A 57,671-nucleotide genomic window follows, 5' to 3' on the forward strand; every position below is an offset into this window, starting at 1 on the left:
AAGCCAAGCACTTGGCAGGCTTATTTGTAGAAAACTTCAAGAAATTCGAAGAAGGAAGTTCGGTGGCGATTATTGCTGCGGGGCCGAAAGTTTGAGATTCATATCGCACAGAAATCACTGAATTTCACGGAAAACTTTTACGGAGTAATAATTCTGTGTGATTCTGTGATTTCCGAGCGAGAAATGACGAATGAGGGATTTCTTTCACTATAAAAAATACTACGTTAAATGTCCGCACAGAAATCATTGAATTTCACGGAAAACTTTTACGGAGTAATAATTCTGTGTGATTCTGTGATTTCCGAGCGAGAAATGACGAATGAGGGATTTTTTTCAATATAAAAAATACTACGTTAAATATCCGCACAGAAATCAGTGAATTTCACGGAAAGCTTTTACGGAGTAATAATTCTGTGTGATTCTGTGCGATAAATCTTTTACTCATTTCTTTCCCAACCACCTCAAAGCATTAATAATCATCTGTTTCTAGGTTTCATTTTGAAACTGAAATGTTTTACACAAACTATATTCTTGTTTAGAATTCCACCACCTCTGGAAACCAGCGATTGGCCTCTTGCACAAAACTGATATTTGCCGGATCGTTTTTGGCAGTATAAAAAGCTATTGCTTTGAAGGGTTTTGTTTTTTGGGCGGAGGAGATGTAAAGTTGTATAAATATGAAAATTGCTAAAATTATTGTTTTCATTTTGCTTTATTGTGTGAATTTATTTTTCTCTTCAAAATATTCCTTAACTTTTTCAAAATTTAATTCTTTAATCGATTGTAGCTTGTTTTTCGGAGATAGGAAGTAATCATGTTTAGGTTTTTCTTCATAAAGAATATTACCGTTTTCATCGAATAATATTGTTTCTAATTTTATAAAAAAGTGTGGGTATTTATGCGAATCTAAATCATATTTTCCCCAATTGAAAATTTGATAATATTTCCCATTACTGGCTTCAATTAATAATCCTGTTATCAAGAAATTACTATAAGAAAATGCATCGAAGATTTGTTTGCCAACATATTCCTTGTTTAGATTACTGAAACTACCATCTCTTAATTTAGTTGAACTACTAAAGGCTTTTTTCTTTTCTCTTTCCATACTGGCTTTAGCATCCTTCTCAAAAGCCATTCCTAGATGGCTATTATAACCGTAAACTTGCGGGTGTTTTTCATAAAACTCCATAACATCTGAAATATTCAAAGAACTAAATTTTAGGTTGTTAAGCCTTGTAGTCCCTATTATTTTTAAATAATAATTGCAGTCTTTGGTTTTCTCGTTGAAATCAATTTCTAATTGAGGATAGCTTTTACCACCTGTAATATTATCATTAATAAGTTTTGCGTCTTGTTGAATCTTAACCAATTTATCAAGACTTTCAATAGCTTTCTCTAAACTTTCTTTTGAGGTATTAAGAGATTTATTGGCAGCTTCAAGTATTTTAGTGCTTTTTTCAGAGCTGGCTTTATTATGTTGTAATGTTCCATAGATTGTTATAAAAGTTCCAATTAGTGCAATTAATCCTCCTAAGAAGATTATTATTCGGGGCTCTAAATTCATTTTTTTATACTTCATTAAATGTCAAATTTAAACAAAAATAACCAATACCAAATACCCACTCAATTCCTCCTAGCCGCATTCACCCTCGGCAACACGGGCAAACTTTCGTGGCCTTTGGCACCTACGGCTTGTACCGCAAAAATGTAATTGTCTTTGGAGTAGGGGAGTTTGAGTTCGAGGTTTTCGGTGTAAAATTTCTTTTGCCAAAACGACTGGTGCGTTTCTCTCATCAATACGTAGTATCCAGCAGCTTTGCCTTGTTTTGGTGCCGACCAATGTAGGTTGGTGGCGTTGCCAAGGCCTTGCACGTCTATCATTACGTCTTCGGGCACGGCAGGAGCAGAGGCCAAATTGGCCAAAGTGGCAAGATTTACGGCTACATTTTTTCTCAAATATTCAAAGTCCATAAATTTATGCAGGTCGCCATATTCTACACCGTTTTCTATTCTTAGGTCTTGGTGTTGGTGGAGGAAATTCTCGTTCATTTCTGACATTCTTACGGCTGCAAAACCTTCGGTCACAAAAGGCGTATGGTCGCCTCCACGGAGAAATCTATCATTTCTGTAAATCATCACTACTTCAAGGTTGTCCACATATCGCTCGCCAATTTCCTTCACATATCTGGCCACTTGGCGAGAATGTCCGTCGTTTTCATAGCCAAATTGTCTAATGGCTCCTACTTTTTTGTCGGTTTCAAAGGCCGGAAGTCCTTCGCTAAACACCCGCACTCGGGTATTGTCTATGATGTTGGTTTCGTTGGAATTGTTGCTGCCCATGATGTCGTTGTTCAGCAATGCCACCAAATTCCAGTTTTCGGCTTTGGCTTTTTTTGCCAAATAATTTGCCCCTAAAAGTCCTTGCTCTTCGCCACTGAAAACCGTGAAAATCACCGTTGCAGGAAATTTTGAAACGGCCAAAACTCGAGCCAATTCTATAACGGCTACTGTTCCGCTACCGTCGTCGTTGGCTCCCGGAGCGTCTGAGGTTCGGTTCATTACATCGGTTACTCGGCTGTCTATGTGGCCACTTACCATAAATATTCGGTTGTCAGTGGGGTCGGTGCCTTTCATAACCGCCATCACGTTTTCCATTTCCACTTTGGCATCTATGCGTCGGCCGTCGGCTTCGAGGGTCCATTTGTCGAGATAAGCCGTCATTCGCCCATCAGATTTTTTCGAGAACTCGAGGAATTTCTCCAAAACCCATTTTCTTGAGGCACCAATGCCTGTTTTCGGGTCTGTGGTATTACTTAGTGTGCTTCTGGTGCCAAAACTCACGAGTTTGTTGACATATTTGCTGAGCGTATCGCTCGATATCTGGCTGATAAATGCCGAAATTACAGGGTCTCTTTTCACAATTTCTTGTGCAGAAATGGATGAGTAATACATCAAAGTAATCAGAACAGAGCCTAGGAGAGTTTTTATATTTTTCACTGGTTTTTTGTTAATGTAAAAGCTAAAATAGCTTAAAAAATCAAAAAACTGATGAAGAAGTAGACCTTTGTGATTTTCTGGTAGATGCGGCGGTGCTTAGGCGAACGTCAAGAGTTATTTCTTCGTCTTCTTGAAACGGGCACCACGGTGCCGTTCGAAAGCGTAACTTCGGCCGGAGTTACAGCCACAACGTGCTCCATGTTAACCATATAGGTGCGATGTACCCGCCTGAAGTTGTGATTTTGGAGCAAATGCTCGTATTTTTTGAGCGTGTAAGAGCAGATTTTGCTTTTACTATTGAGCATTTTAAACTCAGTGTAGTTTACATGCGACTTTAGAAACAGGATAAGGCTTGTGTCTATCTGCGATTTTGTGTCTAGATTTATGAGCATTACAGAGGTAGTTTTCAGACCAGCAATTAATGGTTTTCATTTATAAGTCGAAAGTGTTTTTTTGTGAAATGCCCTTTATTTTTTGTGAAAGTAAGTATTTAGAAAAAATATTGATTTTGAATGATTTGAATAAGATTTGTCTTTATTTTAGCAGGTTATATTTGCTGTATGAAAGTCCCATTTTTTGTCTTTTTGTGTTTGTTTTTCAGATTTGGTTATGGCCAAACGAAACTCACCATGGAGGATGAAAAGAAGAAAATAGCATATAGTTTACTAACCGAAGCCATAGCCAAAAACGACTCGGTAAAAATGGCGGACGGGTATTATGAAATGGGCAAATATGAGTCGGGAATTGGGAATTTTATATCGGGTAATGTCTGGTATCGAAAATCATTACCACTCTATAAAAGACAGAAAAGATATTTTGAATATGGAAGGATTTACCAAAGAATAGCCGAAAATGAAGCTGCCAGAAAGGATTACTTGCAAGTTAAAATCTACTCGGATAGTGCAGTTGCTATTTTCAAGAAATATGATTTGGCCAAAGGATTTATTTCAAATTATATGTTTACTTGTGATTTCAACTATAATATTCTTAGAAAATCACCTTCAGAAGTTCTCCGAAATTTTGACGAAATGTTGGTTTATGCAAAAAAACATGATTTAGAGGTAGAACATACATTTTTACATCAAATGAGAGGCCAAATTCTAAGTGATTCCAACCCTGTCGCTGCCCTTAAGTCGTTTGAACTTTCGAAAATTTGTATGAAAAAATACGGTTTTGAGCGATTGTATACGGCTTTAAACGCTTATATGGCTTTGTGTTATGCTCGGTTGGAGCAACCTGCCAAAGCAAGGGAATTGCTGGAAAGCAACGTTCAGCTTGAGCTCAATTCAAAAAAAGATCGATTTCTGTCCTATAGAGTAAAGAGGAATTTGGCTGAAATAGAAATATATAAAGCAGAAAAAAATTGGGAAAAGGCTTTTGAGAAACAAGTTGAATACACGGAATTGCAGAATGAGATTCATGTTTCAGAGGAAAGTAAACTTACATCAATTGAAAATTCACTTGATATTTCGGCACTAAGCAAAAGCCAAGAAAGAGAGCTTCTATTGCAATCACAAATCTTGCAGGACAACAAAAAGTTGCTTATTGTTTTGATATTTGCAGGGGCCATGTTTCTGATTTTGGGAGTTTTACTATTTTTTCAGAATACCAAAAACCAGAGTTTGGCAAGAAAATATCTCCATTTAAGTCAGAAAAACGAACTTCTGATAAAAGAACAAAGTCACCGGGTAAAGAACAATCTACAGCTGATTTCGAGTTTGATTGGCCTACAAAGAAATAGGTTGAAGGATACCAAAGTAAAGGATTCATTGGAAGAAATGCAGGGCAGGATAGATGTTATGAGCGTGTTGCAGCAATTATTTTATGAATCTACCGATTCTAAAGATATTCGAATCAGCGACTATTTCGGGCAAATTTTGAACAAGTCAGAGATAATTTTCAATAAACCCATAAACAAGATTCTTTCGCTTGAAAACATACTCATCGAACCCGACCTGGCTATTCATTTGGGAATAATATTTAATGAATTATTGACCAACAGTTTCAAATACGCCTTCGGTTTTGATAATCCTGAGCCATCTGTGGAGGTGATGTTTCAAATCAAGAACTCGGAATTACATTTTGTTTACAAAGACAATGGCAAGAACCCCGATTTGCTGATTTTTGAAAAGGATTTTTATACATCCTCTCGTTCTTTTGGATTGAGCCTCATCAGGCTGAAATCAACCGAATTGAGTGGGGAGTACGGTTTTATCTACGAGAATGGACTACAGTTTACCCTAAAATGCCCCTACCATGAAGCCAAAGGTTTTGATAGTTGAAGACGAGTTGATAACCGCCATGGAATTCAAGGAGGCACTGGTGGATGCTGAATTTGAAGTACCCGTCATAGCAGACCGTGTCTCAAAAGCAAAAGAAGCCTTTGAATCCATATCTTTCGACCTTATTTTGCTGGATATCACCCTCAAACACGACCAATCAAATGGTCTCGATTTTGCTGAATACGTAAGAAAATCCTCCTCGACTCCTATTATGTTTATTACCGGTGACACCAACGAAACCATGCTTGAAAGAATGAACAGCTTGGGCAATTGCAACTATATGATGAAAGCCGTCAGGACGCCAGAGTTGGTATTTAAGTCAAAACTAATGATTGGCAATAAGGATAGTTTGACCTCGGAAGGTGTTAAATATCAAGAGGTTGTGTTGTTGCCTATAAACAGGTCACATCAAAAAGTAAAGAAATCGGACATTGTAGCTATCAAAGGAAATGGTTCTTATTCTGATATATACATTGCTAACGAAGCTCATTACCACACCTTGTCTATGAACATGAAAAAACTCCTTGAAGGTTTAGATTACCCCGATTTCTTCCGTCTCAATCGTTCCAATATTGTCAATTTGAACTTTGTAGAAAAAATAGAAAAAGATCAGCTTTACCTGAGCAGTCACGATCTTAAATACACCTTGGCTAAAGGCGTGAAAAAAGAAATTCTGGAACTTTTGCCAAATGTGAGGACCTGAACTTCAGTATTCTTATTTTTTAAGTTTAAAATCAAATCTACGTCTGTATCACTCCCACATTGTATCGTTCGGTTATAGGTGCGTGGTTGGCTGCTTCTATGCCCATGCTAATGATATTTCGGGTTTCAGCAGGGTCAATTACTCCATCCACCCAAAGCCGGGCCGCGGCATAATAGGGACTAAGTTGCTGATTGTATTGGGCTAAAATTTTGTCCAGTAATTCTTTTTTGGTTTCTGGATTAATCTCTACTCCTTGTGCTTTTAAGGCCGCCTCCTGAATTTGCAGCAAAGTATTACCAGCAGAATTTCCACTCATTACGGCCATTTGAGCGGTTGGCCAAGCGTATATCAGGCGTGGATCGTATGCTTTTCCACACATAGCATAATTACCAGCTCCATATGAGTTGCCAACAATAAAGGTAAACTTTGGTACTACGGAATTGGCCATGGCATTTACCATTTTAGCTCCATCCTTTATGATTCCTCCTTGTTCTGACCGACTACCAACCATGAAGCCCGTCACATCTTGAAAAAACACAAGTGGGATTTTTTGTTGATTACAATTCATAATAAATCGAGCGGCCTTATCAGCAGAATCACTGTAAATCACCCCGCCCATTTGCAATTCTGGCTTTCCTCCTGGTTTTTTTGCTTTTACCATTTCTCTTTGATTAGCCACAATGCCCACAGCCCAGCCATCAATTCTTGCCAGACCACAAATTATTGTTTTACCGTAATCTTTTTTGTAAGGTTCAAAAGTGCCCTCATCTACAATAGATTCTATAATTAGTTGAAAATCATACGGTTTGGTGCGGTCCATTCGTAGGATTTCATGAATCTTTTCGGAAGGAAATTGAGGTAAAACGGCTACTTTTCTATCAAATCCAGCTTTGGTTTCATGGCCCATTTTGTCCATTACATTTTTTATGGCATCTAAACAAGCCTCATCATTCGGGTATTTGTTGTCTGTTACTCCCGAAATTTCACTGTGTGTAGATGCTCCTCCAAGGGTTTCGGCGTCCACATCTTCACCTATTGACGATTTTACAAGATATGGCCCAGCCAAATATACTGAGCCTGTGCCCTCTACAATAAAAGCATAGTCAGACATAATCGGCAAATAGGCACCACCCGCCACACAGCTTCCCATTATGGCAGCAATCTGCGGAATTCCCATTGAAGACATCCTCGCATTGTTCCTAAATATTCTTCCAAAATGCTCTTTGTCGGGGAAAATATCTTCTTGCATAGGCAAATAAACACCAGCCGAATCTACCAAGTAAATAATGGGAAGTCGGTTTTCCATTGCCACCTCTTGAGCTCTCAGGTTTTTTTTGCCAGAAATAGGAAACCATGCACCGGCTTTTACGGTAGCGTCGTTTGAAACCACCACACAAAGTCTACCTTTTACGTAGCCCATCACACAAGCTGCCCCACCATTTGGGCATCCGCCATCTTCTATATACATTCCATCACCAGCAAACATGCCAATTTCTAGGTAAGGTGCATCAGCATCTAGCAAGTAAAAAATCCTTTCCCAAGCCGTAAGTTTTCCTTTTTCTTTGTGCTTTTTGATTTTACCAATACCGCCACCAAGTTTTAGAGCCTCTCTTTTCTTTTTTAATTCTTCCAGCAAAACTTTCATAAGTGTATTTTATTTAACAATGATGTGTCAATTAAATTTTCAGAATTCAGCTTTATTTATAAGTGTCATATCTCTCTCTATCTGAGGATTTTGGCCTATTAAGATAAAAATATACTAAAGGTATTTGAAATAGAAACCAATAATTCGCAAATATGAGTATAATTGTGATATTTAGAGAAAAAATTGTGATATTTGTTTTAATAATTATTAGTAAAGCAACCTTTTATCAACAATAGTATGAATAATTTCCACGACCTGGACATCATCAGACAAAGTGCCAGAGATTTTGCCGAAACTTACATTAGACCCATGGTTATGAAATGGGACGAGGACCAAATTTTTCCGGTTGAGTTATTTAAAAAGCTCGGAGAACAAGGTTTCATGGGTATTCTGGTTCCCGAAAAATACAACGGTTCGGGATTAACTTACCAAGAATACATCACGATTCTAGATGAAATATCAAAAGTATGTGGCTCGATTGGTTTATCATTGGCTGCACACAACTCGCTGTGCACCAATCATATATTGAGCTTTGCAAATGAAGTACAGAAAGAAAAATACCTTCCAAAACTCGCTACAGGTGAATGGATTGGAGCTTGGGGACTGACAGAAACAGGCTCAGGTTCGGATGCCGGCGGATTGACGACAGTGGCCAAAAAAGATGGTGATTATTATGTATTAAATGGTTCGAAAAACTTCATAACGCACGCCATAAGCTCGAATGTAGCTGTGGTTATAGCCCGGACTGGCGAAAAAGGTGACAGCCATGGCATGACGGCCTTTATCATTGAAAAAGAAACGGAAGGTTTCTCGGCGGGTAAAAAGGAAAATAAGTTGGGCATGCGAGCTTCTGAAACTGCCTGCTTGTTTTTTGATAATTGTCGTATTCATAAAAATCAGGTTATTGGTAACGAATGCGAAGGCTTTATTCAAGCTCTAAAACTTTTGGATGGAGGGAGGATTTCGATAGCTGCACTTTCGCTAGGGATAGCCCGTGGAGCATATGAATGTGCCTTAAAATATGCCAATGAAAGAGAACAATTTAACCAAAAAATATTTGATTTTCAGTCTGTTGGCTTTAAATTAGCAGAAATGGCCACAAAGATTGAGGCTGCTGAATTACTCACTCGTCAAGCCGGAGTTATGAAAGACCGAGGTGAAAAGGTGACGAAAATGAGTGCAATGGCAAAACTTTTTGCTTCAGAAACTGCTGTAGAAGTTTCAAACGAAAGTGTTCAAATATTTGGAGGATATGGATTTACAAAAGATTTTCCGGCCGAAAAATTCTTTCGGGACGCCAAATTGTGTACAATTGGTGAGGGAACGTCGAGTATTCAAAAAATGGTAATTTCAAGAGAAATAAAAAAGGATGCCTTATAAAAGCGAAGAAATAATATTGGTGGATTGCCCAAGAGATGCTATTCAAGGCATTTTGCATCCTATTTCTACCCAAAAAAAGGCGGATCATATTAATAAACTTCTTGAAAGTGAAGTGTTTGATTGGATAGATTTTGGAAGTTTTGTCTCGCCCAAGGCCGTTCCACAATTGTCAGATACGGCAGAAGTTTTGAGACTTTTGAATATTAATAACAAAAGCACCAAGCTGCTGACCATAGTGGTAAACGAAAAAGGAGCAGATGCAGCATCATTATTTCCTGAAATCACTTATCTGGGGTATCCGTTTTCAATTTCAGAGAGTTTTCAAAAAAGGAATACAAATGTGGGCATTGATGAGGCGTTTAGTCGATTGAAGAACATTAATGAAATAGCAAGAAATACCAGTAAAGAAGTAGTAGTATATATATCTATGGCTTTCGGAAATCCTTACGGAGATATTTGGAGCCAAGAGTTGGTTGTTAATTGGATTGGAAAAATCAAAGCTTTGGGCATAAAAGAGTTTTCGTTGGCAGATACTACTGCCGAGGCCGAAATATCAGATATCACTACACTATTTAAGAAATGTATTCATGAGTTTCCAGAACTTAGAATTGGCTCACATTTTCATTCAAAAAAAGAGGATAGTTTAGTAAAAATAAAAGCAGCCTACGCAGCAGGCTGTAGAAAATTCGATGGAGCGTTAATGGGCTATGGAGGTTGCCCATTCGCAAAAGATGATTTGGTAGGGAATATCCCTTCGGAAGATTTGTTGGATTTTTTTGAAAGAAAAACAGATATTTTAGCTCTAAAAAACAGCTTTATTCATCTCATATCATGACCTACAATTTCATAAAAACCAAATCCGATAACCATGTCTTTACCCTAACTTTGGCTAGGTCAGAGAAAAGGAACGCATTTACGCCAACAATGATCAATGAGGTAAATCATGCTTTGGCTGTTGCCAATTCTGAAAAGGAAGTTTGGCTGGTGGTCATAAATGCTGAAGGTCCTGTTTTCTGTGCTGGCATGGATCTCAAAATTTTCGAAAACCCAGAATTGGACCATAGAAACCCTGAAATTGACAACCAAGATATCTCTTTGGCAACGGCCATTTCGCAGTTGAACAAACCGAGCATAGCCATACTGGAAGGGGACGTGATGGCTGGAGGGTTTTTGATAATACTAGAGTGCACCTATGTTTTTGCTAAAGAAAGTGTTCATTTTTCACTTCCAGAAGTAAAAAGAGGTATTTTTCCCTTCCAAGTACTAGGCTCTTTGTTAAAAATAATGCCTCAAAACAAAGCGATGGATTTGTGCATTTCGGCTAAGACTTTTGATACGGAGGAGGCAAAAAAGCTGGGAATAGTTTATGATTTTTATTCTACAGAGAACTTTAACAAACTAAAGGCAAACATACTTTCTAACGCTCCAAGGGCTATAAGTAAGGGATTTGAGGCTCTTAAAAAGCTACAGGAGCTTCAGGAAAACGAAAAACTAAGCTATCTTTTAGAAACACTTTCCGAACTAAAATCATCAAAAGATGCCCAGGAAGGAATAGCTTCTTTCTTCGAAAAACGAGCCCCCAATTGGCTAAATGAGTGATAAAATCAACGACTTTCGGGCTATAATTACCAATTTATCACCTCTGAAATACCAGATAGAAGAATAGTGTAAATAATTGCTATTCGGGATTTTAAATTAGAAAGTCCTCACAATTATGATGTAAATAAGCCTTTCCAAGCGAATATTATGTCAACCTTGGCTAAGGGAACGAATGCAAGTGCACAAAAATAAGCCGCATACAAAAAATACAAAAGGCTACAGGGCTTACGGCATTTTGAAATGGTATTTCGTTTTTAAAATAGTTTTTCGGATATATGTCTGTCTCACTGGTTTGTTTCCATCTATTTCGCATAACTGAGGTGAAGTTAAATAGATTTCCGATAAATACTCGCATGCATAATTATAAGTTAAGACAGAGTATGCATCATAAGTATTTTACCTCAAAACTTTTCGTATACCTTCGCTAAAAAGGGATGGAAAACTTGTGTGCTTGAGTTAGAACATTTGATTAGAGATAAATAACAAATTCTTTTTATAAGTGTTTTTATTCTTCTTTTTAATCACATCTAATTCAAGTGTGGAATAAAAAAGCATCTGATACTCATGAAGATTTGAAAAATTCTTTAATTTCTAAGATAGACAACTCTATCACAAAATTGAGCTGTGAATTGCGGGCAATTAGCAATCGATATTTTTGATCAAGCTACAGTATTTCTGCAGGATCGTAAGGATTAGCTAATTGGCCAACTTTTATTTACGCTTAAGATTTTTTATATTCCTGAATCATGGGTGGAGCCGATTTTTAATGTCAAGAACGCACAATTATTAATTTTAAAAAGGAATGGTAAAAATCCCGATTTGATGATTTTTGGTAGATTTTTTTGGTTTGGCCTAAAAGATAAAACTTAGTCGAGATAACTTTCAGATATAAACCACATGGATTTTAAAAGTTTGATTCTAATTTCTTGTTCTCAGGTACTTTCTAATAAGCACATAATTAATACCTATCAAAATCGGCATATAAAAAATCTTGGCAACCATAATTTGGGCATCAAAACAATTGATGCATAATTTCATTAATGCAAAATCCGCCAAAAAACTTATTAAGTATATCAAACAAATTTTAAACAAAGTATACATTTTAAATTTTGTTTTTGCCTTTGTGTAAACTTTAAAAAACTTAAGAATAAGTAAACCAACAGGTGAAGTGAATAAAATTGCGGGAATTATACTTAAAGTGTAAGAGTGTATTTTTATGCCAAAAAACACATATTCTGTTCGGTCAAATATCATATTGATAAATACACCAAAAGTTATAATATTTAGTATTGCAAATAGTAATTCGTGTGATAATTCTGAAAAAAAATCAATTGGCCTAAATGATTTTTTGCAAAAAACAGCTCGTCTTAAAAATGAAAAAGAAGGTTTCAACGTTAACATTTTTTTGGGTTATTTTGATTTGAAGGCAATTAATGAGTGGCCTCCTTAGCTTAATTTGAACAATTAATTTTGATTGAAGTAAAATCAAGGTTGTATATCTTATTCTAGCCAACTTGTTTAACTTTTGTAATCCACAATTAATTATTAGATTTTTACATACTTAAGTTTCAAACTTAAAGCCAAAAATGTAATTATCTGAATATTAGCACTTTGTAAATTTACGAATTGGTATTTTTACATATTTTGGAAAAAAATTCCAAAATCTGGAATCTTAATGAGTTTTTTTCGTAAATTGTTGTTGTTATAGGGGCTATTATCCTTATCATTTCAGGCACCATATATGGTAATGAAAAAGCCCATACGAAGCATTTATACTGAGAATATAAAAATCAAAAAATTGTGGTAGAAAAAGCATTCAGAATTTTTATTGTGGAAGACGATCCATGGTACGGACAAATACTTGAATATCATTTGACTTTAAATCCCGACTTTGAGGTCAAAATTTTTAAAAATGCCAAAGAGATTTTAGAAAATTTATACTTACAACCAGACCTAATAACTCTAGATTTCTCATTACCTGATATGCAAGGCGATAAATTATTTGAAAAAATAAGGATTGCCAATGTCGAAGTTCCAGTGATAGTCATTAGTTCTCAAGAAGATATTAAGATGGCTGTTAAATTAATGAAATTAGGAGCGGTAGACTATTTAGTTAAAGATGAAGCAACTAAAGAGTTACTTTGGAATAGTATTATTAGAATTCGTGAAAATAAATCGTTAAAAAAGGAAGTTGAGAATTTAAGAGAAGAGTTAGGACAAAAATATAGTTTTGAAGCAACGATTTTAGGTCAAGATATTTCTTTAAATAAACTATTTTCTTTAATGGGTAAGGCTACTAAAACAAATATTAATGTTTTGGTAAGTGGCGAAACAGGTACCGGCAAAGAGTTAGTGGCAAAGGCTATTCATTATGGTAGCGGCCGACAGAAGAATAAATTTGTGGATGTTAATATGGGAGCCATTCCGTCAGAACTTATTGAAAGTGAGCTTTTTGGTCATGAAAAAGGTGCATTTACTGGTGCTGTCTCTCGAAAAATTGGCAAGTTTGAAGAGGCCAACGGCGGTACTATTTTTCTCGATGAGATTGCTGAATTGCCTTTAAATATGCAAACTAAATTATTAAGAGTTTTACAGGAAAGAGAGGTAATAAGAGTAGGAGGCAATCAAAGAGTACCATTGGATGTGCGAATAATTTCTGCAACTCATAAAGATCTCCAAGAAGAAGTGAAATCAGGCCGCTTTAGAGAAGACTTGTATTTTCGAATCATCGGTATTCCAATATCGCTACCACCATTAAGAGAACGTGGGAATGATATTCTGGTACTTGCCAAACATTTTGTTGATCAATTTTCGAAAGAAAATGGACTTGGCGTTATAAAGATTGGAGAGGATGCTCGTAAAAAATTATTAAGCTATTCTTTTCCAGGAAATATTAGGGAACTTAAAGCAACTATTGAAATTGCAGCTTTAATGTGCACCGAAAACATTATAAATGCCGATGACATTTCTTTTCTTTCTTCTAAGAAAAAAACGGATTTCTTACTCGAACAAAAAACATTGAAGGAACATACTTGTGACATAATAAAATATTATCTCAAGAAAAATAATGATGATGTAGTAGAAACTGCCAGATTACTCGATATAGGGAAAAGTACTATTTATAAAATGATTCAAAACGGTGAGTTGGCATAGGCTTAATTCAAAAAACTAAGGCTTTTCTGAGATGAATTCTAATAAATTATATAATTTAAGTTCGCTAAATTTAATAAGTAACGGAGATGAGTCCTTCGTAAAAAAAATGTTGATGTTATTTCTTGAAATTGCTCCTACAACATTAGCAGAAATGGAAAAAGCTTTTTTGGATGAAGATTATATAAATTTAGGCAAAATTGCTCATCGTTTTAAGCCAACAATAGAGACCTTAAATATAGAACCAATCATTGGTCCTATCAAAGAAATTGAATTAAAAGCTGTTGATTATGGTGATTCAAATAAACTTCGGATTTTACTTGATATGGTAATAACCGAAACCAATAGGGTTATATCACAAATAAAGCAGGACGTAATAATTTTATGATAGAAAACAATAACTGATATAGATTTACAACAAAAAAGCCTTAGATTTCTCTAAGGCTTTGCTCCCGAAGCTGGGCTCGAACCAGCGACCCTCTGATTAACAGTCAGATTTCAATGTTTTATATGTGTTTATCTACATTTATACAAATGTATGATATAAAGATAGTTATATATTTATTTTTCACTTTTATTATGTCTCATTTATCTAGATTTATTACATTTGTTATGCAAAATGTTATGCAATAAATGATCTTTAAACTACAATGCCAACAAAAAGACCAAGCTTTTCAATTATACTTGATAAAAGAACTACCAATGCAGATGGATTATTCCCTTTGAAGCTAAGAGTAACTTTTGACAGAAATTCTCGATTATACTCTGTAGGTCATTTTATTTCAGAAGATACCTTTGATAAAATGAATTCGTCCAAGCTTAGGGATGAGAGGTTAAAAGATATCAGAGTAGAAAGTCAAAATTTAAAAAATAGAGCTGAGGAAATTTCACGTAAAATAGAGCAATTTAATTGGGAAGAATTTAAGAGTTTGTTGTTTCCGGACCAAAAGGTTGAGAGAGATAAAAGTTTGGTCTCAACCTTGTTTAATGACTATGTTTCTACTTTGAAATCTGAAGGTCGAGTGTCAACCTATCAATCCTATCAGACAACCCTTAATTCACTCGAAAATTTTAAGAGTGACCTAAAATGGTCTGAAATAACCAAGGAATTCTTGAACCAATATGAAAAAAAAATGCTTCAAGAAGGAAGGTCCTTAACTACTGTGGGTATCTACCTGAGGAGCTTAAGAGCTATTTATAATATAGCCGTTGAAAATTCTGTAGTAACAAAGGAGGCATATCCTTTTGGTAAGAAGAAGTACAAAATTCCAGCAGGTAGAAATATTAAAAAAGCACTTACTATTGAAGAAATCAAAAGAATATTCGATTTTGATGCTTCTTTTGATGCTTCATATCAAAAAGCCAAGGATTTTTTTATACTTTCTTATCTTTGTAATGGTTTGAATTTGAAAGATGTGTGCCTGTTGAAAAACAAGGATCTTCAAGGCAATAAGCTGACAATTGTTAGGGCTAAGACTGCCTTAACAACAAAATCTAATTCGAAACCAATTTTGATCGTATTGCATGAAACAGCCTTGGGAATAATTAATAAATATAGAAATTTTGATGTATCTCCAGATTCTTATATTTTCCCTTTTCTTTCGAAGAATACTACACCTGAAGATGCCAGAAAGAGGATTCAAAATCTCACTAAAACAACTAACAAGTTCATGAAAAGAATAGGTGAGCAGTTGGGCATAGAGAAACATATAACAACCTACACTGCGAGACATAGTTACAGTACAGTGCTCAAAAGAAGTGGGGTGTCTACAGAATATATTTCAGAAAGTTTGGGTCATAGTGACTTGAGGACCACCGAGAGCTATTTGGATAGCTTTGAAGATTCTATGAAAAAGGAGTATTCATCACTTTTAACAAAATTCGATTAATGAAATCTGCAAATTTTCTAGAGTTACTCAACTCATTGTGTGGGGAGTATGCCTATTCTTCCAGTAGTTTCTTAGATTACCTTGAGGCTTTTCCACTATATAAACCTAGTATCAGTAATTATGTTTTGGGAATTATAGATAAAGTTGAAGCTGGAAATTTTACAAGAGAAGAGTACGAGGAATACAGTTCTTGGGTATTCCACGATTCAGATAGAGTTGATTTCAACAGTCAAGGTGAGGAAATAATAGTAACTTCTGACGATTTGAGGAGTAGGTTTTACACAGATTTAAACTTAAGAATAATCGAGGAGCTTCAAACTTCATATCAAAAACTCTACAATTCTTTAAGGACTTTAGGTTCATTGAAAGAGATTCAAGATGAAGTTAACTTTTGGCAAATAGAGGTTGAAAAATATATTGCAACGTATAAAAATGTGCAAGATAAGTTGGATTATAGCCAAATTTATAAAGATGTCACCAGCAAATTGGAGGTATTTAGTACAGAATTGAATTTTTTTACAACACACCAATCCTCTACAACCTATATTTTCGATAGTTATCCTAAATGGGGTGATATGCCATCTTGGGTTTTCTATAAAATTCTTGAAAAGCTAGTTTTCACTGACGATGCTGGATTTATTTCTAGAAGTGATTATGACAGATTTGTTATTATGGCACTATCGGGTTATAAAAACACCAAAATCAAATTGGGGAAGTTCAATAAAGGAGAATTTGTTAAACCCTTTTGTCTCCTGAAGGTTGCAAATGAAGATCTGTTCTCAGCCAAGCATAGCTATCTTCCTTATTTAGATTTGATTACTCAATGCTTTGATGTGGATTGGTCAGCCCCAAAAGTTAAGGAGGTAATGAAAAAGAGAATGTCCAAAGTAAGGACCAGTAACCCAACTCCAGAATTAAAGGCTTCATACCTTCGGGCCTAAAAATTGGAACAAATAAACTCAACTCTGTACATTCATTTTCCCTTTTTTTTGATTTTTTTCCCTGATTCTGGCTTCATTTTCCCGCCTACTATTTTGTGAATTTATAGTACTGTTGTTTTGTGTCATAATATTTTAAACAATGGCAGAGAATATAGTAATAACAACAAAAGAAATGCTTGAAGGCATTATAGAGGAAACTGTAAATAAGGCCATTTCGGCATGTTTGCATCTCCAAGGTTCTACAAAATTAGTGCATGATCCTACGAAAGATGAATTTCTGAATATTGAAAGTGCTTCATCTTTTACTAAGCTCGCAAAACAGACTCTTTATCAAATGGTCTGTGAAAGACGAATACCACATTTAAAGATTGGGGCTAGGGTATTTTTTTATAGAAATGAGCTAGTAGAATGGATGAAACAAGGGAAAAAAACTGTAAAAACAAATTAAAAGTATGAAAGTTGAATTGTTCGATGCAGATTATGCATCAAAAGTTATTGGGATATCTAGGCCTAAACTATTTAGATTCCTGAGAAGATACAATTTTATCAATGGCACAAGAGATGGTCTCAATGTAGCCCCTGAATTATTATTCAATGGTATCCTTGATACCATAAATCTAAATCTGTATGTCGGTTCTGGAGAGAACAAACTGTCTGTTAAAAAGGTCATGTTTACGACAAAGGGCTTAGTTTGGCTAAAAAGAATCTACAAATTACTTAAACCTGAATTATGAGGGAGAGAGTTTTGATTACGGCATTTAATAGAAAAAATAGAATAGGTGTTCATAGGAGTTCTTTGAATTTAAAAATTTACGATAATAGTTATAATGATTTCAGAAATAGAAAATAACAATCACATTAATAAGAATATATCTTTCGACAGTATGGAAGACAATAAGGAGGTAGACTCATCACATCCTTATGAAGATAATCCAACCACTGAGGAAAATTTTGATACATTATCGAAAACTGAGAATAAAATCAGAGAATTTATAGCTAATGGGCTACCCCTTTCTGAGCCATTATTGTACATAGATAACCTTCCTTTATTTAGAAGAGGAAATCTGTATTCGATACAAGGTCAGAAAGGTTCTCATAAATCTAGAATTGCTAGTAAAATCGCAACAGCCATAATTAAAGGCTCTACTACGCCTGATTCTATAGGACTCTGGGCAAATCCTAATAATGATGTGACTGTTGCATATATCAACACAGAGATGAATGACCTAGAAGAGTTTGCTCCAATAGTTGATAAAATTCAAAGAGACACAGGGTTAGATGTTCATAGTAAAAAGTTTCGTTTTACTTCTATTGTAGAAACTAGTAGGCTCAGTAGGTTTAATGCTATACTTGGATTTATTCAGAGAATTTACGAAGAGTCTGGAAATCATACTGTAGTTTTTATTGATGTTATCACAGATTTGGTTTCAGACTTTAATAATGTTTCTGAAACTAACAGTGCTTTAGATTTTTTGGCTTTACTAAGGGTTTATCTAAACTGCACTATTGTACAAGTTATACATGAAAATCCAGGTTCCATGAAGGCCAGAGGTAATCTAGGAACAGAAATAGGTAATAAATCAACTGGTCAGCTAAGGGTTGGGTTTGAATGGAAGAACTATCAAAAAACTGGTAGAATTTTCTTGGAAATCCACAAAATAAGAGGTTCAAGAGACCTTTCGCCAATTTTTATGGAATTCTCAGAGGAGCTTGGTGATTTGGTTTGCACTGAGGATCAGAGAAAAACCGTTAATTATCAGGAGTTATCGAAACAAAAAATTGATGAATTTATAAAGATATTACCAGAAATAATGTCAGAGAGTAGAAAATATTCCCAGAGTGAATTAATCTCTGAAATTCAAAAAAAAGTTTCAATTTCAGTAGGGACGGTTAAATCTAGATTGAACCAAATTATTGGGAATAGGATAAAATTGATATGTGGTAACGGGGTAAGTTGCATTTTAGTCTCATACCAGGTTAAGGGAAGTAAAACAGAGTATTCGTTAGAGATTCCAGATGTAGTCAACAATATAGCATAAAAGAGTTAGACAAATTCAAACCCAACCAGAGCATAAAACCTTTGGTTGGGTTTTTCTCATTTTCTTAGCAAAGTTCACATTGCTCAATTTTATAGCCATACTCTGCTCATTATATTAGCCATATTTGTGCTATGAAATTAAAAGACCTAAAAGATGTTTGGCATGTTGGGAGTAACTATGCCATTCTAAGTTTGCCATTTGTAAGCTATTCAGTACAGCCACATTGGATGAATAGATTTGAAACAGATCCTACAAGACACAGATTTATGGCTAGTTTTAAGAGTTATATTGCAGTAAATCAAACCTTTGAAACTGAATTTGCTACTACTGAGCTAGCTATCAAAGGCTGTGAGGAACATCTTCAAAAGTTACTTGCTTATGTATTTATAAAATTAGAAGATATAGTTGATTTTGGTGTTAAAGAGCCTCTTCATACCCAGAATAGCCCAGTTTTACTGTTAGAAGTGTGTTAACCACTAAATAATTATTTAACTGTTGACTTCTACAAAGATTTAGCTTTCAGTAAATTGTAGTAAAATTTTGATAGTAATATGATTAATGTTGTATTAAGATGGTTGATTTTTAGTTTTCTAGGATTGTACACACTCCATGCTCAAAATACTTACTACGTCTCTCCAACTGGTAGTAACAGTAGTAATGGCAGTTTTGCTTCACCTTGGCAAACTCTACAACATGCTCTATTGAATGTTAACCAAGGAGATATTGTATATTTTAGAGATGGAATATATCCTACACAGTTTGCCATAGCTCAAAATTCTGGTGGTGCATCTACTCCAATAACTCTGAAAAACTATCCGAATGAGGTTCCAATAATTGATGGTAGTGGCTATCCTTTACAAACACTTTTACTGCTTAACAGTAAATCTAATATTGTGATTGATGGCCTTACTTTTAGAAATATTACTGGCAATGGAGTTAGAGGTCTATTTATAACAGGAAGCTCCAGTAACATTGTGGTGAAAAACTGTACATTCACAGCTATAAATGAAGCTGTTGGGCAAAACTATACACCTTCTGGAAATGCACTGCCACTCAAGGTATGTGGAACCGATAATAATTTGCCAATTACCAATATCAGTTTAATTAATAACCATGTTTATAATTGCAGAACAGGCTTTAGTGAAGGTATTTCTATTAGTGGAAATGTAGATGGTTTTCTGGTTGAAGGTAATTTGGTTCATGATATTACTAATATTGGAATAGTAGCAGCTGGTTTCTACGGTGACTGTGGCACTAACAAACAGGCTAGAAATGGCAAAATTCAAAAGAATACAGTTTTTAGATGTAGATTTCCAAACCTATCTGTAAATGCCACAGCATCAGGTATTTATATTGATGGTGCTAGAAATGTTGTTGCAGAGAGAAATTTGGTTTATGAATGTCAGGTAGGGCTTCAAATTGGTAGTGAGGTAATAGGTGGAACTGCTAACAATGACACACTTAGAAGCAACTTGGCTTATAATAATGACAGATGGGGCATTGGCATTGGTGCTAATAACTACCCTACTAGCTCTGGAAAAGTACAATCTAGTGCCTTGCTCAACAATACTGTTTTAAAGAATGCCAGCAAAAATACAGATTATGCTGAGTCTGATAAGTATGGTGAGCTCAATTTCACCTTCGCTGAAAATTCTACAGTGCAGAACAATATTTTTTCCTCTAACATAGACAATAGATTATACACCATAAGTTACTTTTCAATGACTGGGAACAGCATAAACTATAACTTAGTGTTTGCTAATCAAGATATCACTCCGAGTGTTAAGAGAGATTTTGTACACATGAACTGGGCTACCTTTAAAACTGTTTCAGGCCATGATGCCAATTCAGCTTTCACCGATCCACAATTTAATGGAACAAATATAGCTTCTCCAGAACTTCATCTAAAACCCAATTCACCAGCTATAAACTCAGGGAATTCGTTTTTTATGAACAAAGTAGGTATTTCTGATTTTGATGGAAATAATAGATATTTTAACAATTTAGACATTGGTGCCTTTGAATATCAGTGTCCTCCAAATTATATTCTGCTTGGAGATATAACAAATACAGGTGTAAAGTTAGAGGCAAGCAACAGAATCAAAGCTACCAATAAAATTACCTCAAATGCTAATGCCACATATCAATCTGCAAAGTCAGTAGAATTACTTCCTACATTTAAAACTGAACCAGGAGCGGTATTCAAAGCAGTTATAGATGGATGTGGTAACAATAATTGAGGGTTTTCTAATAAACTTCCTTCTATGAGTCCTATTATTTTGTGGCCAATGCCACCAAATTAGGAATTCAGTGGTATTTTTGATTTTTCAAAACCCTACTTTAAAATGACCAACCACCAAGAAATATCTTCTTTCATCTGGAATGTGTGTGATGATGTACTCAGAGGATTGTTTAAACCGCATGAATATGGAGATGTGATTTTGCCTTTTGTAGTATTACGCAGGCTAGATTGTGTTCTTGAACCTCAAAAAGATATGGCCTACCAGCTTTATAATGAGTACAAGGACAAAATTGAAGACCCAAGTCCAATTATTCAGAACGCCATAAAGCACAGTTTTTACAACCATTCACAATATGACCTTTCTAGACTTACAGCCAATAGCCTAAAGCTTAACTTTGAGAACTACCTCAATGGTTTCTCTCAGAATGTGGCAGATATAATTGAGAAATTCCAGTTAGACAAACCGGTGAAAAAACTGTTGGACAACAATAGGCTTTATCTACTGATTTCCAAGTTTAAAGAGATTGACCTGCATCCTGATGTGGTGAACAACCACACTATGGGTCAAATCTTTGAAGAGCTACTGAGAAAATTCTCAGAGATGTCTAATGAAACCAGTGGTGAGCATTATACTCCAAGAGATGTAGTAAAGTTACTGGTAGGACTTACTTTATCTGAAAATAAAGAAGATTTAGAAGGAGAAGGAAAGATTAGAAGCATTTTTGACCCATGTTGTGGTACTGGTGGCATGTTATCTATAGGCAAAGAATGGATATTGGAGAACATAAATCCTACTATTGATATTAGGCTATCTGGCCAAGAGCTAAATCCTCAGACTTATGCTATTTGTAAGTCAGATATGCTCATAACAGGTGAAAATCCTGAAAATATCCACCTTGGCTCTAGTCTTTCAGAAGATAAACTTCAAGGTAAAACTTTTGACTATATGATTACCAATCCACCTTTTGGTGTTTCTTGGAAGTCAGAGCAGGAATATGTTTTGGCTGAAGCTGAGAATCCACAAGGTAGATTTTCTGTTGGAACTCCCAGAAGTTCTGATGGCTCATTGTTGTTTTTACAGCACATGATTTCTAAAATGGAAACCAAAGGCAGTAGGATAGGAGTGGTATTTAATGGCTCTCCTTTGTTTACTGGTGATGCAGGTTCAGGAGAATCAGAGATTAGAAGATGGATTATAGAAAATGATTGGCTTGAAGCTATTGTTGCACTACCAGACCAATTGTTCTTTAACACTGGTATAAGCACTTATATTTGGGTGGTTACCAACAAAAAGAAGCCAAATAGAAGGGGTAAAGTACAGCTCATAAATGCCACAGACTTACACCAGACCATGAAGAAATCTTTAGGAAGCAAGCGGAAGTATATCGCAGATAGCCAAAGAGATGAAATATTACAGATGTTTTTAGATTTTAAAGAAACTGAACATTGTAAAATCTACCCTAATACCTTTTTTGGATATACCAAGGTGACCATAGAACAAGCCCTACTGGATGAAAGTGGCCGACCTGTTCTAGACAAGAAATCTAAAACTCCAAAAGCTGATGGCAGTCTCAGAGATTTTGAGAGAATACCACTTTCCACTGATATTGATAGCTATTTTGAGAATGAAGTAAAACCACATCTACCATTTGCTTGGATGGACAGAAGCAAGGATAAGCGAGGTTATGAGATAAACTTCACTAAGTATTTTTACCAATATAAACCACTCAGAAGCCTGCAAGACATAACAAATGACCTACTAAAGCTAGAGGAGGAAAGCGATGGTTTGTTTCAAAAAATATTGGAGAAATGAGAAGGTGGGAATACATTCAAAGAGATAAAAAGGCCTTGAGATCTTGGTTTAATGGGAAAAAAGGCAAAATATCGTGGGATATGAACAGTTTTTTAAAATGGTATCAATATCAGGAAAAAGTATGTAGGTATTGTGGTGTTTCTGAAAAAACATGTCAGGAAGTAATTCACAAAGGGTTGCTGAACTCAAAAAGGTTTGCAACTGAAGGTGTTTTTGCGAGAGGAGTAAATAGAGGTTATTGGCTTGAAATTGATAGAAAAGAGCCAAATGAGCCTTATTCAGAGAATAACTGTGTTTTGGCATGCTATTTCTGTAATAATGACAAAAGTGATGTCTTCAATGAAAAACAATACCTCGAATTCAAGGAAAATAGGTCGGATTTTTTGAGGAAATTAATTCTAAAAGAAAATGAAACTCTATCAAAATAAGAATAATAAGCTAAATCTGGTTTCTGGATTACAATTCAAGCTTGAAAAGGAAATTCAAAATTTAGTTGAGAATAATGTAAATGAACTTTTTGGTCTAAAGTTTATTAAGTCGGAGCTAACAGTTAAAAATTTTAGAATTGATACACTTTGTTATGACCACGAAAATAAGTCATTTGTTATTATAGAATACAAAAGAGATAGGAATTTTTCTGTCATTGACCAGGGATACACCTACATGTCTTTGCTCCTAAACAACAAATCTGATTTTATTCTTGAGTTTAATGAGTCTGGCAAAGAAACTCTGAAAAGAGACGAAGTTGATTGGTCTCAGTCTAGGGTAATATTTATAGCTCCTGGGTTTACAGAATTTCAGAAACACTCTATAAATTTCAAAGATGTACCTTTTGAGTTATGGGAAGTTAACCAGTTTGAGAACAATCTGGTTGGATTCTCGCAGCATAAGACTGAATCAAAAGAAAGTATTTCAACTATTTCTAGTCAGAATTCAAGTATTATTACAGAAATAACCAAAGAAGTAACTGTTTATTCTGAGCAAGATCATTTATATGCTAGAAAGAAAGATGAAAGAGTTATTGAAATGTACACAGCATTAAAAAAGAGGGTTGTTGAGCTTGGTGACGAAGTTGAGATGGTTCCCAAAAAGCATTATATAAGCTTTAAAAGTAGTAAAACATTCTGTGACTTTATTATTTTTAGAGATCATATCAAACTACTTCTAAACCTAAAGAAGGGAGAGCTGGATGATCCGAAGGGATTGACCAAAGATTTGAGTAATCAAGGTCACTGGGGCAATGGTGACTATGAAATTTGGATTAACATTGGTGATGATTTGGATTACACTATGTTTCTTGTCGGTCAATCCTATAAAAAGCATCGTATTTAAAAATCCCAAACATTATTCTTAATGAATCTGAAAACCATAAATATTAAACCAATACACTCTCTAATAGATTTTTGTAAAATATGGGCACCACTCTACCCGGATGGTAAAAGAGACAAGGAGTTCTATTTTCCTGCTTTAGAGGCTAAAACAATAAATGAGGAGTTACTTTTAGGTTTTTTTGAGTGGAAAAATGGCACAAAGCTCTCTACACTAAAGAAGGCCTCCCTTAAAAATAAAATTCTGAAACTAGAGGTTATCAATGATTTAAGAGACAGAGAAACTGTTGATTTGAAGAAAATTAGAGCATCATTTCCTGATGTTAGTGATATTTGGCTAATCACTCTGGCTCATCTTATTAATCCTGATGCCTTTCCAATCTTTGATCAACACGTTTACAGAGCCTATAAGTTTTTAGAGTTGAACACCGTAGATATTTATGATTATGATAAGGAATACAACAGGTTGAAGCTCTACAGAAGTAATTATTTGCCATTTTTTTTAGAGATAGTACATGATGATATAATTGGAAGAAAGACTTTGGATGAAGCTTTTTGGACATTTGGGAAGTTTTTGGCTACCTATCACCGAATTTTGGAATGATGGGCATACAACAACAATTTTCATTTCTAAGCAATCCTTTGATTTCTAGCTTTCAGAAGGAAAAGGAACCTAATTTGTTAGAAATAGCCAGAGTTAGTCATAAAGAACTAACTGTTAGTAATTTGTATGCTTACTTTCTGAATAAAAGTGAAAGCCATGGGCTTGGTAGTTTGTTTTTGGATAGTTTGATAGAGCTCTTACCTACTAATTCTTTTGTGATTGGAGATGAGCCAATAAGAATTGAAAGAGAGGTTTATACTTTTGGTACAGGAAAGTTCATTGATGTAGTAATTACTGATGGAAACCAAGTTATAGTGATAGAAAACAAGGTATATGCTACTCTATACAATGATTTGGAGGCATACAAAAGCCATTTTAAAGTCAAAAACTTGGTAGGAATTGTACTTTCTTCTAGAAAAGAACAAAATACAGGAGGTTTTGAAGCAATTACACACAAAGAATGGCTCACAAAAATCTTATATAACTATAAAATTTCTACTGATATTAGCCTTAGTCCTAGACAAGAATACAATTTTTACACCTTTGTAGAGATTTTGAGAAATATGAACAATACTATTGACGATTTAGACAATACCTTAGCCTTTTTTAAAACAAATGCTGAGCAAATACTTGCTTTACAAAAAATGAAAAGCTCATTTGCTAAGGTTATACTTGAACAAATAAGCCTTTTGGTTCAAAATATAGGTTTTGTAGCCATAGAAAACAAAAAGGATTTGTCTTTAGAATATACTTTTTCTGATGCTCCAAGTCTGATTTTATACATTTACCTAGAAGATAGTGACCTTTCTCTACTGAAAGTAGCACTTTGGATTAGAAACAACCCTGACTTAGTATATTCTTGGAGAAATACCGATAGATTTAAAAATGAGAAAATTGAAATATGCAATTTGGGTTTGTTGGTTGTAAATGAGGCCAATCCTTTAGGTGGCAATTCCTGGACTCCTATTGTCAGAAAGCATTATAGCTTGAAATCTATAGAAAATCTACTTGATTTAACAGAACTTCAAAATGACCTCAAATCTGCTTGGGAAAAAGCAATAAATACCTTAAAAACGATTACAAACCCATGAAGCCTTACCCAAAATACAAACCCACAAACATAGACTGGATTGGTGATATACCTGAGCATTGGTCAAGTAGGAAGGTTGCATGGAGTTTTAATCTTATCGGTAGTGGCACTACCCCTAAGAGTGATTCAGATCTCTACTATGAGAATGGAAAACATAATTGGCTCTTGACTGGTGATTTAACTGATGGAGAAATCTTCGAAACTTCAAAAAAAGTTACAGATTTGGCTCTCAAGGAAACATCCTCGTTAAAGAAATATCCCAAAAATAGTATTGTTATGGCAATGTATGGGGCTACAATTGGCAAATTGGGTATATTAAAAATTGAAACCACAACAAATCAGGCTTGTTGCGTTCTTGCAGACAGTCCATATTTTGATTATAAATATGTGTTTTATTGGATGCTTTCGAGTAGAGAATCTATTATTAATTTAAGCTATGGTGGTGGACAGCCAAATATTAATCAGGATATTGTTAAAGGATTAAAACTGACTTACCCACCCCTCCCAGAACAACAAGCCATAGTAACCTACCTAGACCAAAAAACTGCTCTGATTGATGAATTGATAGCCAAAAAGGAAAGAAAAATTGAGCTACTAAAAGAAAACAGAACTGCTCTTATCAATCATGTAGTTACAAAAGGTTTAGATCCTACTGTAAAATACAAAGACTCAGGTATTGAGTGGATTGGCGAGATTCCTGAGCATTGGAATGTTTTACCACTTAAATATTTCTCAAATATTACTTTAGGGAAAATGTTAACTCCAGAGGACAAGGGTGATTATATGCTGAAAAATTATTTGAGAAGCCAAAATATTCAAAATGAGAAAGTTAATATAGAAGATGTAAAACAAATGTGGTTCTCAGAAAAGGAAATTGAAAATTACAGGTTAAAAAAATTTGATTTATTAATTAATGAAGGTGGAGATGTGGGAAGAACCTGCATTTGGCTAGAAGAATTAGAAGAATGTTACATCCAGAATTCAGTAAATAGGGTTAAACTTAAAGATGGAGATCCTTATTTCTTTCTCTATCATTCTATTTCTCATCATCAAAATAAATATTATGAAAATTCTGTAAATAAAGTAAGTATTCCTCATTTGACTAAGGAAAAGCTTGAGAATATTAGATTTGTCTACCCACCGAAAGTTGAACAACAGCAAATTGTTAAATATTTGGATGCTCAAACAAATTTAATTGACCAAAATATCAGCCTAGAACTACAAAAAATTGAAAAACTTAAAGAGTACAGACAAAGCCTGATTTCAAATGTAGTTACAGGTAAAATTTGTGTTTTGGAGGATTGAGAGTGCAATTTCTACAAGAATTCTACTTGTTAAAAGACAGCCAACCAAAACAAAAAGCCTATATATATCTACTGTTTTGCCTTACTTTTTAGGTGGATTTCTTTCTTAAAATACAATAATTTACTAATTTTCAGTCAGAAGCCAAAAAATCCCTATAAATGACTGAAAAAAGGTTTGAAGAATATATAGAAAACTATTTAACATCTACACATCAAAATGGATTGAAATACCACTCAACCAACACAAATCTATATATAAGAGAACTTGGTTTGGTTGGGTCTGAGGTATTGGCATTTGTTAAGGCTACTCAACCAAAAGCTTATGAAAACTGGCAGGCTCATTTTGGTGAGCAAGCGGATGAAAAACTACTCAAAAGACTTTCTACAGAAATACAGGCCAATGGTGTCATAAGAGTACTAAGAGAGGGCATCAGAGACAAAGGAGTGTATTTTGACATGGTTTATTTTGAACCTAAATCTGGTCTAAATCCAGAACATCAACAAAAATATCTACTCAATAGACTTTCTGTAGTTAGACAGCTCAAATACTCTCTCAAAAATGAGAATTCTATAGATATGGTGCTTTGCATCAATGGCATTCCTATCATTGGTCTGGAACTAAAAAACCAATTTACTGGTCAGGACATCAACAATGCCATTCATCAATATAAGTTTGATAGAGACCCAAAAAATGAGCCTCTTTTACAGTTTAAAAGGATGCTGGTGCATTTTGTGGTAGATAATGATTCAGTAGGCATGACCTCCAAATTGAGTGGCTCAGAAACAAAGTTCTTGCCTTATAACAGAGGTATTGTCAATCCAATAGTAGAAAATGATTACAAGGTCTCCTACCTCTGGAAAGAGGTTTTGAGTCCAGAATCAGTGTTAGATATTATAGAAAACTTTGCCTTAGAAACCACAGAATTAGAAAAAGAGTGGGATGATAAATCAGGTAGGGTTATAGAGAAGAAAAAAGAGCTGTTGATTTTTCCAAGGTACCATCAGCTAGATGTTATCAGAAACCTACGAAATCAAATCAAAGTAGATGGTACAGGGCATTATTACTTGATTCAGCATACCACTGGTTCAGGCAAAAGTTACTCTATTGGTTGGCTAGCTCATACTTTGACCTCATTATATAAAAACCCTACAGAGAAAACCAGAATATTTGATACTGTCATAGTAGTAACAGATAGAAAGGTTTTAGACAAGCAGCTTCAGAAAACACTAAAGGATTTGGAGCAAACTGCTGGAGTGGTTAAAGCCATCGACAAAAACTCTCAACAGCTTAAAGATGCCTTGGCTAAAGGGAATGACATCATAGTCACTACAATCCAAAAGTTCGGTGTAATTGCTGATGAAATGTCGAAACTCAGAGGTAGAACCTTTGGAGTTATCATAGATGAGGTACATTCTTCACAAACAGGAGAAACTTCCAAAAAACTAAAGAAATCACTTTCTGTGAATCTACCTCAAATGAATTTGGCAGCTGAGCCAGAGCCAATTTATGGAGAGGAAAAAGAGGAAGAGGATTTTGAGGATTTAATAACAAAAGACCTACTAACAAGAGGTAAGCAAGAACACATATCATTTTTTGGCTTTACTGGCACACCCAAAAACAAAACATTGGAGCTTTTTGGTAGAAAGAATGAGCAAGGGCAGTTTGTGCCTTTCCATAGCTACACCATGAAGCAGTCAATAGCTGAAGGCTACACTTTGGATGTTTTGGAGCATTTTATGCCTTACAAAAGATGGTTTAAGCTCAAAAAGGAGGATGATAATGATGATTTGGAACTTCCAGAGGGCAAGGTAAAAAGAGAATTGGTCAATTATGTAGATTCTCATCCAGAGACCATCAGGCAGAAAGTGGCTATAATGCTCAATCAATTCGTGAATCATACCCAAAAACAAATCAGAGGAAGAGCCAGGGCAATGGTAGTTGTTAGGTCAAGAAAACATTGTGTGCTGTTTCAGCAGGAAATGATAAAGCAGATGAAAGACCTCAGATTACCCTACTCATGTTTAGTAGCTTTTAGTGGTTCTGTCCACCATGAAGGCTCTGAGCATACAGAAAGTTCTTTAAACTCAGACAATGGATTACAACACAGTGTTTCTATTCCAGATGGTCTAAAAGACCCTAGATTCAGAATCCTGATTGTATCTAGCAAGTTTCAGACTGGCTTTGATGAACCGCTTATACATACCATGTTTGTAGATAAAAGACTTGGAGGAGTTCAGGCTGTACAGACATTATCTAGGCTTAATAGAAAAGCCTCTGGCAAAACAGACACTTTTGTGCTTGATTTTGTAAATGAGCCAGAAGAAATAGTGATGGCTTTCCAGCCATTCTATACATCTACCTTCCTAAGTGGAGAGACAGATTCTTACAAGCTCTACGAATTAGAAACAGAAGTAAGGAAGTTTCAACTTTATACCAAATTTGAGGTAGATGAGTTTTGTAAGCTGTTTTATGAGGATCGGAAGTTTGACCAATTGCTACAAACACCAATTGGAAGAGTAGTAGAAAGGTGGCAAGCCATAGAAGATGAATCCAAAAGAGAGGAATTCAGGTCAATCATAAATTCCTACTGTAGATTATACAGCTACATATCACAGATTATGGATTTTCAAGACAAAGAGCTTGAAAAACAGTTCATTTTCTTGAAATATCTAAAGAAAAAGCTACCAAAAAGAAAAGGCTCTACCTTGGATATCACTGATTCAGTAGATTTGGATTCTCTACGAATTCAGAAAATAGGAGAGATGAAGCTTAGCCTAGAAGACAAAGAAGGCTCATTGGATCCAATGTCAGAAAGTGGCACCAAAGGCACAAAGCCAGAAGAAATAGACCTACTATCTGAAATCATTAGAAAAGTCAATGAGGTACATGGTCTGAATCTAAAGGAGGAAGATAAGGTACACCTCAACAATGTGTACAAAAGAATGAGCCAAAGTGAGGAAGTCCAGAAAGTAATGCAAGGCGACAACTCAGAAGCCAACAAAAAACAGTACTGGAATGATATGCTTAGTAGGTTTTTCTTAGAGTATGTGAATGATAACTTTGACTTCTACAAAACAGTGGAATCTCCTGATAAGAAGCCAATTATAGCCGATTTGATGCTGAGGCAGTTTTTGAGGGGTAATAATCTATAAAGTATTTGATATGAGATTTGATATTGGTAGCTATTCTTATAATTTTTTCGACCTTGAGGAATCGAGTATAGATGAGCTAACCATAAAACAAAATGGCACTTTAGATAACTGTCTGATTGTTCATTCTAGTGGTGAATATTTTGATGGTTTTTTAATTCTAAAAAAAACCAATGTAAATACAGTTTGTAAGATATCGTTTCATAAATCAAATCAAACTTCAAAATATACTCCAAGGTTAGAATTTCGGAAAATTGACAGTAAGCAAAATATCAAAAAATCAAAGGGTAATGATGTAATTATTGGTTTTAATACTGGAGATGATGCTAGAAGTTTTTGGAAAATGATAGGATTCTTAAATAGTTTTAAGGAACTCGTTGATTCAGAGCAATTTGAGCCAAACGTGGCTTTTGGTCCCTATCTAAGCACCTTCAAGCTCAAGGAGAATTTCATAAAAATACAAGAGCTTGGTGAGCTAATTGATAAGTCAGCTTTCAGTAGCGAAGAAATTAAAGAAATTCTCAAAAACAGTAGAAAGAAAGCTATTTATGGCTTTTATTGTTTTCTTAAGAATGTTCACATTTCTGGAAAAGATCCTTTTCAATTTTATAGAGATGTGAGGATTATAAATGATCATGGAGAGGAAGCTGTTTGGCACCAATTTTTTAAAAATAATGATTGGATTCTTGGCTTAAATACTAAAATTACTTTTATAAGGGACTTGTTATCAGAGCAAAAAGTCGGCATTGAAGATTCTAAAGGGGGTGGTAGTCCAAAGGTAGACTTTATTGGTATTTCATATTTTAACACTCTAATTGAACTAAAAACAAGCAATACTGAGATTTTCAAAAAGGGAAAAACTTCCAAATCAAGGACTAATACATGGGATTTCTCTAATGATTTTATAGAGGCATTTAGTCAAACCTTGGCCCAAAGATCAGATTTCTACAACAAAAAGGAAATAATTGACAATGATTCTAAAATAATTGACTTGGAAATTCACAGAATTTTGGATCCTAAGGCGATTTTGATTTTTGGGAACAGAAATAAAGAATTTCCTCATATCAGGGACTTAGGTTCAAATTATAAAAGTGAATGTTTTGAAAGATTTAGAAATAGCAATAGCAATGTCTCAATAATTACGTATGATGAGCTATTTGAAAGGGCTTTTTCCATAGTATATAGTGAAAAACTGCCTATTAACTGGTATACGATTCCAGAGAATGAATTCATCAGAAATGTAATTAGATATTCCCTTTGAGATGTATTACCACGTCAATTTTTTTTGCAAAAAAGATGATTTAGGCAAAAATAAAGACTTTTTGATTTTTTATAAATTTTTGACTTCCGCTGGCGAAATAGGCTGAAGCTTCTCAAAATGGGTGTTGTTAGTTCAATTTTGGATGTTTATGTTTGAGCATTGGTTTATGAAATTATATACAAATTAATATGAAACATGATTCGAAAAACATCAAAGTAGCAATTCTATACTCGCATGACTCTGAAGAACACATAAATAATGTTAACAGGTTTTGTGCCACTTTGAGAGATGTTTGGGGCTTTGAGGCAGTAATAGACACCATAAAGCGTCAAGAGACGTCAGCAATAAATTTCAGAAAGATGCAACATCAGTTTTTTACAGCCTTTAATAAAATTATAGTTGTATTGAGTAGAGGTTACAAACTGAAAGCTGAAGGATTTTCTGGAGGTGTCGGTGAAGAATATCAAATTTTAATCAACGATTTACCTTCAAACCCTCAAAAGTATGTTTTTGTAATGTTGAATTCTTCTAACCTTAATGATATAGTACCAGTAGGGTTACGGGGTTATGATGTGTTAGATTTGGAACTTACTTCAAATTGGACTCTTTTGAATGCTAAACTTCAGGAAACTACGGTATCAATTTTTCCTCCTGTCAATGATTCTATGAGGCCAGTCCAAACTAAAACAATTCAAACAGATGTCATAAAACAAAAATTAACTTGTAAGGTTTTTAAACTTATTGGCCGAAAGAGTACAATTGCTAACAAAATATATCGTATTAATCTGGATTTGAAGGTTGTAATCTCAAACGAGAGTGACACTAATTTAGAAAAGGTTTTGTTGCAATTCAATTCACTTGAGGACTTTTTTGATTTTGATGATTTTACCAAGAAGCCCAGCAGCAAAATTGATTTAGAACTTTTTAAAGGACAAGAAGAGGTTATATCCCTTCCTTCACTACAGATACACAGTGGTAATTGTTATAAATTTCTTAGTCAAGATTTTAAAATCTCTTTGTTTTCAAAATTAGAAAAAGTAGACCTATTTCTGAATTTTTCAGAAATACCCTGGGAAGATAATTTTGAAGCTAACTATCTTAATGTTAGTGACTTTTAATTTTATAAAAGGTTTTTGAGAATAATAACTCTTAATTATGAAATACTACGAAGTCTTAGAAAATCCAATTCTACTAAAAAAAATAGCCTTTTGGTGTATTGTTGGAGGTATTCTCATTGTCTTTGTGTTTTTGGTTGCTCTCTTGTTAAAAGGAATTGGTATTTATGATGGAGTACTGGATATGGCAATTACTGGCCAAGTAGGAGACTTTATAGGCGGCTTTGTTGGATCTATTTGGAGCTTGGCTAGTATTGTTCTTTTCGTAGCAGCTTTAAAAATGCAAGGTGAAGAGCTCAAAAACCAACAAATTGAGATAAAATATCAAACTGAGGAATTTAGGAGTAACAGGATAATGACTCTTATTTTCAAACAAGCTGAGTTGAGTAATACCTACTTAAGTAAATTACAGTTCTATTATCTCGGAAATTTTCATGATGGATACAATGCTTTAATAATGGTAGGTAGAGCTGTTAAAAGAATGGTGGAGAAATTTGATTACGTACCCACAGATGACAGGGTTATGATTGTATCCAACCTGCAAAGCCTGATTCAAGGTGTGAACTATAAGATCTATATTGAGCATATTCATCAGAGTAACGTATTATTAATGAATTTGTTAGCTACTAATGATTTTACTCACTCTGAAAAGTCTTATTTCTTGAGGCTGTATAAATCTCTACTGCATCTAACAGATCTTCGTAATTTCTGTAATTTGATTTTACCAACATTGGAAATCAAATGTTTAAAGGACAACAGAAACCAGGAGACAAATTGGGCCGAGTTAAACCCTGAGGATTATAAAAGTACTAAAGAATTTTACGAAAGGCTCAACACTAGATTGCACGAAATAGTATTATTTCTTTAATGGATTCAGGCCTTAAAGATAAAAGTTGTGTGGATGTAGTGATTAGAAAAGGCTAATGGGATACCGCTGGTTTTTTTGAAGTAGGTTGAGTATAATGATAATTGGAGAATAAGTCAGGTAATGGTAGAGTAGTTAGGACTATTAATTTAAACTTAAATGATATTGTAGTACTATAATTGAGGAACTTTAACAGGTAGCCATAAACTAATTATGTTAATAGATATATTAATTTGATGGTGTTAACGAAATTATAATCAGTGAATTACAGGTTAACTTGGTGTGGTTCTTGTAGTTATGAAGGAATAAAGAATATAAAAATATTTTTACTTTTGTTTGCAGAATTGTAAAGTAACTTGTTAATTTTACAGAAATAAGTAAAAGATGTAGTGCTGTATAGAGGTTTATTTGCTACAAGTAATAACTCAATTATATAGACATTAGAGATGTTACTAATAAAAAAGCCCTACTGTCAATAGGGCTCTTTTAATCTAAGCTTACAGAAAAAGATTCGTAATGTTCCTGAGAATTTCACTAATCGTTTTCAAAGCTTCCAAAGACGGCTTGTTCTTACCAAGCCATTTAAAAAAACTGTTCATAATAAAAATCTCCCTAAGGAATATAAACTTGAGGAGATTTTTACTTTTATATACCTGGTACTTCAAAATTAGTACTTTTGTTAGAAATGAAAAACTCAAATTGGTGACAAATTGAATTTTAATTTTCTTGGGTTATGAACTGAAGAAAATCGTACTTTATTTTTATTGTTGTAAGTATTTGAAAATCTGTTAATTATATTCGGAGTGGCAAGTTTGTTGAAAAAATAAAAGTTTTCCACAGGTAAAGAAAATTGCAATTCTTATCATAACAATCCGATATTGTCTAAGTTCTCAACTGATATTAAAATCTTAATAAATTCTATTTTTTTGAAAAAATAGTTTTTACCACTTGTCTTTTTTCTCTTCAAGTGTTAGGAATAATTAGAAAACATATCTTCAAGATGGTCAAATAATGAATTTTGGGATTTTGAAGTTAATAGAATGACAAAGGGAAAACACTTTATCTAATGAAGTAGGCTCATTAATAAGAGGCTTAGAAAATAGATCTAGCCCTTTAGAACAATCTACTAATAAAAGGCCATTTTCGTTTAGGTTTTAATACACAAAAGTACAATATTGGAAATACAACAAATTCCTATAGAATTTAGACTTGGTATTACAGCTATTTTATCCTGTTTTGTTAATATTGTATAATCGCATGAAAGTTTCCATTGAATCTCAAGAAAATGTAATATAAATTGTAGTTTGACATTCTTCCATAGTATCGCTAAAATTTGTAATCCTTCAACAAATATTTAAGGTTTAAATTCCGAGATTTAGCTTCAAAGCATATTAAAATTGCTTTGAATAGTGGTCTTCTCCCAGTAGAATGTCAGTATCTGTATATTTCTCGAACTTTATTTGTAAAAGAAAATTATCCAGAATTTGAATAGCCAATGGCTCAAGTCCAAGGCTATTGAGATTGGTAGAGTCTATAATATGCCAATTGCCAGTATTAATATGAGTCTTCACATCTTTGCTTGAAATCCTTATTGTTTCTGTGAAAGAATCACCATTCATCATAATTCTTGTAGTTGACAGAGTGTACTGTTTTTCATTGACAGATATTCTCCTACCAATAATTTGTACAATTCTAGCTGGTTTCATAATTTTTGTTCAAAATTATGCTGTAGAACATGATTCAATGGCTGAATTTCGTAGCAATCAGGGAAATTGAAGCTAAATATCAAATTTTAGGAGGTCTGAGGCTGGTAATTCCAAGGCTAAACCAATGGCAGCAAGAGTAGAAATTGTTGTGTTAACTTCACCTCTCTCAATATTACCAATCTGATTTTTAGACAGGCCAGACTTAAAACACAGCTCTTCTTGGCTCAAACCTTTAGACTCTCTCAGTCTTTTAAGGTTAGCTCCAAACTTCTTTAGTAGGTCTGTATTTCTAGAATTATTCACGGCCCAAAAGTGGGCTTAATAAATATTTTCTACCACCCAATATATTGGGTATTAAGTTATTTTTTAATTTGCATCACATTTAAAATCCTAAAATATCATCATGATCTACTTTTTTATCATTATCGGAGTCCTTGTTGTTTATAAGTTTATTGCAGATAGTAACAAACAGACAGAACAACTTAAAGGAGAGCCACTTCCTCAAAAGTTTAATGCTTTCATTGAGACTTTGAACAAATATGCTTTTTCTGGGTCTGGTCTAACTACAAAACTTTCTGAAACCAGCTATAACTTATATAAGGAAGGTGAAAACCAAATTATCAATTTGGAATATGCTTTTGGAACATTAAAAGTTATCTGGAGGTACAAATATTTTCAGCAAGAATTGGTCCATAAAAAAGAGTTTGAAAATTCGCAGAATATAAGGCAGGATTGGCAAATTAGAATGGCGGATTCCTTGATTTCTGAGATGAAGAAAGCCATTGAGCTTCACAAAATACAAGTAAACCACAATCTCAACTCAAATTAAACAACATCACTTATGGGCTTTTTTGATAATTTATTTAGTAGCTCTCCTAAAAGGTTGAGGACAGATGGAATTTATGTCTGGAATTTCTCTGGCCAAACTCCAAAGGGTTATTGTCCTGGATTGAGTGGTCTGCTCAGATTTGTTGACAACCAAGTTTATATGGAGCAATTTGATGAACTTTTTTATCCTTCCAAGGCAGATATAGCTCAGATTTTGTCACAAGAATATTATGAAAACTTGGATCTTGGTGAAATATCAAGAGAAAAAGGCTTTATTGAAATCAGGTTTATACAGAATGCTTACAAAGGGCAAGTTTTTGATAATAAACTTGTACTGGATATTTTTATGGTTGGATATGACGTCGGAACAGCCTCAATTGTTGACACTAGAATATTTGAAAAGGCCGAATTTCTATTCTTGGAATCTAAAACATAAGATTTTAAAAAATCAGTTTGGTCTATTTTACCTTAAGTAACTGTCAATATTTATTTGAGCTTCGCTTATTGATGGCTTAAATCTACAGTTTTTACTTTAACATACTCTAGTTAAGACTGTCTTCTCCGAAAACTAATCACAACTTTTTATTTTTCTATACCTCCACTCATAAGTAGTTAGAGCTAATACCCCATCTTTTTTGGCCCCTGCCATAGCCCCCCTGCATGTTTGAATGCACTGGTTCATTTGGATGTATTCTAAGATCATTCTGGTTTGGTAAAACTTTCAATCCCATTGATTATTAATAGCATTAGACTGGTTTGGCAGTGGTTTGTTTTTTTGTTTCACCTAAAAAAAAATTAAAAAATGGTAAAAGTTACTGGTTTTCAAAAAAGAACCTCTACTGAAGGACATGTTTATTTTGCCTTGGAGCTTCAATCAGATGATTTAGAATTTATTGTCTCACAGAAGACAGGCAGGCACTATGCAACTGTCAGAAAATGTTGGATGTCTTGTACATTTAATGAACATGTTTGTGCAATGATGGTTGGCAAATCTATGCCAGGAACCATTCATAAAGAAGCTTGTGAACCCTACGCATTTGTGGTTGAAGATGAGGAAATCACCATGTCTTACAGAATGGTCTATTCTCCTATAGAATCTCAAAATACAGAATCTGTGGTCTTTGGAACAACTCAAATGCAAGAAGCTTAGAAGCCAACCAAACCAATTATTATTTATAAGGCATTGACTTGGTTGACTTTGCCTTTTTTTATTTTAAAGTAATTATGAAATTAGAAATTGTAAAAAGAGAGCAGGCCAAAATTAAAATTGGCCTCCAAGGTGCTAGTGGCTCTGGGAAGAGTTATAGTGCCCTACTACTTGCCTATGGAATGTTGCAAGACTGGTCAAAAATAGCAGTGATAGATACAGAGAATAAGTCTGCTAGTCTATATTCTCATTTAGGTAGATTTTATTTGATTGACTTCAAACCACCATATTCACCTGAAAGATATTTACAGGCTGTAAATCTTTGCATTCAGGCTGGCATTGAGGTAGTTATTATTGACAATATATCAATGGAATGGGAATTTATTTTAGAAGCACATTCCCAATTGTCTGGAAACAGCTACACGAACTGGGCAAAATTTACACCTCGGCATCAAATGTTTATAAATGCAATTTTACAAGCAGATATTCACATAATATGTACTCTAAGGGCAAAACAGGATTATGTTCTCACTCCAAACAAGGATGGTAAATTAGTGCCAGAAAAGGTAGGAATGAAGGCAATTCAGAGAGATGGAGTTGACTATGAATTAACTCTTGTATTTGAACTGGATCAAAAGCATAATGCTGTAGCTACCAAAGACCGAACAGGACTGTTTGAGGGAATGCCAGATTTTAAGATTTCTCAAGAAACAGGTAGAACTATTGTGGAATGGTGTAAACAAGGAGAAATAACAGTCAGAGATTATGCCAACTTAATTAAAGCCTGTGACACTTTAGAGGAGCTGAGGAATTTTTATGAAAGTGTAGCTATGGAAGTTCAAACTCAATTCAAAGATGAGTTCAATTTAAGACAAAGTCAGTTAAAATCCTTCACCCAAAATTATAGCCAAAATGGAACTACAGTTAATTAACCCAGAAATAAAGCTCTCAGAGAGTGTTTCTTCCTCAGAGCTGGCTTTTATTCAAGCCAATACCATTCCAATGGCCTTGTATGAATTAGAACAGAAGCATATTATCCCAGTTTTTGTAAAAGACAATGAACCTGTAATATCACACCATGACTTTATAGGTTGTGTACAAGAGGTTGCTTCTCATGTTTTTAAAAATGAGACTATTCTACCTCCAAGTCTTAGAGTTTCACACCCTATCAAAGGAAGGATTCCAGAGGCAAAAGAGAAGTCGGCCAAGGACTTGTTAGAGCATGAAAAGACCATTTATTATGAAAGAATGGCATTTGTGATAGAAATTCCATCAGTCTACTCTGAAATCAATGGCAATAGGCTGTCATTAACTGTAGGCGGCATCAAAGCCTACAATATGGACAACTTGTACAATAGAAAAGGTGCTGATGAGCATTTCAAGATATTCATTGGGTTTCAAAACAAAGTCTGTTGCAATCTCTGTATTTGGACTGATGGATTTTCAGGAGTTCTAAAGGTGAAAAGCTCCAGTGACTTGATGAAGCAAATTTTTGAAGTTTTTACAACTTATAGTTTTGAACAACATTTTAGTTTTCTTAATAGGTTTAAGGAGTATTATTTGACTGAAAATCAGTTTGCTAACTTGTTGGGTAGGGCTAAAATGTATCAATATCTACCTTTACAAGAGAAAAAGATGCTTCCAAATCTTATGTTTGGAGATAATCAGATTGGGATTGTTGCCAGAGATTATTACCAAGATGAGTCTTTTTGTAGAAATCCTGATGGTTCTGTAAATCTATGGAATCTTTATAATTTGTTCACAGGAGCAAACAAGCAGTCCTACATTGATACTTTCTTAGATAGAGGCCTGAATGCTTTTTCTTTTGTTAAGCATCTAGAGAATAGTTTGGAAAGAGGCTCAAATACTTGGTTTTTAAGTTAAAGCTATAAGAATGGCAGGTTTTTTTGAGCCTAAAATTGTTTTAGATCCATTTTCTCTACTCTTTGTGAGTAGAATTGGTGTTTTAAAAAGAGTTTACTGTCCTTTTTACGTTAAATGTAGAAATCCTGTGGATTCTTACATTTTAGAGCAACAGGTTGTTGTTGATATGGTTAAGACAGAGGTTTTAATAGGAATTACATATATAATAAAAGGTAAATCCTACCATCATAGCCATTTTGAGATACTGAGTTAGACTTCGTTGAGGATTATGCTGTATTTTGTTGGATGTACTTTTGAGAAGGTTTACCTCAGTAAATAAGAAAACCACTGAAAATGAACATCAGAGCTCTAGAAATAATATTATTTGTTAGAAAATCTGGTTTATTGGATTAGAAACTCCTACTTTTTAATAGTAGCTAATTAAAGGGTAGGAGTCTTTTAGAATTGAGTTGTTAGGCAAAATGTTATGCAACCAAAAACAAAAAAGGAGCTACATTTCTGTAACTCCTTTATAATTAAGCTCCCGAAGCTGGGCTCGAACCAGCGACCCTCTGATTAACAGTCAGATGCTCTAACCGACTGAGCTATTCAGGAATCATGGTGCAAAAGTAGAACGTTTTTTCTTATTGTTCAAACATTTCGTAACAAAAAATTTATCTTTTTTTGAGTTTTTATCTTGACTGAGGTTTAAACTTTTACAAATCAGGCTTTTAAATAGTCGTTTTTTTATTCTTATTTTTTTGATAAATTTGAGTTCAATTTGAAAATCACCTAATGAAAGCAGTTTTCAAAAATATTAAAAGCCGCGACGCATTTCTTTTCTCCTAAAGAACAATTTCCCTTTTTTATTTTTTTAACCCCTCTTCCAAAATCAATGGAAGAGCATTTTCTATTTTTCAAAGATGAAAACAATAATTGAACCTTTCAGAATAAAGGCCGTAGAGCCTATATTTTTTACTACAGAAGACCAAAGAGCTCAAAAACTTAAAGAAGTTGGATACAACTTATTCGGTTTAAAAGCCGAAGATGTCATCATCGATTTACTCACCGACAGCGGCACCTCCGCCATGAGTGCCATGCAGTGGGCCGGCATTATGAACGGCGATGAGAGTTACGCCGGTTCACGAAGCTTTTATCGTTTTGAGGAAACCATCAAAAAGATTACAGGTCTTACGCACATTATTCCTACCCATCAAGGACGTGCCGCTGAAAAAATTCTTTTTTCTATTGTGGGTGGAGAAGGTCAAATTATTCCAAACAATACCCATTTTGATACTACCAGGGCCAATATCGAATTTAGTGGAGCCGAAGCAATAGATTTCTTGAATGAAAATGGCAAAAAACCTGATTTTATAGCAGACTTTAAAGGTAATATGGATGTGGAAAAGTTGCGTTCATTTCTTGCCGAAAATGCCGAGAAAGTACCATTGGTTATGCTCACCATTACCAACAATTCTGGGGGTGGGCAGCCGGTTTCTATGGAGAATATACGTCAAGTAAGCGAAGTTTGTAGAGAATTTCAGAAGCCGTTTTTTTTAGATGCATGTAGATTTGCCGAAAATGCCTATTTTATTAAAATTAGGGAACACGGATATGATAAAAAAAGCATATTAGAAATTTGCCAAGAAATGTTTAGTTATGCCGACGGCATGACTATGAGTGCAAAAAAAGATGCTTTGGTGAATATTGGAGGATTTTTGGCTTTAAATGACGAAGATTTAGCCCAAAAATGCAGAAATGTATTGGTGGTTACCGAGGGTTTTCCTACCTACGGGGGCTTGGCTGGTCGAGATTTGGAGGCGATAGCCCAAGGTTTGGAGGAAATATTGGATGAGAGTTATTTGCATTATAGAATCAGAACCATTGCCTATTTAGGAGAAAAACTAGTAGAGGCTGGTGTTCCATTGATACTGCCAACGGGAGGGCATGCTGTGTATTTAGATGCTGGAAAATTCTGTGAACACATACCCAACTACGAGTTTCCGGGACAAGCCATTGCATGTGCCCTATACCTTAAAGGAGGTATTAGAGCATGCGAAATAGGCTCTGTGATGTTTGGGAAGTACAATGAAAATGGCAAAACAGTTTCTCCAGATTTGGAATTGGTTAGATTGGCTATTCCAAGAAGAGTTTATACCCAAAGTCATATTGATTACGTGGTTGAAGTAATCATAGAGGTTTTTCAGGAGCGAGAAAAATTAAAGGGTTATAAAATTGTAAAAGAGCCTCCAATGCTAAGGCATTTTACAGCGGAGTTTGCTGAATTGTAATAGAAAAAATGCCTCTTTATTAAAGTAAAGGGGCATTTTTAAAAATAAACCGTTGTAAAGTCTTTGTGAATTATTGGCTTTAAAAACTTCCAGGTGGTTTAGTTTTAATGTAAAGATATATAGACACTTCTGCTCTCAATTATAAAAGACCCTACCAAAGTGACCCCATGTGGGTACTACCTTAGGCATTAATTACCTCTTTTTTACTTCTAAAAATGGAAGACATAGCTTTAAATTCTTAGGATCTATTCGCCAAACTATCCACTACTTCGTTTAGCACCGTTATTATTTCATTTACCATGATTTGCATTTGACTGGGATCTCTCTCCACATAATCAAACTTTTCAAGGGTTTTTATTGTGTCCATGATAGAATTAACTCCCATCTGTTCAACACTCGGTTTTATTTTATGAGCAATTTTTCGAACCTGTTCAAAATTTCCTTCCGAATAAGCTTTGCTCATTTCGGTGCTACTATTTTTTACTAAATCTATAAAAATAACAATCATTTGATTTATGTAATCCTTATCCCCATTCAGTAGATTTTCTAGGCTCGTTAAATCATATAATGGTATTTCCTTTTTGATTTCAACCTTGGAATTTAATTCCAATGGTAGAATATCATATGACAAACTTAAAACATGTTCTATTTTCCTGAAGAAATCTTGCTCGTCAAAGGGCTTAGTAACAAAATCATTCATGCCTTTTCTCAGATACAAATCAATGTCGTGTTTAAAGGCATTAGCAGTAAGTGCAATTATCGGTGTGTTATTTAATAATTTTTCTCGAATGAATTCTGTAGCTTCTACGCCATCCATGACTGGCATTTGAATATCCATCAATATCAAGTCGAAGTTCTGTTTTTGTATTAATTCGGTAGCAACTAATCCGTTCTCAGCTTCTGTTGTATCAAAGCCTAGGAATTTTAAACTTTGAATGGCAATGAATCTGTTCATTTCGTTATCTTCAACTAACAACACTCTTTTTCCACTGAAAACTCCTGCTTTTATTTGCTTTTTAATTGATGCAAAAGATTGTGGATCCGCAATTTTAAATTCAATATCAAATGAACAAGTAGTACCAATGTTTTTTTGGCTTGTTACTTTCAAAGTGCCGCCCATTAGCTTAATTAAGTCGTTAGAAATAGCCATACCCAAACCAGTGCCTTCATATTTCCGATTTGAAGTATTTTGCTCTTGGGAAAATTTGTCGAAAATTCTTAATACAAATTCCTCTGACATACCTATACCCGAATCCTTGACTTCAAATCTCAGTTTTTGGGAATCCTTGTAGTTTTCTAATAGTTCAACTGAAAGATTGATACTTCCTTTATCTGTAAATTTGATTGCATTCCCCAATAAATTTATTAAGACTTGTCTTAATCGGGTTTCGTCTCCTTTTAATGCAGGTTTGATATCGCTATTTACGTTGAGTTTAAAGTCGATATTTTTGTCTTTTGCTTGCGAATACATAATAGAATGCACATTGTAAGCCAGAGCACTTGGACTAAATGATTCTTCGATGAGTTCCATGTCGCCAGACTCTATTTTGGCTATATCTAAAATATTATTTAGAATAGTTAGCAAATGCTTGGCAGAGCTTTCAGATTGTTTTACATAAAAATGCTGATCAGTCGTTAGATTCTCTTTGTTGAGCTGCCTTATCATGCCAATAATTACATTTAGTGGTGTACGTATTTCATGACTCATATTGGCCAAAAACAACTCCTTTGCTTTAGCTGCCGACTCGGCGAAAGTTTTGGCCTTTGCTAGCTCTTGTTCAAGTCTCTTTTTAACTGAAATATCTAAATGAATTATGATATAACCGATAAGGTGACCCTTATCATTAAAATTTGGTGCGTTACTAATAAACCACCAATGAGACTCACCTTGTTTATCTATAAATTCAATTTCATACCCTTCAGAATGTCTTTCGGATTGTTTTTGAGCATGGTTGTTTATCGCTATTTTGTATTCATCTGAAAACGACAAATCTAGTATAGACTTACCTTTTAACTCCTCGAGCTTATGCCCTGACATATCACAAAAACTTTGGTTAGCAAAAATTACTGCATTGTTTAAGTCAATTTCTAATAAGCCTAAATTCATATTTGCAAGAATATTCCTGTATTTTTCTTCCTGCAAACGCAATTGATTTTCCCATTTTTGTCTATTGCGTATATTTATGAGCATTTGCCCAAACAACAACAACAAACGCTTTTCTTTTTCAGTGTAGTTATAATGTTTTTTTACAGAATCAAAACCTACAAAACCTACAAGTTCCTGACCATCTAACATAGGCAAGGCTATCAGGCTTTTAATGCCTTGTGGTTCTAATATTGATTTCAGCCCACCTTCTTCCTTTTCATTTAAAGCTGCTACATCAGAAATATAAAATACTTCTCCATTTTGATGTTTTGTGATCCATTGCGGAAAAAAATCATTCGGAACATCTTGAAGATTATCTATTTCAGGTGCAATCCCCTCATTGCACCATTCATATATATTGGAAGTAGTGCCTTTTTCAAAATTATACTCAAAAATATAGGCCCGATCAGATGATACAAACAATCCCATCATTTCCAAGGACCGGTTAATCGTGTTCTCAACATCTTTGGGGTCTAAATTGATATAGGTTGATGCTATATCTATTAATGCTTCTTGAAGCCTTAACTCCTGATCTAGCGTGTTTTGTGCAATATATTCTTTTGTTCTATCTATTGCTACACCATCTAATCTTATGGGTTCATTAAGATTATTGTACACATACTTACCTTTATTTCTTATCCATTTTATATGGCCATTTTCTGTTTTAATTCGGTATTTTACATTGAAACTTCCGATTTTAGATAAACTCAAATATATTTCCTCTATAATATATTTATCTTCATCTACAATCAATTCCTGCCACACATCAAAGTCATTGAGAAATTTATCAGCTTTAATCTCAAATACGCTTTCGATAGAGGGTGTCACAAAAATTACCTCTTTTTCTGGTATTTTTATCGACCACACTACATCTGTCATTTCATTTAAAATGCTCTCCAGTTTTTGATTGTAATCTTTTATCTTAGTTTCTTGACAACGTCTTTCGGTAATATCCCTTGATATGGCAATGACAAAATTGGAATTCTTAATCGTGATTAAGTTTACAGTAACTTCTACAGGTATTAATTCCTTTGTCTTTTGATTAATATTAATTCCCTCTAAAATTATTTGGCCATTTGTTCGTAGTTGCTCAATATGCAATGCCCAAGCATTTTCGTTTTCTCTAAAGATATTTTCAAAATCGCTTACATGGTATTTTTTAATTTCGTCTTGGCTAATTCCAAGTCTTTGAGAGGCTACCTCATTTATATAATACAAGCTTCCATTTTCATTAGCTACTTGAATAGCATCGGAAGATTTATCAAATAAGCTTTGCAAAAGCTTTAGCCGCTGCTCCTCTTCAGCCCTATTTAAATCTCTGCCTAATTGAAAAACCACTTTTTTCAGTTCAAAAATCATCTCATCTGAAAGTACGTTTTTCCTTACCAATACTAACCTGCCGAATGTATCTAATGAAAAACCATAAAACTTATCCTCGTCTAGCTCTCTAAATACTGTCGGAGTAACCAAGTCTGCCCATTCTTCCTTAATAAGGTTTAATTTATTTTGCCACTCCAAGTTTGTATTTAAGGCTTTGGGCAAAATATTGGTCCATTCATTTTGATGTATTATAGCTACAGAAAAACAATTTAGTTTTCTCAAATACAAGTGTAGAACTTTTGGCAAATCTACCGAAACCTCATCTACTATTCTTTGATTTAAAGCTATCTCAAGCAATACTTGAATATCTAAACTTCCTTTTTCCATTGAGCTATTACTACTGTTTTATTGTATAATTCTAAAGCCGAATTTCCAGGGTTTGCTATTTCACCAATACTAAGCACACCGTTTGCTGCCTGATTTTTATTCATTAATGTTAACTCATTTTTATAATCTTCTTGCATAAATAATACTCTTGAAATACAATCGATACAAATTTGAGTAAAACTTGAATAGCCCAATTTGTTTGAATTCTCAACCGCACTTTTAGTACCCTCCAATAATGAACCCAAGTCTCCATGCATGATTCGAATATACTCACCTTCGGGTACCTCATCTACTATGTGCAGAAATCCTTTTTCTGTAGCAAATGGATCTCTAATAATCATTTCGTCGTCTAATTTTACCAAGCCCAATGGATAGGATTTAGCAATATCAAAAAAATTATCTTGATCTATAACAAGTCCGCTGTGGTTTAAGATATTTTCTTTATAAACATCAAAAGCTGGCTTCCAGTTTAAAGACAATACGGTATTGTTTCGGGTTTCAGTTACCTTAATAAGGTCAGATATTGGATGCCAACCATGAGCTACCCCTATAGAAATTACTTTTTTCATTGCTCCAAGCACTGCTCCATGCTCCACTATTTCTTGATTTGCAAAAACACAAGGAAAGGACTGAAAACTTAAAGAACCTGCACCTCCTCCCAGATAATTTACAAAAGGGCCGAGTTCGTCGTATAAATGATGCATAAAGGATTTTTTATTCTCCCATAATGCATTGAAGAAACAAAAAACACTTTCTAATTTACCCGAAACTCCGCTTAAACATTCTGCTATAGAATTGCCGAAACAGTCCTCTTTAACATTATTGTCAAATTTAACTACAGTTAACTCCTCAAAAACAGGAATCAACACAAAGCCTTCTTCTTTTCTCAGTCCATCTGCTATTATTTCAGGGAAAAAACCTCCTAACAGTGGCTTGGTATTCTCCTTCATAACGACAATTAAATCATCAGAAGAAGGCCTATTTTTATCTCCACCAAATAGTAATAAACTTTTAATCTGTTTATCACCTTGGACTTTAATGAGCAATTCTTTTAGAACAATAAGATTTTGTGCGTACATATAAAGCTGAATATAAGTATCTAATAATGATAATATTAACTATAATATTGATTAAAAAATCAATACACAGGGACGTTTATTTCAGTCTACTTGAAATCAAGGCCAATTATGGCTAGATTGATTAACCTTGGGGAAATTTCTAACCCAATCGGTTTAAAATTGTTTAATAAAAGATAACTGTTAGATACTTAAGGAAAGCTATTAAGTTTCATAGTTAAATTAAACATTTACCATAAAAGTTATAAAAAATTAAATTTTAGAGTTGAAAAAATAGTCAATAATTATTTTAACTCGACATTTAAAAATTATTGCAACTCTAGAATTCAATACATTTAAAGCAAAAATTATGCCTTTTGTATAAAAAAATAATAAAAATTTGAGAAGTATGGTATATGAATTTAGGAGTTTTAAAAACACTGACAAAATCTAAAAAACGAGTTTTACTAAACGTATTGAAATATTTGAAAGAATTTCCCACAGGCATATTATGTGAATAGGAATAAAGAAAATTTTACTTTGGACTTTTTTAAAAACGAGCAAGAATTATTCAGGGTTCAAATGAGCCTGATTAACATAGATTCGAGAATATAACGTCGTCATTTGACCTTACTTTTAGATAGTGCTACGTATTTTCCCTGTTACCCTATCCAATATTTCAAATGCCGTTTCGGCCATCTTGTTGCCGCGGGTATCTAGGAGAGGGTTTATTTCCACTACTTCCAAACAAACCACTTTCTTTGAAGCCACTATTCCTTCTAATAACAGATTAATTTCATTTTGATCGAATCCTTTCGAAACAGGCGTACCTGTTCCATCCGAAACCAAGTCTTTGTCCATAGAGTCCACATCGAAGGAAATGTATATGATTTCGCATTCAGAAAATTGCTTTAAGGCTTCCTTCACACACACATCCAAGCCCCTAAACCGCACTTCTTCTATTTTGTAATTTCTGATTTTACATTGTTCAATAATATCGTCCTCTGCTGCCTCCGTATCTCTTACTCCAAAATATATCAAGTTTTCAGACAAAATCTTTGGCCCCCCAATGCCGATATTCTTCATGTTTTCCCAATGCTTTTGGGTTTCCCCAATGGGTTCATTGAGTTGTAATTGTTTATTGTCTAAACCTAATGCTGCTGCCAAGGGCATACCATGGATATTGCCAGAAGGTGAAGTATATGGTGAATGAATGTCAGCGTGTGCGTCTATCCAAAAAACGCCTAGTTTCTTTTCAGGGAAAGCTTTTTTTATACCGCTTATAGTTCCCAAGGCCGAAGAATGATCTCCTGATAGTAAAATGGGGAAAAATTCATTTCTGAGGTTGCGGTCAATGGCATTTGAAACTCGTGTACATTGCTCTGCCACATGGCCTATTCGTTTTGCAAACGAATTGTGGTCTTTGTTGTAGATGGACTCATTATGTGTAGGAATATCTTCGAAAGGAAATTCATTGAAATAGTGGTTTTCCTTACCAATTGCCGCTATTTCCATGGCATCAATGCCCAAATCTGAGCCTCGTGTACCAGCTCCAATATCTGAGCGGTTTTTTAAAATTTTTATTTGCATTAAGGGTTTTGTTGATAGGTGCAATTAATCAAATTTTATTTTTCAAGAAAACAAAACAGTCAAATTTTCTTTTCTTTTATGATTAAAGTTAAAAATCATATTATAATACCCCAAAAGAAGAAATTTAAAACCATCAGTAAAGGGGTTTTTTGGGCAGCCGGGCGGGCTCTCGCCACTCGCTCTTTTTTTGCGGCTTTGCCAGCAAAAAAAGGAGCTCAAACAATGGCTCCATCCCTGCTGCGATAAACTAATAGATAAAGCCTTTGGGGTCGATAACTTCTTAGTATTTCAAGCATTAACTACCTCATAAACAAAACTCGCAGCCAGCTTGGCTGTTCGGTTGTCAATGTCATGGTCAGGGTTGAGTTCAGCTATATCAAAGGCCTTCAATTTCTCAGAGCTGATGGCTTTTCTAAAGATTTTCTTAAAAAAATAGTCAGGCATTATGCCATTATAGGCAGTGGCACTTACTCCGGGTGCAAATGGAGCTGCAAATACATCTAAACATACCGTTACATACAAAATATCAATGCTATCCATCCATTTCTGTTGGATTTGATATATTTTATTTTCATTCTCAGGTACAAAATCTTCTGCCAAAATATAGGTGGTAGAGGTACTTTCGGCTTCTTGAAAAAGAACCTTTGTGTTTGAATTCTTTTGAATGCCTATGGCTAAATAATTATAATTCTCATCTTGCCTTGCTATCTGCCAAAAACCTGTTCCTGAAGTTGCTCCAACTGAAACGTCAATGGCTCTATTATCAAAATGGGCGTCAAAGTTCAGTATACCAATCTTTTGGTTTGGATAGGCCTTTCTAAGTCCAGAATAATGCCCAAACATGACCTCATGACCACCTCCAAATACTATAGTTTTAATATTTTTTGATTGAATTTTATAAACCGCATTTGCTAGGTTTTCCTGAGCTTCCTCTAAATTAGGTCCATCACAAACTATATTTCCATAGTCAGCTATTTGTATGTTCTCAATTATTGGGAAATTGGCACAGGCTTTTCTTATTAATTCGGGGCCCATTTTTGCTCCTGTTCGGCCCTTATTACGTCTTACGCCTTCATCACACGCAAAGCCTATTATTCCAAAATCAGCAGATTCTGTTAGGCCCTCTAAGTTTTCTGTCTTTATGTCCTGATGCCATCTAAGGTATTCATCTGAATAGCCGTCGATTCGGCCGGTCCATGGAATTGCTTTTTCGTACATCTGTTTTAAATTAAATAACCCATTTTCCAAACTATATCAGGCTTTAATTGCCCTTGATGATACAATATTTCTCTATAGTCATCTGTGGGATAAGCCTGAAAATCAGCTTTATAGCCAGTTGAAATTTTTCCAATATCAAACAGATTCAACGCTTTTGCTGCTCTAAATGTAAGGCCAGAAAACACTTCTGCGTTTGTCAATTTTTGAAATGTTGCGAGAATAGACGCTTGCGTGAGTAGGTCACCCATAGGGGCTGAGCCCGGGTTGTAATCAGAGGCTATGGCCAAGCAAGCTCCTGCATCTAAGAGTTTTCGGGCTGGTGCAAAGGGTTCTCCAAGACCAATAGATGCTCCGGGTAATGCCACAGCTACGGTTTCGGAATTTGCCAAAACGTTTATGTCTGTTTCAGTACTGGCCTCAAGGTGATCTGCTGAAAGGGCACCCATTTTCACAGCCATTTGAGCAGAGCCTGCAGTAAACTGGTCCGCGTGAACTGTTATCTGGAATCCCATTTCTTTTACTTTTTGCAAATAATGGGTAGATTCTTCTATTCCAAAGGCCGATTTCTCCGTGAAAATATCTATGCGATTGGTCAAATGTTTGATTTTTGGAAGGAGATTTTCAATTAAATGTTCCAAATATTCAACACCTGAACCATCAAAATCTCTAGGTTTTATGTGTGCAGCCAAGCAAGTCGGTACTACGTCGGCTTCGGTATCCAGTTGGTTTATGGTATTCAATATTTTTATTTCTTCTTCCACCGAAAGCCCGTAACCCGACTTTATTTCTACTGTTGTTATGCCATTTTTCAAGAAACTATTCACCCTAGTTTCGTTTAGAGTTTTTAATTCTTCCTGACTGGCATTTCGGGTTGCTGTTACTGTGCTCCAAATTCCACCACCTTTTTGAGCTATTTCCAAATAAGGAGTGCCAGCATTTCTCTCGGCAAAATCCATAGCCCGTGTACCTGCAAAACAGGTATGTGTATGACAATCAACAAATCCTGGTATCAGTACTCTTTTTTGTGTGATTTCCTCGATTTCTAACAATGGATTTTCCCTTCTTAGCGTATCGAAATTGCCTACTTTTAAAATATGACCCTTAGAAACCAAAACTCCTCCATTTTCCACTATCTCCAAAGCATTGTCCTTTACGGATCCTTTAAAATCAATATGGGCAAGCGTCAGAATTTGCGAAAAGGGACCTATGAGTTTCATACCGTGTGAAATTTAGTTAAAAATAATACTTTCAATAATTTCATCATCCACCAAATTCGGCAAAGTGACTTGCAGGTTTTTGGATCGTTCCATTTCTCGTTTAATAGCAAATAAGGCATTTTCGTTTCTGGCCCAACTTCTTCGTGCAATGCCATTGTTTACATCAAAAAACAGCATAGATTTTAGTTTTTTACTCGCTTCTTTTGATCCGTCTAATAGCATCCCGAAACCGCCATTTATTACTTCACCCCAGCCTACTCCTCCGCCATTGTGGATAGACACCCACGTAGCACCTCTGAAACTATCACCTATAACATTGTGAATGGCCATGTCGGCTGTAAACTTACTTCCGTCACGAATGTTGCTCGTTTCTCTGAAAGGCGAGTCCGTTCCGCTTACGTCGTGGTGGTCTCTGCCCAAAACCACTTTCCCGATTTCACCATTTGCAATAGCCTTGTTAAATTCTTCGGCTATTTTAGCCCGGCCTTCGGCATCAGCGTATAGAATCCTGGCTTGTGAGCCCACTACCAATTTGTTTTTATTGGCATCTATTATCCACTTTATGTTATCTTCAAGCTGTTGCTTTATTTCCTCAGGGGCATTCTTTAGCATTTCTTGCATCACTTTCAGGGCAATCTTGTCGGTTTTGTCTAAATCTTCTGGCTTACCAGAAGTACAAACCCATCTGAATGGGCCAAAGCCAAAATCGAAGCACATGGGCCCCAAAATATCTTCTACATACGAGGCGTATTTGAAATCAATTTTATTATCCGCCATAATGTCCGCACCCGCTCTTGAGGCTTCCAAAAGAAAGGCATTGCCATAGTCAAAAAAGTAGGTGCCTTTTTTGGCATGCTTATTAATGGCATGGGCTTGTCTAACCAATGATTTTTTGACCAAAACTTTAAATTCTTCTGGATTTTTACTAATCATGTCGTTGGCTTCCTCAAAGCCTAAACCCACAGGATAATAGCCTCCTGACCAAGGATTATGCAGCGATGTTTGATCTGAACCAATATGTACATAAATGTCGCGTTTGTCAAATTCTTCCCAAACTTCTACTACATTGCCGATGTAGGCTATGGATACTATCTCACTACTCGCCTGTGCCTGTTGAACTCTAACTACCAGATCCTCCATATTTTCAACCAAAACATCCACCCAACCTTGTTCGTGTCTTTTCTTAGCTGCTTTTGCATTTACCTCTGCACAAACGGTAATACAACCTGCTATATTTCCTGCTTTAGGCTGAGCACCGCTCATTCCGCCTAGGCCGGATGTTAGGAATATTTTTCCAGAAGGTTTCTCGCCCTTCTTCAGTAGTTTTCTGAAAGCATTAATAACAGTAATGGTAGTTCCATGCACAATTCCCTGTGGGCCAATGTACATAAATGATCCTGCTGTCATTTGACCATATTGAGTAACGCCAAGTGCATTGTATTTTTCCCAATCATCTGGTCTTGAATAATTTGGAATCATCATTCCGTTGGTTACAACTACTCTAGGGGCATTTTTAGAAGAAGGGAACAGGCCCATTGGGTGCCCAGAATAAAGGTGCAAAGTCTGTTCGTCGGTCATTTTTGCCAAATACTGCATGGTAAGTAAATACTGTGCCCAATTTTGGAACACCGCTCCATTTCCTCCATAAGTAATAAGTTCCTCCGGGTGTTGGGCTACTGCAGGATCCAGATTGTTTTGAATCATCAACATGATGCTGGCAGCTTGAATACTTTTGGCTGGATAATCCTCTAATGCTCTCGCATATAGTTTATATTCTGGCTTAAAACGATGCATATAAATTCTGCCAAACTTATTAAGTTCTTCGGCAAATTCAGGTGCTAAAATTTGGTGCCACTCAACAGGAAAGTATCGCAAAGCATTTCGGATGGCCAGCTGTTTTTCCTCTTTTGAGAGTATGTTTTTTCTAATTGGTGTAGAATTTACCCCAACAGGATATGGCTTTTTGTCCGGTAATGCCTCCGGAATTCCGTTTGAAATTAATTCTCTAAATCTAGTATTTTCTTCTTGATTACTCATTTTGTAAATCTTAAATCAAACTAATTGATACAGTGCTGTTCATAGGTATCATTCGCATTTGTTTTTTGAGAAACAATGTCTGTCAAAATAGTACTTTTGATGAGTTGCTGAAGCGTATTTATGTCGTATGAAAAGCTTCGATCTTTGGTGGCGAAATCCACATGTTTTCTAACTTCAGCAAAAACTTCCTCAAGCACTTTGGAGGACTTCAGTGGTCTTCTGAATTCCATTGCTTGTGCTGCATACAGCAACTCAATGGCCAAAATATATTCTAAATTGTCTAAAACTGTGTGGAATTTTCGACCACTGATTGATCCCATGGACACATGATCTTCCTGCCCCAGTGAGGTCGGAATAGAATCTGCCGATGCAGGGAAGCATAGTGATTTGTTTTCTGAAACCAAAGCTGCAGTGGTGTATTGAGGTATCATAAAACCAGAATTTAATCCTGTGTCTTCTAGTAATAATCTAGGCAACCCATACCTGCCTTCTAGCATCAAATAACAGCGTCGGTCTGAGATATTGCCCAACTCTGCTGCTGCAAGTGTGCAATAATCTAAGGGTAAAGCCAAAGGTTGCCCATGGAAATTCCCCCCACTTATACTATCGTGCGAACCCAGCACTATCGGGTTGTCAGTAACCGAGTTGAGCTCTATTTCGGTCAATTGTTTAAGATGTATGTACGCATTTCGGGATGCTCCGTGCACCTGTGGCATACAACGCAAGGAGTAAGGATCTTGTACACGGTCGCAGTCGAGATGTGCTTCTAAAATTTCCGAACCAGCCAAAAGACTTCTAAGCCTTTGAGCCACCCATTGGCTACCTTCAAAGTTTCTGATATCGTGCAATCTTTTGTCGAAAGGTTTAGCAGAGCCCATCAGTCCTTCGAGCGATAAAGCACCCACTATGTCGGCGATTTCTAAGCAATGAAACAGCCTAGCTACACCAAATACGGCATGAACTAGAATAAATTGCGTGCCGTTGATTAGTGCTAAGCCCTCCTTCGGACCCAAGGTGAGGGGTTCTTTTGAAAAAGTTTTGAGCAAATCTGCAGTTTGTAACTTTTCTCCTTTATAAAATACCTCACCCAAGCCTATTAGAGGTAAAAACAAATGGGATAATGGAGCTAAGTCTCCTGATGCCCCTACCGAACCTTTGCAAGGTACTAATGGAATAATATCTTCCTCGATCATCCATAGTATACGGTTAATAGTTTCTAATCGAATACCAGAGAATGCTTTGCAAAGTGAATGAACTTTACAAATCATCATCGCTTTGGCTAGGTGCAATGCTATGGGGTCACCTACGCCCACACTATGACTGATGAGCAGATTGTGCTGTAGCTCAGATGTTTGAGATTCTGAAATTTTGGTGTCACACAAAGGCCCAAATCCGGTATTTATGCCATAAACTACATCAGTACTAGCTACTATTTCATTAACCCAATGGGTGCTTTTCTGTATCTCCACCAAAACTTTTTCCGAAATCTGGCCTTTAAGTTCCGCATTTACCAAAGCCAAAACCTCGTTTACTCCTAAAAAATCTTCTCCGTAATTAAACATTTAACTTAGATTTTATTCTTTCGTTTAAAGGGATTTCTCCAAACCTATCTTCTATTTTTATCAATTTTTGTAAGACTTCGCTTTCTTCTAAAAAGGTATTCATGGTTTGGCTCAAAGCACTCCAAACGGGTTTTATTTTCTCTAGGAGGGATTTTCCTATCGTGCTAAATTCGATGTCTTTTCTGCGGCCATCGTCAGAAGAAGGAGTTAAAATAACTAGTTTTTTTTCTTGTAAAGTTTTGATTAACTGACTAATAGCAGAATGAGAAACGTCAAGCGTATCTGCGATTTCGTAAATAGATAAACTGCCGTGTTTGTCTAATAAATAAAAAACGCCAAACCACGATGCTTCGAAAGGAATTTCGAGGTCACTATACACCTTATTGATCTCGCTCAAAAAATAATCGCTTAGTCTTTTGAGCCTTGTACCAAGTACAAGAGGGCCGAGTTCTTGATAAAAATTCATAAGCAAATATATATAAGTACTTATATATATTATAATATTTTGTATATTTTTTTAAAATATTTTTATAAATTATTTAATAAAGAAAAACCTTGATGCTTTTGGTTGGTCAGTGTTGATAAAATCGACACTGAGGTCAAATAAAGTTTGCCATGCTAAAGGAGTATCTGGTGTTGCCCAAAAACGAATTGGGTAACCATAGGTATGTACACTATCGATTATGGTTTTTAGTTTGAGCTTTTCTTCATCTGTCATAGGTTTATCACCTTTCCATTTTGAGTAGCTTCCAATTGAAAAACTAACCAAAGCTATTTTTGATTTATCGCCTTTTTCGAGATCTTTGAGCGATTGGTGGTCAAAGAAAATGTATGAAGGATATTTTGTGTATTCCGATATTGGTGGCCGATTTCCAGAAATCACGAATTTGATATATTTCTTTTTGGAGTGAGCCCTTGCTAGTTTTGGATATTTCGCAATGGCTTCGGAAACGGCTTGAAGTGATGGTTCTGCACTGGTTTTTAGGTCTATAAGTATCTGAAGTTCTTGTCTTTTTCTTGCCTTATTTACCTTGTTTAAAGGTTCTAAATATAGCTTTTCAAGTGTTCTTTCAGGATTGATTTCGTTTTTTTCATGAGCTACATATAGTTTGCCATCAACCAAAAACACATCTGCTTCTATGGAATTTGCCCCTGATTCATAGGCTTCCCAAAACGGTCGAGGCTGTACATAGTCGTTGTGCGAATGTATTTTTTGTGCAAATACACTGTTCAAACCAATAATCAATAAAAAAGTATAAAGGTTTCTAAGCATTTTCTTGAATTTCTTGTCGCCAATTTAGCAATAAAGCCTGATTATCGTTACTTTAGATTTTTAAATATTCAATCTTACAAAATGAAAAAAATCTTAGTTCTTCTGTTTTCTCTCGTTTCTATTTTGGCAAATGCCCAAATTGGCGTTGGAGCCAAAGCTCCCAAAAAAGCCAAAATCCTTTTTGATGGAACGCACAAAATGCTGCATGAAAAGTGGCAGTATTGGAACGGTCCAAGACTGAAAGCCAGCATGCCTATAAAGTGGGAAATCCAGAATGATCCTGTAGATGCAGGAACTGTTGTAAATACCAATGATCCAGCCGCCGCTGGTGGTCTTTATGGGGCCGCAGATATTGTAACCAAAGAAGAGTTTGGAGATTTTAGGCTTCATGTGGAGTTTTTTATCAAAGAAAAGGGAGGAAATAGTGGCGTTTATTTGCAAAATAGATATGAAATTCAAGTTTTGGACGGCGATACAACCTCGCACGGAATGGCTGCGGTTATCAATGAATCGCCATCACCCTACTATGCCTATAATGGCATTGGCAAATGGAATGCCTACGACATTATGTTTCGTGCAGCCAAGTTTAAAGACGGTAAATTGGTGGAAAAACCAATGGTGACGATGTATTTTAATGGTAAAAAAGTACATAAAAATCAAAAAATTTCTCAGGTTTGGGGAGGACCAAATTCTGGTCAAGATGGAGGTAATGATGGTGGAAAGGGAATTACAGATAGGCCAGGTGGACTAAAATTGCAGGCTGAAGGACATAATGTGTACTACAGAAATATTTGGATAGTACCAATGGATATTAAAAAAGCAGATACAGATTTTTAAGTAAACCTAATTATTGATTATGAGCATATTAGATTTATTCAGAGAGGGTAATGAAAAGCTTACCGGTAAGCATTTATTGGCGATTGGTACAGTGCTGATTTACTTTTTGATCGCAGGTATTCCTTCGGGATTCGACGAACGTTATGGAATTCTGTCAATACTGATTTCGGGACCATTGGCCTTGGGTATTTCCTCTTTTTTCTTAAATCTTGTCAGAGGAAATGAGGTTAGAGTGGAGCAAATTTTTGATGGATTCAAAAACTATGTTCCTTCTCTAATTATGACCATTTTGATAACCCTAGCCGTTGGTTTTGGTCTAGTTTTATTGATTATTCCAGGTATTATTATTGCCATAGGTTTCTCTATGTCATATTTTATTTTAGCTGATAATCCAAAAATGGACGCCGTTTCGGCTATGAAAGCAAGTTGGGAAATGATGAAAGGCTATAAAGCAGATTACTTTGTATTTTCTTTATTATCTATACTGCTCTGTATTCTTGGACTGATAGTACTTTTGGTAGGTTTTTTCTACGTGTTGCCAATAATTTATGCTGCTTCGGCACTTTTCTATGAAAAAATAAGGTTGAAATCTTAAGGTCGATTCCGAATAATATTTTGACTTCTGTACAAGCTATGTGCAGAAGTTTTTTGTTTGTCTCTCTTTTTTAATAAAAATTATCAAAAAATTTATACATTTAAAATGTTTTTGATAAAGTCTATTTTTTTAAAAATTAAATTATTTTTATCGAAGGAATTGTAAATTTTACTTTTCATTTCCTGTGTGTTAAGATATTGTCAATTTATTATTATTAAAAAAAATGAGGTTTTAAGATATGGTTAAGACTGCAATCTCGGCATATCTTCATCGGAAAACGGACCTAATTTTACCAATATTTTTATAATTATTTCTTAACCAAATCAATATGAAACGAAAACTTCTACTTTTAGGAGCACTTTTTTGCTGGCTGGCATTGAATGCTCCTTTTTTGTTTGCTGCGGTTCCAACTATCGACAAGATAGTGAAAGGAGTAGTGAAAGACGGATCAACCAACGAGGCCTTAATTGGGAGTACTGTCACGCTCAAGGGCACTACAAAAGGGGTCATAACTGACGTAAACGGAAATTACAGTATTGCGGTACCAGACGATAATGCGGTTTTGGTCTTTGCATTTATTGGATATGAACCTCAAGAGATTAGAGTAGGTACTCAATCAGAAATTAATGTTAGTTTGGCTTCTAATTCCTCAGAACTCGCTGAGGTGGTGGTGATTGGATACGGAAATACACGTTCGAAAGACGTAACGGGCTCTGTAAAATCTATTAAAAGTGAGGCTTTTAACAAAGGAATTATTAACTCTCCTGAGCAACTATTACAAGGAAAAGTAGCTGGTGTAAATGTAACTGCAAGTAGTGGTGAGCCAGGTGCGGCCTTGAACATTAGCGTGCGTGGGCCGGGTGGTGTTCGAACAGGGAGCACACCTTTATTTGTTATTGACGGATTTGCACTGGACAATTCGAGTGTGGGTGGAGCAACAAACCCCCTTACTTTCTTGAATCCTGAAGACATTGAGACCATTGACGTTTTGAAAGATGCCTCAGCAACAGCTATTTATGGATCAAGAGGAGCCAACGGTGTGATTTTGATCACGACTAAAAAAGGTAAAAAAGGTGCTTCTAACCTTAATTACAGCACGAGTTTGGGATATTCTAAAATGGCTAGGCCATTGGATGTTTTTACCGCGGATGAATTTAGAGCAGAAATAAAAAAAATTGGTGCTAATTTCATAGATGACGGCG

At 35.1% G+C, this 57,671-nt stretch carries 51 protein-coding genes and 1 tRNA gene (1 of these 52 running past the window's edge); 35 read left to right on the top strand and 17 right to left on the bottom strand.

Translation table 11 applies throughout. The features are described 5' to 3' along the window. Nucleotides 1–535: 535 nt before the first annotated feature. The 4 genes from EGI31_RS08215 to EGI31_RS08230 form a co-directional block, all read right to left on the bottom strand. On the bottom strand, nucleotides 536–706 hold the full coding sequence (locus tag EGI31_RS08215; protein WP_255036730.1) for a hypothetical protein: 171 nt from the start codon (nucleotides 704–706) through the stop codon (nucleotides 536–538). A gap of 6 nt (nucleotides 707–712) precedes the next feature. Beyond that, complete coding sequence (locus EGI31_RS08220; protein WP_255036731.1) at nucleotides 713–1,579, bottom strand: hypothetical protein; 867 nt, start codon at nucleotides 1,577–1,579, stop codon at nucleotides 713–715. 44 nt (nucleotides 1,580–1,623) lie between these two features. Further along, nucleotides 1,624–2,952 carry a M28 family peptidase gene (locus tag EGI31_RS08225; RefSeq protein ID WP_255036792.1) on the bottom strand — a complete coding sequence of 443 codons (1,329 nt, stop codon included), beginning with the start codon at nucleotides 2,950–2,952 and terminating at the stop codon, nucleotides 1,624–1,626. A gap of 152 nt (nucleotides 2,953–3,104) precedes the next feature. After that, nucleotides 3,105–3,389: a LytR/AlgR family response regulator transcription factor gene (locus tag EGI31_RS08230; protein ID WP_255036732.1), complete on the bottom strand. Its 285-nt coding sequence runs from the start codon at nucleotides 3,387–3,389 to the stop codon at nucleotides 3,105–3,107. A gap of 168 nt (nucleotides 3,390–3,557) precedes the next feature. On the opposite strand from EGI31_RS08230, the gene EGI31_RS08235 reads away from it, so the two are divergent. Both EGI31_RS08235 and EGI31_RS08240 read left to right on the top strand, forming a co-directional pair. Beyond that, complete coding sequence (locus tag EGI31_RS08235; RefSeq protein ID WP_255036733.1) at nucleotides 3,558–5,279, top strand: sensor histidine kinase; 1,722 nt, start codon at nucleotides 3,558–3,560, stop codon at nucleotides 5,277–5,279. Then, nucleotides 5,254–5,982: a LytR/AlgR family response regulator transcription factor gene (locus tag EGI31_RS08240; protein ID WP_255036734.1), complete on the top strand. Its 729-nt coding sequence runs from the start codon at nucleotides 5,254–5,256 to the stop codon at nucleotides 5,980–5,982. The genes EGI31_RS08235 and EGI31_RS08240 overlap by 26 nt, the downstream gene beginning before the upstream one ends. 37 nt (nucleotides 5,983–6,019) lie before the next feature. Here EGI31_RS08240 and EGI31_RS08245 read toward each other — a convergent pair whose 3' ends face one another. After that, nucleotides 6,020–7,627: an acyl-CoA carboxylase subunit beta gene (locus EGI31_RS08245; RefSeq protein WP_255036735.1), complete on the bottom strand. Its 1,608-nt coding sequence runs from the start codon at nucleotides 7,625–7,627 to the stop codon at nucleotides 6,020–6,022. Nucleotides 7,628–7,864: 237 nt separating this feature from the next. Here EGI31_RS08245 and EGI31_RS08250 point away from each other — a divergent pair, with 237 nt between their 5' ends. The 22 genes from EGI31_RS08250 (at nucleotide 7,865) to EGI31_RS08355 (ending at nucleotide 33,400) form a co-directional block, all read left to right on the top strand. Next, entirely contained in the window at nucleotides 7,865–9,007 is a 1,143-nt protein-coding gene (locus EGI31_RS08250) for an acyl-CoA dehydrogenase family protein (RefSeq protein ID WP_255036736.1), read from the top strand. Further along, nucleotides 8,997–9,842, top strand: a complete 846-nt coding sequence (locus tag EGI31_RS08255) for a hydroxymethylglutaryl-CoA lyase-like TIM-barrel protein (RefSeq protein WP_255036737.1) — start codon at nucleotides 8,997–8,999, stop codon at nucleotides 9,840–9,842. Before EGI31_RS08250 ends, EGI31_RS08255 begins: the two co-directional genes overlap by 11 nt. Next, nucleotides 9,839–10,606 carry an enoyl-CoA hydratase/isomerase family protein gene (locus EGI31_RS08260; protein ID WP_255036738.1) on the top strand — a complete coding sequence of 256 codons (768 nt, stop codon included), beginning with the start codon at nucleotides 9,839–9,841 and terminating at the stop codon, nucleotides 10,604–10,606. Before EGI31_RS08255 ends, EGI31_RS08260 begins: the two co-directional genes overlap by 4 nt. A gap of 1,800 nt (nucleotides 10,607–12,406) precedes the next feature. Further along, a complete protein-coding gene (locus tag EGI31_RS08265; protein WP_255036739.1) occupies nucleotides 12,407–13,759 on the top strand; it encodes a sigma-54-dependent transcriptional regulator in 1,353 nt (450 codons plus the stop codon). 31 nt (nucleotides 13,760–13,790) lie between these two features. Beyond that, the gene (locus tag EGI31_RS08270; RefSeq protein ID WP_255036740.1) at nucleotides 13,791–14,144 is read left to right on the top strand and encodes a hypothetical protein; all 354 of its coding nucleotides are present in this window, start codon (nucleotides 13,791–13,793) and stop codon (nucleotides 14,142–14,144) included. Nucleotides 14,145–14,406: 262 nt separating this feature from the next. Further along, the gene (locus EGI31_RS08275; RefSeq protein WP_255036742.1) at nucleotides 14,407–15,645 is read left to right on the top strand and encodes a site-specific integrase; all 1,239 of its coding nucleotides are present in this window, start codon (nucleotides 14,407–14,409) and stop codon (nucleotides 15,643–15,645) included. Then, complete coding sequence (locus EGI31_RS08280; protein ID WP_255036743.1) at nucleotides 15,645–16,586, top strand: hypothetical protein; 942 nt, start codon at nucleotides 15,645–15,647, stop codon at nucleotides 16,584–16,586. Before EGI31_RS08275 ends, EGI31_RS08280 begins: the two co-directional genes overlap by 1 nt. Nucleotides 16,587–16,725: 139 nt before the next feature. Further along, complete coding sequence (locus EGI31_RS08285; RefSeq protein WP_255036744.1) at nucleotides 16,726–17,034, top strand: helix-turn-helix transcriptional regulator; 309 nt, start codon at nucleotides 16,726–16,728, stop codon at nucleotides 17,032–17,034. A gap of 4 nt (nucleotides 17,035–17,038) precedes the next feature. Next, nucleotides 17,039–17,320 carry a hypothetical protein gene (locus EGI31_RS08290; RefSeq protein WP_255036745.1) on the top strand — a complete coding sequence of 94 codons (282 nt, stop codon included), beginning with the start codon at nucleotides 17,039–17,041 and terminating at the stop codon, nucleotides 17,318–17,320. A gap of 93 nt (nucleotides 17,321–17,413) precedes the next feature. Next, a complete protein-coding gene (locus EGI31_RS08295) occupies nucleotides 17,414–18,625 on the top strand; it encodes an AAA family ATPase (RefSeq protein ID WP_255036747.1) in 1,212 nt (403 codons plus the stop codon). A 131-nt stretch (nucleotides 18,626–18,756) separates the two neighbouring features. Beyond that, the gene (locus EGI31_RS08300; RefSeq protein WP_255036748.1) at nucleotides 18,757–19,098 is read left to right on the top strand and encodes a hypothetical protein; all 342 of its coding nucleotides are present in this window, start codon (nucleotides 18,757–18,759) and stop codon (nucleotides 19,096–19,098) included. 78 nt (nucleotides 19,099–19,176) lie between these two features. Next, a complete protein-coding gene (locus EGI31_RS08305) occupies nucleotides 19,177–20,865 on the top strand; it encodes a right-handed parallel beta-helix repeat-containing protein (RefSeq protein ID WP_255036749.1) in 1,689 nt (562 codons plus the stop codon). Between the two features lie 105 nt (nucleotides 20,866–20,970). Continuing rightward, complete coding sequence (locus tag EGI31_RS08310; RefSeq protein WP_255036750.1) at nucleotides 20,971–22,680, top strand: type I restriction-modification system subunit M; 1,710 nt, start codon at nucleotides 20,971–20,973, stop codon at nucleotides 22,678–22,680. Between the two features lie 80 nt (nucleotides 22,681–22,760). Next, nucleotides 22,761–23,108, top strand: coding sequence for a hypothetical protein (locus EGI31_RS08315; protein WP_255036751.1), 348 nt, complete (start codon nucleotides 22,761–22,763; stop codon nucleotides 23,106–23,108). Continuing rightward, complete coding sequence (locus EGI31_RS08320; RefSeq protein ID WP_255036753.1) at nucleotides 23,089–24,012, top strand: DUF5655 domain-containing protein; 924 nt, start codon at nucleotides 23,089–23,091, stop codon at nucleotides 24,010–24,012. Before EGI31_RS08315 ends, EGI31_RS08320 begins: the two co-directional genes overlap by 20 nt. Nucleotides 24,013–24,033: 21 nt before the next feature. Continuing rightward, complete coding sequence (locus tag EGI31_RS08325; RefSeq protein ID WP_255036755.1) at nucleotides 24,034–24,612, top strand: hypothetical protein; 579 nt, start codon at nucleotides 24,034–24,036, stop codon at nucleotides 24,610–24,612. Continuing rightward, nucleotides 24,609–25,703, top strand: coding sequence for a PD-(D/E)XK nuclease family protein (locus EGI31_RS08330; RefSeq protein WP_255036756.1), 1,095 nt, complete (start codon nucleotides 24,609–24,611; stop codon nucleotides 25,701–25,703). The genes EGI31_RS08325 and EGI31_RS08330 overlap by 4 nt, the downstream gene beginning before the upstream one ends. Then, nucleotides 25,700–27,007 carry a restriction endonuclease subunit S gene (locus EGI31_RS08335; RefSeq protein WP_255036758.1) on the top strand — a complete coding sequence of 436 codons (1,308 nt, stop codon included), beginning with the start codon at nucleotides 25,700–25,702 and terminating at the stop codon, nucleotides 27,005–27,007. Before EGI31_RS08330 ends, EGI31_RS08335 begins: the two co-directional genes overlap by 4 nt. A 158-nt stretch (nucleotides 27,008–27,165) precedes the next feature. Further along, a complete protein-coding gene (locus EGI31_RS08340; protein ID WP_255036759.1) occupies nucleotides 27,166–30,159 on the top strand; it encodes a type I restriction endonuclease subunit R in 2,994 nt (997 codons plus the stop codon). A 10-nt stretch (nucleotides 30,160–30,169) separates the two neighbouring features. Beyond that, nucleotides 30,170–31,417, top strand: coding sequence for a Shedu anti-phage system protein SduA domain-containing protein (locus tag EGI31_RS08345; RefSeq protein ID WP_255036760.1), 1,248 nt, complete (start codon nucleotides 30,170–30,172; stop codon nucleotides 31,415–31,417). A gap of 188 nt (nucleotides 31,418–31,605) precedes the next feature. Then, nucleotides 31,606–32,535, top strand: coding sequence for an SEFIR domain-containing protein (locus EGI31_RS08350; protein ID WP_255036761.1), 930 nt, complete (start codon nucleotides 31,606–31,608; stop codon nucleotides 32,533–32,535). A 37-nt stretch (nucleotides 32,536–32,572) separates the two neighbouring features. After that, nucleotides 32,573–33,400 (top strand): hypothetical protein, encoded by an 828-nt coding sequence (locus tag EGI31_RS08355; RefSeq protein ID WP_255036762.1) that lies wholly within the window; start codon nucleotides 32,573–32,575, stop codon nucleotides 33,398–33,400. Between the two features lie 1,388 nt (nucleotides 33,401–34,788). On the opposite strand, the gene EGI31_RS08360 is transcribed toward EGI31_RS08355, so the two are convergent. Together EGI31_RS08360 and EGI31_RS08365 are read right to left on the bottom strand one after the other, a co-directional pair. Beyond that, nucleotides 34,789–35,103: a hypothetical protein gene (locus EGI31_RS08360; RefSeq protein ID WP_255036763.1), complete on the bottom strand. Its 315-nt coding sequence runs from the start codon at nucleotides 35,101–35,103 to the stop codon at nucleotides 34,789–34,791. Between the two features lie 72 nt (nucleotides 35,104–35,175). Continuing rightward, on the bottom strand, nucleotides 35,176–35,406 hold the full coding sequence (locus tag EGI31_RS08365) for a helix-turn-helix domain-containing protein (protein WP_255036764.1): 231 nt from the start codon (nucleotides 35,404–35,406) through the stop codon (nucleotides 35,176–35,178). A gap of 100 nt (nucleotides 35,407–35,506) precedes the next feature. Between EGI31_RS08365 and EGI31_RS08370 the strand changes: the two genes are divergently transcribed. From EGI31_RS08370 to EGI31_RS08395, 6 genes are all read left to right on the top strand, one after another. Further along, on the top strand, nucleotides 35,507–35,932 hold the full coding sequence (locus tag EGI31_RS08370) for a hypothetical protein (protein ID WP_255036765.1): 426 nt from the start codon (nucleotides 35,507–35,509) through the stop codon (nucleotides 35,930–35,932). 12 nt (nucleotides 35,933–35,944) lie between these two features. Then, complete coding sequence (locus tag EGI31_RS08375) at nucleotides 35,945–36,367, top strand: hypothetical protein (protein ID WP_255036767.1); 423 nt, start codon at nucleotides 35,945–35,947, stop codon at nucleotides 36,365–36,367. Between the two features lie 366 nt (nucleotides 36,368–36,733). After that, nucleotides 36,734–37,081: a hypothetical protein gene (locus EGI31_RS08380; RefSeq protein WP_255036768.1), complete on the top strand. Its 348-nt coding sequence runs from the start codon at nucleotides 36,734–36,736 to the stop codon at nucleotides 37,079–37,081. 74 nt (nucleotides 37,082–37,155) lie between these two features. Further along, nucleotides 37,156–38,010 carry an AAA family ATPase gene (locus EGI31_RS08385; protein WP_255036769.1) on the top strand — a complete coding sequence of 285 codons (855 nt, stop codon included), beginning with the start codon at nucleotides 37,156–37,158 and terminating at the stop codon, nucleotides 38,008–38,010. Beyond that, a complete protein-coding gene (locus EGI31_RS08390; protein ID WP_255036770.1) occupies nucleotides 37,991–38,962 on the top strand; it encodes a DUF3871 family protein in 972 nt (323 codons plus the stop codon). The genes EGI31_RS08385 and EGI31_RS08390 overlap by 20 nt, the downstream gene beginning before the upstream one ends. A 10-nt stretch (nucleotides 38,963–38,972) precedes the next feature. Then, nucleotides 38,973–39,215: a hypothetical protein gene (locus EGI31_RS08395; protein WP_255036771.1), complete on the top strand. Its 243-nt coding sequence runs from the start codon at nucleotides 38,973–38,975 to the stop codon at nucleotides 39,213–39,215. A 267-nt stretch (nucleotides 39,216–39,482) separates the two neighbouring features. On the opposite strand, the gene EGI31_RS08400 is transcribed toward EGI31_RS08395, so the two are convergent. After that, a tRNA-Asn gene (locus EGI31_RS08400) sits at nucleotides 39,483–39,556 on the bottom strand. A 308-nt stretch (nucleotides 39,557–39,864) separates the two neighbouring features. Between EGI31_RS08400 and EGI31_RS08405 the strand changes: the two genes are divergently transcribed. Continuing rightward, on the top strand, nucleotides 39,865–41,232 hold the full coding sequence (locus tag EGI31_RS08405) for a tryptophanase (protein ID WP_255036772.1): 1,368 nt from the start codon (nucleotides 39,865–39,867) through the stop codon (nucleotides 41,230–41,232). Between the two features lie 238 nt (nucleotides 41,233–41,470). Here EGI31_RS08405 and EGI31_RS08410 read toward each other — a convergent pair whose 3' ends face one another. From EGI31_RS08410 to EGI31_RS08420, 3 genes are all read right to left on the bottom strand, one after another. Then, a complete protein-coding gene (locus EGI31_RS08410; protein ID WP_255036773.1) occupies nucleotides 41,471–45,085 on the bottom strand; it encodes a PAS domain S-box protein in 3,615 nt (1,204 codons plus the stop codon). Beyond that, the gene (locus tag EGI31_RS08415; protein WP_255036774.1) at nucleotides 45,067–46,164 is read right to left on the bottom strand and encodes an FIST signal transduction protein; all 1,098 of its coding nucleotides are present in this window, start codon (nucleotides 46,162–46,164) and stop codon (nucleotides 45,067–45,069) included. Before EGI31_RS08415 ends, EGI31_RS08410 begins: the two co-directional genes overlap by 19 nt. A gap of 612 nt (nucleotides 46,165–46,776) precedes the next feature. Continuing rightward, entirely contained in the window at nucleotides 46,777–47,730 is a 954-nt protein-coding gene (locus tag EGI31_RS08420) for an arginase (RefSeq protein WP_255036775.1), read from the bottom strand. Between the two features lie 78 nt (nucleotides 47,731–47,808). Here EGI31_RS08420 and EGI31_RS08425 point away from each other — a divergent pair, with 78 nt between their 5' ends. Then, nucleotides 47,809–47,976 (top strand): hypothetical protein, encoded by a 168-nt coding sequence (locus EGI31_RS08425; RefSeq protein WP_255036776.1) that lies wholly within the window; start codon nucleotides 47,809–47,811, stop codon nucleotides 47,974–47,976. A 42-nt stretch (nucleotides 47,977–48,018) separates the two neighbouring features. Here EGI31_RS08425 and hutG read toward each other — a convergent pair whose 3' ends face one another. From hutG to EGI31_RS08455, 6 genes are all read right to left on the bottom strand, one after another. After that, nucleotides 48,019–48,948, bottom strand: a complete 930-nt coding sequence (hutG, locus tag EGI31_RS08430) for a formimidoylglutamase (RefSeq protein WP_255036777.1) — start codon at nucleotides 48,946–48,948, stop codon at nucleotides 48,019–48,021. A gap of 5 nt (nucleotides 48,949–48,953) precedes the next feature. Next, nucleotides 48,954–50,165, bottom strand: a complete 1,212-nt coding sequence (hutI, locus tag EGI31_RS08435) for an imidazolonepropionase (RefSeq protein ID WP_255036778.1) — start codon at nucleotides 50,163–50,165, stop codon at nucleotides 48,954–48,956. 12 nt (nucleotides 50,166–50,177) lie between these two features. Further along, on the bottom strand, nucleotides 50,178–52,202 hold the full coding sequence (gene hutU, locus EGI31_RS08440; protein ID WP_255036779.1) for a urocanate hydratase: 2,025 nt from the start codon (nucleotides 52,200–52,202) through the stop codon (nucleotides 50,178–50,180). A 20-nt stretch (nucleotides 52,203–52,222) separates the two neighbouring features. After that, nucleotides 52,223–53,764 carry a histidine ammonia-lyase gene (hutH, locus tag EGI31_RS08445; RefSeq protein WP_255036780.1) on the bottom strand — a complete coding sequence of 514 codons (1,542 nt, stop codon included), beginning with the start codon at nucleotides 53,762–53,764 and terminating at the stop codon, nucleotides 52,223–52,225. Next, nucleotides 53,757–54,230 carry a MarR family winged helix-turn-helix transcriptional regulator gene (locus tag EGI31_RS08450; protein ID WP_255036781.1) on the bottom strand — a complete coding sequence of 158 codons (474 nt, stop codon included), beginning with the start codon at nucleotides 54,228–54,230 and terminating at the stop codon, nucleotides 53,757–53,759. The genes hutH and EGI31_RS08450 overlap by 8 nt, the downstream gene beginning before the upstream one ends. Nucleotides 54,231–54,299: 69 nt before the next feature. After that, nucleotides 54,300–55,037, bottom strand: a complete 738-nt coding sequence (locus EGI31_RS08455; protein ID WP_255036783.1) for a phosphatidylinositol-specific phospholipase C/glycerophosphodiester phosphodiesterase family protein — start codon at nucleotides 55,035–55,037, stop codon at nucleotides 54,300–54,302. An 81-nt stretch (nucleotides 55,038–55,118) separates the two neighbouring features. Between EGI31_RS08455 and EGI31_RS08460 the strand changes: the two genes are divergently transcribed. The 3 genes from EGI31_RS08460 to EGI31_RS08470 form a co-directional block, all read left to right on the top strand. After that, nucleotides 55,119–55,874, top strand: a complete 756-nt coding sequence (locus tag EGI31_RS08460) for a 3-keto-disaccharide hydrolase (protein ID WP_255036784.1) — start codon at nucleotides 55,119–55,121, stop codon at nucleotides 55,872–55,874. Between the two features lie 19 nt (nucleotides 55,875–55,893). Further along, entirely contained in the window at nucleotides 55,894–56,469 is a 576-nt protein-coding gene (locus EGI31_RS08465; RefSeq protein ID WP_255036785.1) for a DUF975 family protein, read from the top strand. A gap of 328 nt (nucleotides 56,470–56,797) precedes the next feature. Continuing rightward, nucleotides 56,798–57,671, top strand: partial view of a SusC/RagA family TonB-linked outer membrane protein gene (locus tag EGI31_RS08470; RefSeq protein WP_255036786.1) — the 5' end (the start) only. The gene runs 2,108 nt beyond the window's last position; the window shows 874 of its 2,982 coding nt (coding positions 1–874); it begins with the start codon at nucleotides 56,798–56,800; its stop codon lies off the right edge, out of view.

The organism is Lacihabitans soyangensis (assembly GCF_024343775.1).
Classification (GTDB): Bacteria; Bacteroidota; Bacteroidia; order Cytophagales; family Spirosomataceae; genus Leadbetterella; species Leadbetterella soyangensis.

What these genes read in the sequence shown, in the direction of transcription:
- EGI31_RS08270 (WP_255036740.1), top strand. Translation starts at nt 13,791, where the DNA reads ATGAATTCTAATAAATTATATAATTTAAGTTCGCTAAATTTAATAAGT.
- EGI31_RS08280 (WP_255036743.1), top strand. Translation starts at nt 15,645, where the DNA reads ATGAAATCTGCAAATTTTCTAGAGTTACTCAACTCATTGTGTGGGGAG.
- EGI31_RS08350 (WP_255036761.1), top strand. Translation starts at nt 31,606, where the DNA reads ATGAAACATGATTCGAAAAACATCAAAGTAGCAATTCTATACTCGCAT.
- EGI31_RS08245 (WP_255036735.1), bottom strand. Translation starts at nt 7,627, where the DNA reads ATGAAAGTTTTGCTGGAAGAATTAAAAAAGAAAAGAGAGGCTCTAAAA.
- EGI31_RS08375 (WP_255036767.1), top strand. Translation starts at nt 35,945, where the DNA reads ATGGGCTTTTTTGATAATTTATTTAGTAGCTCTCCTAAAAGGTTGAGG.
- EGI31_RS08415 (WP_255036774.1), bottom strand. Translation starts at nt 46,164, where the DNA reads ATGTACGCACAAAATCTTATTGTTCTAAAAGAATTGCTCATTAAAGTC.
- EGI31_RS08385 (WP_255036769.1), top strand. Translation starts at nt 37,156, where the DNA reads ATGAAATTAGAAATTGTAAAAAGAGAGCAGGCCAAAATTAAAATTGGC.
- EGI31_RS08335 (WP_255036758.1), top strand. Translation starts at nt 25,700, where the DNA reads ATGAAGCCTTACCCAAAATACAAACCCACAAACATAGACTGGATTGGT.
- EGI31_RS08395 (WP_255036771.1), top strand. Translation starts at nt 38,973, where the DNA reads ATGGCAGGTTTTTTTGAGCCTAAAATTGTTTTAGATCCATTTTCTCTA.
- EGI31_RS08340 (WP_255036759.1), top strand. Translation starts at nt 27,166, where the DNA reads ATGACTGAAAAAAGGTTTGAAGAATATATAGAAAACTATTTAACATCT.
- EGI31_RS08355 (WP_255036762.1), top strand. Translation starts at nt 32,573, where the DNA reads ATGAAATACTACGAAGTCTTAGAAAATCCAATTCTACTAAAAAAAATA.
- EGI31_RS08305 (WP_255036749.1), top strand. Translation starts at nt 19,177, where the DNA reads ATGATTAATGTTGTATTAAGATGGTTGATTTTTAGTTTTCTAGGATTG.
- hutI (WP_255036778.1), bottom strand. Translation starts at nt 50,165, where the DNA reads ATGAAACTCATAGGTCCCTTTTCGCAAATTCTGACGCTTGCCCATATT.
- EGI31_RS08315 (WP_255036751.1), top strand. Translation starts at nt 22,761, where the DNA reads ATGAACAGTTTTTTAAAATGGTATCAATATCAGGAAAAAGTATGTAGG.
- EGI31_RS08425 (WP_255036776.1), top strand. Translation starts at nt 47,809, where the DNA reads ATGATTAAAGTTAAAAATCATATTATAATACCCCAAAAGAAGAAATTT.
- EGI31_RS08235 (WP_255036733.1), top strand. Translation starts at nt 3,558, where the DNA reads ATGAAAGTCCCATTTTTTGTCTTTTTGTGTTTGTTTTTCAGATTTGGT.
- EGI31_RS08360 (WP_255036763.1), bottom strand. Translation starts at nt 35,103, where the DNA reads ATGAAACCAGCTAGAATTGTACAAATTATTGGTAGGAGAATATCTGTC.
- EGI31_RS08215 (WP_255036730.1), bottom strand. Translation starts at nt 706, where the DNA reads ATGAAAACAATAATTTTAGCAATTTTCATATTTATACAACTTTACATC.
- hutG (WP_255036777.1), bottom strand. Translation starts at nt 48,948, where the DNA reads ATGTACGAAAAAGCAATTCCATGGACCGGCCGAATCGACGGCTATTCA.
- EGI31_RS08225 (WP_255036792.1), bottom strand. Translation starts at nt 2,952, where the DNA reads ATGTATTACTCATCCATTTCTGCACAAGAAATTGTGAAAAGAGACCCT.
- EGI31_RS08330 (WP_255036756.1), top strand. Translation starts at nt 24,609, where the DNA reads ATGATGGGCATACAACAACAATTTTCATTTCTAAGCAATCCTTTGATT.
- EGI31_RS08220 (WP_255036731.1), bottom strand. Translation starts at nt 1,579, where the DNA reads ATGAAGTATAAAAAAATGAATTTAGAGCCCCGAATAATAATCTTCTTA.
- EGI31_RS08405 (WP_255036772.1), top strand. Translation starts at nt 39,865, where the DNA reads ATGAAAACAATAATTGAACCTTTCAGAATAAAGGCCGTAGAGCCTATA.
- EGI31_RS08260 (WP_255036738.1), top strand. Translation starts at nt 9,839, where the DNA reads ATGACCTACAATTTCATAAAAACCAAATCCGATAACCATGTCTTTACC.
- EGI31_RS08310 (WP_255036750.1), top strand. Translation starts at nt 20,971, where the DNA reads ATGACCAACCACCAAGAAATATCTTCTTTCATCTGGAATGTGTGTGAT.
- EGI31_RS08410 (WP_255036773.1), bottom strand. Translation starts at nt 45,085, where the DNA reads ATGGAAAAAGGAAGTTTAGATATTCAAGTATTGCTTGAGATAGCTTTA.
- EGI31_RS08295 (WP_255036747.1), top strand. Translation starts at nt 17,414, where the DNA reads ATGATTTCAGAAATAGAAAATAACAATCACATTAATAAGAATATATCT.
- hutH (WP_255036780.1), bottom strand. Translation starts at nt 53,764, where the DNA reads ATGTTTAATTACGGAGAAGATTTTTTAGGAGTAAACGAGGTTTTGGCT.
- hutU (WP_255036779.1), bottom strand. Translation starts at nt 52,202, where the DNA reads ATGAGTAATCAAGAAGAAAATACTAGATTTAGAGAATTAATTTCAAAC.
- EGI31_RS08460 (WP_255036784.1), top strand. Translation starts at nt 55,119, where the DNA reads ATGAAAAAAATCTTAGTTCTTCTGTTTTCTCTCGTTTCTATTTTGGCA.
- EGI31_RS08345 (WP_255036760.1), top strand. Translation starts at nt 30,170, where the DNA reads ATGAGATTTGATATTGGTAGCTATTCTTATAATTTTTTCGACCTTGAG.
- EGI31_RS08325 (WP_255036755.1), top strand. Translation starts at nt 24,034, where the DNA reads ATGAATCTGAAAACCATAAATATTAAACCAATACACTCTCTAATAGAT.
- EGI31_RS08230 (WP_255036732.1), bottom strand. Translation starts at nt 3,389, where the DNA reads ATGCTCATAAATCTAGACACAAAATCGCAGATAGACACAAGCCTTATC.
- EGI31_RS08240 (WP_255036734.1), top strand. Translation starts at nt 5,254, where the DNA reads ATGAAGCCAAAGGTTTTGATAGTTGAAGACGAGTTGATAACCGCCATG.
- EGI31_RS08285 (WP_255036744.1), top strand. Translation starts at nt 16,726, where the DNA reads ATGGCAGAGAATATAGTAATAACAACAAAAGAAATGCTTGAAGGCATT.
- EGI31_RS08455 (WP_255036783.1), bottom strand. Translation starts at nt 55,037, where the DNA reads ATGCTTAGAAACCTTTATACTTTTTTATTGATTATTGGTTTGAACAGT.
- EGI31_RS08275 (WP_255036742.1), top strand. Translation starts at nt 14,407, where the DNA reads ATGCCAACAAAAAGACCAAGCTTTTCAATTATACTTGATAAAAGAACT.
- EGI31_RS08450 (WP_255036781.1), bottom strand. Translation starts at nt 54,230, where the DNA reads ATGAATTTTTATCAAGAACTCGGCCCTCTTGTACTTGGTACAAGGCTC.
- EGI31_RS08320 (WP_255036753.1), top strand. Translation starts at nt 23,089, where the DNA reads ATGAAACTCTATCAAAATAAGAATAATAAGCTAAATCTGGTTTCTGGA.
- EGI31_RS08465 (WP_255036785.1), top strand. Translation starts at nt 55,894, where the DNA reads ATGAGCATATTAGATTTATTCAGAGAGGGTAATGAAAAGCTTACCGGT.
- EGI31_RS08300 (WP_255036748.1), top strand. Translation starts at nt 18,757, where the DNA reads ATGAAATTAAAAGACCTAAAAGATGTTTGGCATGTTGGGAGTAACTAT.
- EGI31_RS08380 (WP_255036768.1), top strand. Translation starts at nt 36,734, where the DNA reads ATGGTAAAAGTTACTGGTTTTCAAAAAAGAACCTCTACTGAAGGACAT.
- EGI31_RS08370 (WP_255036765.1), top strand. Translation starts at nt 35,507, where the DNA reads ATGATCTACTTTTTTATCATTATCGGAGTCCTTGTTGTTTATAAGTTT.
- EGI31_RS08420 (WP_255036775.1), bottom strand. Translation starts at nt 47,730, where the DNA reads ATGCAAATAAAAATTTTAAAAAACCGCTCAGATATTGGAGCTGGTACA.
- EGI31_RS08250 (WP_255036736.1), top strand. Translation starts at nt 7,865, where the DNA reads ATGAATAATTTCCACGACCTGGACATCATCAGACAAAGTGCCAGAGAT.
- EGI31_RS08290 (WP_255036745.1), top strand. Translation starts at nt 17,039, where the DNA reads ATGAAAGTTGAATTGTTCGATGCAGATTATGCATCAAAAGTTATTGGG.
- EGI31_RS08255 (WP_255036737.1), top strand. Translation starts at nt 8,997, where the DNA reads ATGCCTTATAAAAGCGAAGAAATAATATTGGTGGATTGCCCAAGAGAT.
- EGI31_RS08390 (WP_255036770.1), top strand. Translation starts at nt 37,991, where the DNA reads ATGGAACTACAGTTAATTAACCCAGAAATAAAGCTCTCAGAGAGTGTT.